Consider the following 57,671-nt stretch of genomic DNA (forward strand, 5'->3'; position numbering starts at 1 on the left):
CTAAGATGCGGCTCGTGAGTGAGTAACGGCTCAGCAATGCACTCAGAAATGGTCAGCCTCGGGTTGAGGCAAGCAGAGGGATCTTGGAAGACCATTTGGAACTCTCGACGCCGCAGTGCCAGTTCCTGTTTGCTCAAGCCGAGCATATTTTCGCCCTTCCAGTACTGTTCGCCTCCCGTGGGTTCAATCAATCTGAGCAGCGCTCGGGCGAGTGTCGATTTTCCGCAACCAGACTCTCCCACAATGCCTAGGGTTTCACCTCGATAGACGTCGAGATCAATGCCATCAACGGCTTTCACTACCTTACGCTTGCTGGGCAAGATATGCTTATTCAATTGAAAGTGGACTTGTAAGTCACGTGCCGAGAGTAATATTTCTTTGTTTTCCATGGTTATCTCCTACGCACTACGAACAATAGGCGTGACGACATTGCTAGGATTGACATGACAAGCCAAGCCTTGAGACGCGGTGATGGATTTAAAGGCTGGCATCACTGAGCTGCATTGCGTTTGATACTGGCTACAGCGTTCTTTAAAAGGACAGCCTTTGTTGTGGAGCAGTGCGCTAGGCGGGTTGCCTGGAATGGTCGGTAAGCGATCCATATCTTCAGTGATGGATGGAATCGCTTTGAGTAAGCCTTGGGTATATGGATGAGCGGGCGCGTCAAAGATAGACTCGGTATCGGATTCTTCCATCTTTCTGCCGCCATACATCACGAGTACGCGATCGCACATTTCTGCAACCACACCCATGTCGTGAGTGATGAGCAAAATCGCGGTGTTGAACTCCGCTTGCAGCTCGCGTAGTAAACCCAAGATTTGCGCTTGTACCGTTACGTCGAGCGCCGTGGTGGGCTCATCGGCGATCAGCAGCTCCGGTTTACACAGTAAAGCCATGGCGATCATGACCCGTTGCCTCATGCCACCGGACATCTCGTGCGGGTATTGGCCCATGCGCGTCGCGGCAGAGGGAATGCGAACGGCATCTAACATGGCAATGGCTTCTGTTTGTGCATCGTGGCGACTCATGCCTTTGTGGATCATCAACACTTCCGCAAGCTGTTTGCCAATTTTCATAAACGGATTGAGCGAGGTCATCGGATCTTGGAAAATCATGCCGATTCGCTCTGCTCGAATATGATTGAGTTGTTTTTTACTCATGCTGAGTAAATTGTCACCGTGGAAATTGGCTTGGCCAGTGACGATGCCGTTGTCCGCGGTTAACCCCATAAGTGCAAACACCGATTGGCTTTTGCCAGAACCCGACTCGCCAACGATACCTAGGGTTTCCCCTTTATTGACCGAATAAGACAGATCGCTGACGGCTTGAACCATGCCATCGGGGGTTTTGAATCGAACGTTCATGTTCTCAATAGATAAAATACTCATCATGGCTCCTTAGCGATCTTTTGGATCAAGTGCATCACGCAGACCGTCACCAATAAAGTTAAAGCAGAACAAGGTGGCGACCAGAAACAGCGAAGGGAACAGCAGTTGCCACAGAGCGACATCAATGGTTTTTGACCCTTCGGAGATAAGGATTCCCCAACTGGTATCCGGTGGCTGAACCCCTAAGCCAAGAAAACTTAAGAAGGATTCGAACATGATAAATCCGGGCACCATCAACGAGGAGTAGACCATCACGATGCCCAACACGTTAGGCAGCACATGACGACGAACAATGGTAAATCGAGACACGCCGATCGAGTGGGCCGCTTCAATAAACTCGCGTTTTTTTATACTGAAGGTCACACCGCGAACCACTCTGGCGATACCAAGCCACGAGACCATGCCAATCACAACAAAGATCAAATAGATGTTGTTGCCAAACAAGGTCACAAACAGAATGACTAAGAACATAAAAGGGACGGAGTCGAGAACTTCAATAATGCGCATCATGGCACTGTCGACCAAGCCGCCCATATAGCCTGAAAGTGCGCCCCATGCAGTACCAATCAACACGGCGACGAGGGCACCCATAAAGCCAACCATGATCGAAAGTCGCCCGCCTTGCATGGTGCGGGCAAAGAGATCTTGACCAAGATCATCGGTCCCAAAGTAGTGACCAGAACTGATGGAGGGTTTGCCCAGCGCGTACGGGTCGACCACCACATTCCAATCAATTTCATCATGGCCAAATGCGGCCAAATGCGGGCCAAAGGTAATGCACAATACGATAAAAAACAGCACGTAGACGGAGGTCATGGCCGCTCGGTTTTGACGAAATCGAGTCCAAGCGTCTTGCCATAAACTGCGCCCTTCGACGGCTTCGATATTAGAGCTCATTTGATCCGCCAGCTCCTTGGCATCTATGCGTTTGGTTAACATTCGTCACCTCCTATATACGAATGCGCGGGTCAATAACGGTGTAGAGAATATCCACCACGAGATTAAAAAAGATGGTCAAGGCGGCGACAATCAGGGTAATGCCCATCACTAACCCATAGTCCCGGTTGAGTGCGCCAGAGACAAAGTGCTGGCCCATACCACCTGTACTGAAGAAAATATCGATGATGACTGAGCCAGTGATCACGGCAACAAAACTCGGGCCAAGCATCGCAATAATGGGGATCAGTGACGGACGTAGCGCGTGGTGAAACAAAATATAAGGGGTCGATAACCCTTTTGCTTTTGCCGTGCGAATATAGGGCTGGTTGAGTGTCTCAATCATGGCGCCACGCATAACCCTAGCAATGCTGGCCACAGAGCCAATCGCCAAGCTCAAGACAGGAAGAATAAGAAACGACACTTCGCCGCCCTCCCAACCACCTGCTGGTAACAGCCCTAAGTGAATCGAGAATATTGTCACTAGCACTGGCGCCAGTACAAAGGCTGGAATCACCACGCCAGTCATAGAAAGTGACATAAGTAGGTAGTCCAACTTTCCGTTGCGATTGAGCGCGGCAATCGTACCGAGCACCATGCCCAGCGGGACAGAAATACAAAACGAAATCACACCGAGTACCGCCGATACGGGCCATGATTGAGCCACCAATTGGGTTACGGTGAAATCTTGATAAACGAAGCTTGGCCCTAAGTCGCCGCGAACAAAGTTACCGATGTATATGAAAAACTGAACAATAAACGGCTCATTGAGGTGGAACTTGGCTTCAATATTTGCGCGTACCACGTCGGGCATCGGTCTTTCCATATCGAATGGGCCACCGGGCGCGATGTGCATCAACCAAAAAGAGACCAAAGCGATAAAGAGCAGTGTGGGGATGGCAATCAACAAGTGGCGAAGAATATACAGCAACATGACGTATCCTTTCCTTGAAAAAAGCCCGAAACCTACAGGGACAAAGATGAAGATGTAGGTTCGGGCAAACAGTCCCGATTAGTGGGCCTTCACGTAAACATTCTTGCGGTAGTAAGAGGATTCTGGGTTAGTACGCTCGTAGCCACCGACATACTCTTTGATTAAGTACTGATCGTTTCCACTGCGGTACATCGGGATGATCGCCATGTCTTCAATCAAGAGCTTTTCAGCGGCAATGTACTCTGCGGATGGATCGCTCAGGCTTTTAGATTCGGCCATTAAGCGGTCATACTCTGGGTTGTTGTAGTTGGAGTCGTTGTACTCACCTGTCGAGACGAAGATGTCGAGCCAAGTCGATGCCTCATTGTAGTCGGCTGTCCATCCACCACGGCTAATGTGGCCTGGGTCTTTCAGAGCGTAGAAGACTTTAGGCTCAAGCTGAATGATCTCGACTTGCACGCCCAGTACGCTTTTCCACATACCTGCCATCGCGGTCGCCATCTTCACATCTTTAGAGAAAGTCGGGATGGTGAAGGTTAGCTTGAGTGGGTTAGTGTCATTAAAGCCCGCGTCTTTAATCAGTGCTTTCGCTTTGGCATTACGTTCGGCTTGAGTCCAATTGGCAAACTCGGGGGTATGCGACTTAAAGCCATCGGTTTGTGGTGGAACCAGCGTGAACATAGGAATGCCACCGTTTTTGACAATCGCTTTGGTGATGATGTTGCGATCGATGGCGTACGAAAGCGCCTGACGAACACGAAGATCCTGAGTTGGTCCTTTCTCTGTATTCAGATAGTAGAAGGTCGACCCGAGTGATGCGCTGGTATCAGCCACTTGCTCAGGAAACTTTTTCAGTAGTTTGGATTTTTGAGCAGCAGGAATGGCCAGCGCTTGGTCGATTTCTCCGGCCAGATAGCGATTTAAAGCCACATTGGCATCACCAATTGGCAACCACGTGATCTTATCGAGGACAACGTTGTCGGCATCCCAATATTGGTCGTTTTTCACCATGACCATTTTCTCATTTACTTTCCACTGTGAAACGGTAAACGCGCCATTGGTGACAATATTCTCTGGTTGTGTCCATGCGCTGCCGTGCTTCTCAATCGCTTGTCGAGGCACTGGAGCAAGTACTGGATGGCTAAGAAGTTTGATGAAGAAAGGCACGGGCTTTTCTAGCGTTACTTCGAAGGTGTAATCATCTACGGCTTTAACGCCCAATGTATCGGCGGCGGCTTCACCTTTCATGATTTTGTTGGAATTTTTAATCCCTGGAATGGCGGCAAACCAAGCGTAGGGAGAGGCGGTTTCTGGATCAATTAGGCGCTGCCAACTGTAGACGAAGTCATGGGCAGTGAGTGGATCTCCGTTTGACCATCGAGATTCACGCAGCTTAAAGGTGTATACGGTATTGTTTTCATTGGCGTACCAACTCTCAGCGATGCCCGGAATGGTTTTGCCTTGCTTATCTTGAACAGTCAGCCCTTCAAACAGGTCACGACCAAGATTAAATGCAGGCTCCGCCGCCTGTTTCGCCGGATCGATGGAGGTCACTTCTGCGCCATTGTTTAGAGTGATCTCCTGTTTGTCCGCGAGCTGCGTTCCAGCAGGATAAGGTTTGGCTAGGGCACTTCCTGTTATTAGAGCGGTTGCGATCGCACTCAGTGCGAGTAGTTTTTTAGCTTTCATAGCTTCCTCGTTATGTCCTTATCGGAGTGGCCCCTTAGGTGGTAGTTGAGTGGGTGGCAGCGTGCTCAAACGGCATGAACGACTGGCACAAATAACTAAGGGGATAACAGGAATGTATATTGTATAAAACCATGCAACAAACATTAGTTAACATCTTTGTAACAAGGTGGCAGAAACAGAGACTGCTGGTCTTAGAAAGTGAATCTGAATAAAAAATGAGCAAAAAAATCTTTTTGCTCATTTAGGTGTGATCAGATTATTGGCGGCGAAATCGAGCGGAGACTTCTTTGAGTAATTCTCCAGTAATTTCTGGCAGCGTGTCGGCAAAAAATATCTGTTGACCGGGAATACTGCGCAGCATCACGTTAGTCAACTCGCCCGTCTCATTTGCGCAGTTGGCTGCGTGCATTTCACTGATCTTTTGATCGATCTCCTGCTCAAGTTTTAGCCTCTGTTCGGCGGTGAGGCGAACCCGAGCCTGACACACTTGAGAGACGGTATCGTCTGCCATAGAAATCTGTTCGAATCGTCGTTTAAACAATGTATCGAGCTCTGTGCCTTCTTCCATAATAAAGCGGCGACCCGAACGGTAGAAGATTTTATCTCCGTGGTTCTCCATGTAGCCGAGGATTTCAGCAATGCTGAGGTAAAAGCGTAAGCTGGTATCCGACAGTTGGTACTCTTGCGCGATCTCTTTTGGAGACCGATTGCAGGAGGTCACTAAGTAGATGAAATCCAACAGGTAAGGATATTCGACAAATAGCGCGTTTTGTTCATCGGACAAAAATTGCTCGTTGTCTCTTTGGATTTGAATGGCGAGTGTCGACAACTCCACCAAGTTGGTGTTGAGGTGCGTGGTGTACATCAGTATTTTGTCGAGACCCAATGCAGGGTTGTGTAAGTGCCGCTTGATTGTTGACAGCGGCACGCCAGTTTTATCGGAAAGAGCGCTGTAGCAAAGCCCTTCATCACGAATCTTTTGCCGAATGGCTGCAAGCAAAAACTCTGGACCAATGTGCATAGTGGGTACTCACTTCTTTATGTTGGAGTTGTCTGGTCGCGCTTAGCTTTGACGCTCTAGTAGCAGGTCACGAATGGCTGCGCCCGCTTCGAGGATGTGTTTTTTCAGCATGTATTTTGCCCCTTCAATATCACGATTTTGACACATCTCAAGGAGCGCTTTGTGCTCTTTATCAGCCTTAGCAGTGCCCTCGGTAAACAGCAGTTGCATACGAATATAGCGGTCGCATTTGGTGTTCAAGTTGTAAATAACATCCATGGTTTCAGGCATGTTGGCAGGAGCATAGAGGGCTTTATGCAGTTCGTAGTTGTAATTGCTCCACTCTTCAACTTCATCGCCACGATTGACCAAATCATCGAACTTAGCGCGAATCTCATTGGCACGCGCCAGATCCTCATCGGACATGTTTTGAATCGCGCGCTCGAGGATGTGGCATTCGACAACGGCTCTTAGCTCAAACAGCTCGTCGATCTTGTCTGGCGAAAGCTCAGTCACGGTTGCCCCTTTATGGGCTTCGAAGCTGACGAGTCCTTGTGCTTCCAGCTGCATTAAGGCTTCACGAACGGGAATTCGGCTGACATTGAACTCTTTGGCCAAGGCATCTTGGCGCAGAGGCTGGCCAGTTTTTAACTCACCTTTGAGAATTTTGCTGCGAATGGCTTCTTCAACTAACTGCGTTCGAGTTTTAAAAACGGGTTTTTGCGACATCCCAGTCTCCGGTATATCTAAATCACAATAAATTGTATTCAATATACCATTGGTGATTGGGATTGCGACTTTCCGCTTTTAACTCGCCCCGTTTTTGGGGGGTAGGTCAATTGTTCATCTTACCTATGTGAGTTAGTGACTTTCAGCGATGGCAATAATGCGCTTAATCAGTCTCTCCTCGGTGAGCGACTTATTGCGGTAGAAACGAAATATCTCCGAGTTGATGGCTTGTTGGGCGACAGGGTTGACGGCCATGGAGTCGATCATGCTTGGCACCGCTTTGTTTTGTGCCACTCCCTTTTTAAAGGCTTTATAGGCTTTGATTTGGCAAGGGTTAAAGTCGGTGAGTGCAATGTCGGTTCGTACCGGAATGGACCCCTTGCGTAGGTTAAATTGCGCCTGAAATTCTGGGTCTGCCAACACATTGGCCACATGGTTGGCTTGGTCTTTAGGAAACGATTTGCTCACCATAAAGATCAAGCTGTCCATGTTATAAAGGAAAACGTCGTCACTTTCGGGGGCGGGGTAGCAGCCTATCTGGTTCGGCACCTCTACGCCTTTCGCAACCAGGTCACCAAGAATCCAATCACCTCCGAGTTGGAACAAGGCTTGGTTGCTTGCGAGTGCTTTCGTCGCGGTGTCCCATCTTGTGTTGGGCAAGGTGTTATCAATCAGTAAACTTAGGCGACGGAACTGGGCTAATGCTGCGCGTAAAGTGTCACTATTGATGCTGTCTGGATCGAGGTCGACCATTGCTCGCGTATAGAAATCCACCCCGCCCGTGGCAATCACCAGATTTTCAAATAACTGGGCAATTTGCCAAGGCTGCTCGCCGACAGCGAGTGGGTTGATGCCTTGGGCTTTGGCTTGTTCCATCACCGTAAACATCGCTTGCCAAGTGGTCGGCACCGGTTGGTTGAGCTCAGACAATAGCTGGTGGTTCACCCACAACCAGTTGAGTCGATGCAGAGTTAACGGCAGGGCAACATAACCATTGGCAGATTGGTTGATCTGCTGTGAAAGGGGGTAGAGGGTGGCATCCCATTGATGGGCTTTAGCCACGGCGTTCATATCATGGAGTATGCCAATTGCATCCCATGCTCGAATGCTTGGGCCCTCAATTTGTGCAAAACTGGGTGGATTTCCTGCCAGCGCTCGTGCTTGTAATACCGTCATCGCACTGTCACCGCCACCGCCCAAGACGGGCTTCGGTGCCAGTTGAATATCGTGTTTTTCTAGATGTTGGGTTAACACGTCCATCGCGTGTTGTTCCCCTTTGGATGTCCACCAATGAAGGAATTCAACCTCTGCTGCGCGAGGGGCGGTGAGCCCAACGGCGGTCAGTGACAGGGTCGAAAGATAAATCGCCAATTTGTTCATAGTGAGTCTCTTGGGAAAGATAGCGTGGCGCGCAACCCGCCAAATGAAGAGTGGCTAAGAGCAAGAGAGCCACCGTGCGCTTTCGCAATGCTTTGGGAAATAGTCAGTCCTAACCCAGAGCCTTCTTGTGTTTTATTGGCTCGGTAATAGGGTTGGCACAGTTTATCGAGGATCGCCTCATCGACGCCTTCACCATGATCATCAATGACAATGTTCACGGCATCGGCACTATCGAAAAGCTGAATATTGACTTTATCGCCATATTTCAACGCATTATCGACGAGGTTTTGAATGCAGCGCTTAATCGCAAGGGGTTTTCCGGCCACCGCAGACTCGATAGAACCTTGAATTTGAATGCGCTCGGTTTCCGGCGTCACTGTGGTGGCGATGTGCTCAATTAACTGATTGAAGTCTATGGGTTCAATCTCTTCGTGGATGTCCGTCTCTTTGATGCATTGCAAAGCCCCTTTGACCATCAAGTCGAGGTCATTCGCGAGTCGGGTAAAGCGTTCTCTGTCTGTGTCATCGTCAAGCATTTCTGCGCGCAGTTTGAGGCAAGCAATGGGCGTTTTTAAGTCATGGGAGATCGCGCCAAACAGCATTTCGCGATCCTTAATGTGGCTATCGATGCGCCGATTCATTTTGTTGAAGGCTCGGATGGCGGCTTTGAGCTCGTTGCTGCCGCGCTCTTCGACCTGAGGAATATCGAGTCTGCTCGACATTAAGGTAGCGGCTTTGGCGAGTTCACGAATAGGTTGAATCTCTTTGCGAACGACAAACCATGTACAAATCAGCAGCAGTAGCGCAGACAAGAGTAAGGTGATCCACTCACGAATATCAAAGTAATGGGTCTCAAGATTAACGTACGGGGCAGGCAACACCGCAGCAAGGTAGAACCATTCGTTTTCATCGACTTCGACCTGCATCACCAATATTGGAGGATTAAGCGCCCCAAACGAGAGTGAGTAATGCGCCCAAAGTAACGGCAGTTCATCAATCGGCAGTTCGTTATTAAACACTCTTAAATTGTCGCGTTGGGTAAACTCCACCGAGATGTTGGGGATATCTTGCAGCTCGGATGAAAGTACCTGTTTGACTTCGCTTAGAACCAAGGTTTTGCGTTCGCTGTCGGGCAAAGGCGGGGTTTCGATATGGTGATTATTGAGTGAGACAAAAAAACGCGTGCCGCCCATATTGCGTAGTTGATTGAGCACAAGGTGTCGGTATTCAGAGGGCAAGGTTTGGAAAAAGGAGATGGTCGATGAAGCACTGAGTGCCAAACTTTTCACCGTGTTGGTTAAGCCTTGTTTGTCTCGTTCGTTGGCGTGTTGATACCAAATCATACCCGACAGAAGTTGAGCAAGAATGATCACTAAAAGCAGGAAAATACTGGTGCGAAATACCAGTGAACGAGTCCAGGTTTTAATTCTCATAGTGGACGTCCGTTGTCAGCATGTAACCTTTGTTGCGCACGGTTAATATCAAGGAACGATCTTTGTCTTCCAAGTGGTGGCGAAGGCGGCTGATTTGGACGTCAATACCACGCTCAAAGGGGTCGGCATCTCTGCCCCAAATTTCACGGGCGATATCATCACGGGATAGGATTGATTTAGCGTTGTTGACGAACAAGCCGAGTAAGGAGAGATCGGCGCCACTCAGTTGTTTGACTTGATGGTCTTCAAGGCGGGTTAGTTGGCGAGTAACGGTATCGAGGGACCAGTCATCAAAGCGGACTTTTCTGGCTAACTGAGTTTGAGGATTAAGTTGGCTGCGGCGTAAGATGGTTTTGATTCTTGCCAGCAGTTCTCTTGGGCTAAACGATTTGGTGATGTAATCATCGGCGCCCATTTCGAGTCCAGCGACGCGGTCTGCTTCTTCGGTGACGGCGGTGAGCATAATGATCGGGATTTGGGAATCTCGGCGCAGCTTCTGGCACAAGGTAAATCCGTCGTCACCCGGCATCATAATATCGAGAATAATAAGATCTGGAGTATGTTTTTTGAGTTGTTGCCACATCTCGCGTCCATTGCCCGCACCCATGACTTCAAACCCAGCGCGACCCAGATAATCAGACAATGCTTCTCTAAGATCCAAGTTGTCGTCAACGACGAGTATCTGCTTGTTTTCCATCACCTTACGTCCCTGCTGCGAGTTTTCAATATGATGCTATTTTCGACCGAGATTCTCAATCGAACTGGGTCTAAATTCTGGGTTACAAAGGAACGATTTTGTAAGTCATCACTTACAAACCCGTGTTGTTTTGTAACCTTAAAGGCGCGACAACGGGTTAAGATCTTTCAGACTTCGCAACGCCGAACGTCTTGTATTACTCAAAGCTGGTCACTGTGCAGATGAGCATCTTTAGCTGGTTTGGGTGGCACTCTTTGAAGGCTCTCAATACGGCTCGATTGGGAAAGTTTGATGTGTGGTTATGAGAAGTGATTTAAATGGATATTCATGGTGTGCTCGCACTGTCTTAATCTTACCGACCCCCTAATTTGGTAAGAGTGCCAACCTCGTCCGAGGTTGGCTTTTTCATCCCTGTTGGGTGCAACGAACGGAAAGCGGCTTGGGATGATGAGACGTCACGTAATTGATTTGTTTGGAATACAGACAAGCTAAAAAATGCCACCATCGCCTGAAGAGTCTGAACCAAAATCGATCACGCCTGCATTGTCGAGTGAGGTATTGGTTGGGTGACTCGAATTCACCGCGTGGATCTTGGCGTACTCAAGGTAGGCTTCAAAATTGGGTAGGGCAACTTGCTTAAACAGCGCCATGCTGACTTCTCTTAGAAACTCCGCTTGTTCACCAAATTCGCTCTCGAGATCCAGCCAATCATAAAAGCTTTGCTGGGTGATCATGGCGTATGCACAGCGACAATACTTGCTGTCTTGCTCTTTACCTAATTGGGAGAGTACCCAGTCGATTTCTCCTGGATCATAAAAGGCTTTATTACCAAACTTGACCGCCAGTCGAGGTGCAACCTCTAGAGCGATGGATTTGATCAAACGCTTTTGGGGTGATGGAAACATCGTTGCTCCTAATTTGTGCTGCGTGAATAAAACAATCTATTCACCTAATCAATGCGATAGTGCAGTGTTACAAATTGAGAAGCAAGATGTCTTAAGTTATTGATAATTATATTTTCAAAGCCAGCCGAGCTGTGCTGGCTTTGTACAAAGTTTACTTGCCGTCCACACTGCAACGAACATTGAGGGGGTTGTCTTGCTGTAAGCTGCATGGCAGAAGCGCGTCTGGTACGGATTGATAGGCAACAGGGCGGAGCCAACGCTTGATCGCTTCTGCGCCAACCGAGGTACTGGCGGGCATGGTAGAGGCAGGGTAAGGGCCTCCGTGTACCATCGCGTAGCTGACCTCCACACCCGTTGGCCAACCGTTAAAGACAATGCGCCCCGCGACTTCTTCTAGCTCAGGTAACAGGCGCTTGGCGAGCGGATAATCGTCGGCGTCTGCGTGGATCGTTGCGGTCAAACTTCCTGCAAGGCTTTGACTCAAACTGATCATCTCTTCGCTCTCTTTGCACACGACGACGATCGATTGAGGGCCAAAGATCTCTTCTTGCCACTGCGGATTCGTGCGCCAAATCTCGCTGGTGGTTTCAAACAAGATTGAGGGTACGCCAGATTCTGGAGAAGACTGAGTCTGCGTTAACCCAGATTGCTGAGCGCGCCGTTGACTTTGGGTCAAATAGTTAGACTTAATGCCGGATGTGAGCATGGTTTGCCCTGTTTGAGCCTTAATGCCCTCGCGCATTGCCTGTAGGAATCGTTCACTGGCGTCGCTTTGGGTAATAAAGACAACTGCGGGTTTGGTACAAAACTGGCCGCAGCCCATATTCATCGACATGAGGCACTCTTCCGCCAATGACTCTGCTTGGTTGTCCATACGTTGAGGCAAAATAAAAACAGGGTTAGACGCGCCGAGTTCACCGAAGAAAGGAATGGGTTCTGGGCGTTGCTGGGCAAGGTCAAACAGCGCACGCCCACCATGGATAGAGCCAGTAAAGCCAACCGCTTTGATACTCGGATGAGTAACCACAGCTTGCCCCAATTCATGACTGGTCCCCTGAAGCAGCGTGAAGATCGCCTGCGGGAGCTGCTCTTGCTCAAGCGCTTTGGCAATACATTGGGCAACAATCTCGCTGGTTCCCGGGTGAGCCGGATGGCCTTTGACAATCACAGGGCAGCCCGCTGCGAGAGCAGAGGCGGTATCTCCCCCAGCTGTCGAAAAAGCGAGAGGAAAGTTTGACGCGCCAAACACGGCTACAGGCCCCAATGCGATATTGTGGCGACGAATGTCAGGCTTGGGCAATGGTTGACGATCAGGATTGGCACTGTCAAAAATCGCTTCTTGCCATAAGCCACCCACAGCGACGTCGGCAAATAAACGCAACTGCGCGGTCGTGCGGCTTAGCTCACCATTAAGTCGGGCGTTGGGCAGGGCAGATTCTAATTCGGCTCTGGCGACAATGGCGTCACGGGCGCCTTCCAAAGCGTCGGCGATGGCGTGCAAGAGTGAACTTCTCTGTTCTGGGGTGGTTTGGCGAAAAGCTTTTGCCACTTCACTTGCGGCCATAGCAGCAAGATCCACCTCTTTTGCGCCATGCTCTGGAAATTCGCCAGACAGTGGTCGCTCGGTGGCAGGGTTTAGGGCATGAAAGGTATGCATATCAGATCCTTAGAGCTATTTTAATTCAAAACCAAATGCGTACGGGTCTTCATCATCGACCCAAATTGTGTTGTGTCCGGTGACTTGCGCCCAGCCCTCGATGCTCGGCAGAATCGCGGCTCGACCGTCCACTTCTGTGATTCCTTCGATCCGACCCGTGAATAGGCTGCCAATAATGCTTTCGTGGACGAAGTCTTCACCTTGCTTGAGTTTTCCTTTCGCGTGCCACTGAGCCATGCGCGCGCTGGTTCCGGTCCCACAAGGCGAGCGATCGAGCGCTTTTTCACCATAAAAGACGGCATTTCTGGCCGTTGATTCTGGTTTGGTTGGCGCGCCCGTCCAAAGTACATGGGAGACGCCACACACCGTCGGATCATTGGGATGGACGCATTCCACCGCTTTGGAGACAGCATCACGAACTTTCGGGCTGAGCATTAAAATTTCATCTGACGAGTAGTGTTCTAATCCGCGATAGTTCTCTTGAGGATCGACAATGACGTAGTAGTTGCCGCCATAGGATACATCGACGGTGATTTCCCCAAGCCCTTCCACCTCAACGGTGACATCTTGATGGGCAAGGTAAGCAGGCACATTAAAGATCTTAACTGAGGTGATCTTCTCGCCTCGACGCTGGTAATGCACTTCAATTTGCCCAGCCGGAACATCCAAAATCAAGCGACCTTCTTCTCGTGGGCGAATTAGTTTGTGTTCCAACGCTGATGTGACGGTGCCTATGGTTCCATGGCCACACATCGGCAAGCACCCACTGGTTTCAATAAACAGGATCGAAGCATCGGCATTGTCGCTGCAGGGAGGGAGAACCACAGATCCTGACATCATGGCGTGGCCACGGGGCTCAAACATCAACGCCTGACGGATCCAATCGTAGTGCTCAAGAAAGAACTGGCGCTTTTCACTCATGGTTTCACCGCGCAATGGCGGTACGCCTCCAGCAACTAATCGAACTGGGTTTCCACAGGTATGAGCATCGATACAGAAGAAGGTCCCTTGTCTCATTTTTCGCTCCTTGAATAGGAAATTGGTTGAACTGTTGGAGTTGGATGTTATCGTGATGTTAAGTATATTTTATACAATTTTGTTTTGGAAACGTGATAAGGAGCAGAAATAAATGGTCAGTGAACAATCAACTTCTGGTCAAAATGTGGCCGTGATTGGCGGCGGTATTATTGGGTTATGCTGTGCTCTAAAGCTTCAATTACATGGCGATAAGGTGACGATATTTGATAAATCTGGTGCGGGGGAAGGGTGCTCGAAAGGCAACGCAGGGCACTTTGCTACCGAGCAGATTTTTCCATTGGCGACTCCCGCTTTGTTTCCTCAATTACCGAAGATGTTGTTGTCACCGTCGAGCCCAGTGTCGATTCGTTTCCAAGACTTACCGCAAACCTTAGGTTGGATGGTGCGCTTCTTACTAAAAGCGAGAAAAGCACCAACACAACATGCCACGCAGGCACTTACTAAGCTCAACGAACACGCAATGTCGAGCTGGTTTTCCTTGCTTGAATCGGTCGGTCTTCGCCATCTGATTATGATGCAAGGGTCGCTACTGACGTTCGAAAGTGATGCCCTGTTCAAAGCCTATGGCGCAACATTGAAAGGGTTTGATGAACAGGGGGTGGCGTACCAACTGTGGGGGACGAAAGCGATTCGAAAACAGGTACCCAACTTATCCCATCGGGTAAAGCATGGTGTGTTTTTCCCAGACACGGGTCATACCCTAAACCCTTATAAAATCTGCCTTGAGCTAAAAATGGCGTTCGAAAATCTCGGTGGTCGGTTTGTGCATCATCAGGTTGATGATGTGCATGCGGGGGATACGCTGTCAGTGGTCGGTGATAATCAGATGCAGCCATTTGATCGGGTTATCGTTGCCACCGGTGCGGAGTCTGCGAAGCTGGTAAAACGCATGACAGGTAAAAAAATCCCTCTCCAAGCGGAGCGAGGTTATCACCTTATGTTACCAACATTAACTGACGGTTTGCCGTTTCCGGTTAGCTCTGCCGATCGGAAATTTATTATGACGCCAATGGAAGGTGGGCTTAGGTTAGCTGGCACCGTCGAGTACGCAGCATTGCAATCGCCGCCCAATATGAAACGCTCAATGATGTTAAAAAAACTGGCCCAAGGGTTGCTTTCGGGCGTGTCTGAGAGCACCGAAATGGGTGAGCAATGGATGGGAAATCGCCCCTCGTTACCAGATTCTCTCCCGGTGATTGATAGCCTCTATGACGGCAAAATTCTTTTCGCGTTTGGCCATCAACATTTAGGTCTCACGCAAGCGGCGGTGACAGCAGATCTCATCGCTCAATTAAGACATCAGAAAAAAACCGCGCTGGATCTCACCCCATTTCGTTTATCGCGTTTTGGCTAAAAATTTTTAAAATTAAATATTGTATAAAATATACCAGTGCATTATGTTAATAAAAAGTTAATCAAAGTTGATGCCTAGCAGCAGTATTCAGGCGTCTGAAAATTTCAGGGAATGCCCTGTTGAGACAACAAAAAGGAGCACCAAACATGTCAAGAAAGACATTTACACCATTGGCACTTTTGATTTCTGGAATGCTGCTAGGGACATCAAGCGTTGCGAACGCTGAAGAGAAGTTAACGGTAGTCTCTTGGGGTGGGGCATTTACTCACAGCCAAGTCGAGGCTTACCACAAGCCATTCATTGCCAAAACAGGCGTTGAGCTGATCTCAGAAGACTTCAGCGGTGGTCTTGCCGAGATTAAAGCACAAGTAGAAGCCAACAAGGTTCGCTGGGATCTGGTCTCGTTAGATAAACCCGATATCGTCCGAGGCTGCGCGGAAGGGTTACTTGAACCGGTAGACCCAAGCATTCTGCCCGCAGGGGATGATGGCACGCCAGCCGACAAAGACTTTATTCCTGGCGCTATCCATGAATGTGCGGTGAATACCATTGTGGTTTCAACGGTTCTCACCATCAACGAAGAGGCATTTGCAGGCAAAGCCGCACCGAACAAATTAGTCGACCTGTTCAACATCACTCAATATCCAGGTCGCCGAGCTTTACAAAAGATGCCGCAGGGGAATTTAGAGTGGGCGTTAATTGCTGATGGGGTTGCGCCAGCAGAAGTGTATGACGTGTTAGAAACACCAGAAGGTCGCGCTCGTGCCTTTGCCAAACTCGATACCATCAAACCTCATGTGGTTTGGTGGACAACTGGCGCACAGCCACCACAAATGCTCGCAGACAAAGAAGTGGTGATGGCATCCGCGTTTAACGGTCGCATTCATAGTGCGACTCAAGAAGAAGGCCAGCCGTTCAAAATCATTTGGGATCATCAACTGGGCTACATGAATGGTTGGGCGATTCCGAAAGGCAGTCCAAATACCAAGTTAGCCTTAGAGTTCATTAAATTCTCTTCCGGCACACAGCCTCTTGCGGATCAGGCGAAATATGTCGCTTATGGGCCAACCCGTAAATCGTCGTCGGCACAAATCAGTCAAGAGATCTTGGCGAGTCTGCCAACCGCACCAAACAATTTTAAGACCGCTTTTCTTATCGATGACGAGTGGTGGTCAGATTACGCCGACGAGTTGAACGAAGAGTTCAATACTTGGCTTTTGAATTAATTTGAGGTCAACGAGGCGGTCTTTTCCGCCTCTCAACAAGGAAACAATAATGCTTAATCTCGATGCAAAGCAAATCGTCCAGTCGCTTTCGATGCAAGGTTTGATTGAATCGATGCGCCAAACGTATCAGCAGCACGCGACGATTCCTCAGCGCCGTGTTATGCCCTTGAAAGAGGGAGAGTATGATGCCTTTGCGTTGCTGCCGGCATGGAATGACTCTTTGATCACGGTAAAAGCGTTCACCTACTTTCCCAATAACTGCTTGCAAGGGCGAGACAGTTTAGCGTCGAAGATCCTCGCTTTTGATCGCTCGCATGGGGAGCCGCTAGCGCTACTCGATGGCAAGGTACTCACATACTGGCGCACCGCAGCGGCTTCGGCGCTTGCGGCTGACTATCTGGCAAGGAAGGATGCAGAGACGTTGCTCATTTGCGGGACTGGCAACCTTGCGCCTTACATGGCGTGGGCATACGCAGCCATTCGGCCGATAAAAAGGGTGCTGGTGTGGGGCAGAGACTGCCAAAAAGCGCAGGCCGCCGTTGATAAGATTTTGTCTGGCAGTGAATATCAGTCGTTAGCTGAATCCAGCCGTTACCATGTTGAAGCGGTGTCAGGAGTCGATGAACACCTCGCTGAGGTCGATGCGATCACCTGTGTCACAGGAGCGGCGCAGCCACTGTTTGATGGCACAAAGGTGCTGCCGGGTACGCATATCGATCTGATTGGTAACCATGACAAAGATAAACGTGAGTGCGATAGCGCAAGCATTCAACGTTCCAGTGTGTTTGTTGATAGCCGAGTTAATGTGTTAGCCGAAGCGGGAGAGTTGCTAATTCCGATTGCTAATGATGAGTTTGCAGCAGAGGCGATAAACGCTGAGCTAACAGACCTGTGCGCTGGCAAGCACATCGGCAGAACCGATGATTCTGAAATCACCTTGTACAAATCGGTCGGTAGCGCACTTGCGGATCTTGCGGCGGTAAGGTTCATTCTCGATCAACAAGATACACAATCGTTTATGGGGTAGACCCAACGTCGGATAGTCGTATTCGTGCGACTGTTAAAATTGCATACAATATACAAATGGAAGGTAAAAATGAAAGTAGATTGGAAAGGTGTGTACCCAGCGGTCAGCACTCAATTTCGCGCGGATCAAACCATCGACTTAGATGCGACTCAAACCGTCATTGATAATCAAATTAACGATGGCGTGAATGGCATCATCTGTCTAGGCACGGTGGGCGAAAACTGCGCGCTGTACCCAGAAGAGAAGCGTCAGGTCTTAAAGGCGGCGCACGAGGTTGTTGCAGGCCGTGTGCCCTTGATTGCGGGCACCGCTGAATCAATCACAACAGCTTCTGTGCAATATATGCAGGATGCGCAAAAAATCGGTATTGATGGTTGCATGGTGATGCCTGCGATGGTTTATCGCACATCAGACAGTGAGACGGTGGACTACTACCGAACGCTCGCAGAAGCGACCCCAGAAATGCCGATCATGATTTACAACAACCCAGTCTCTTACGGGGTCGATGTCAGCCTAGATATGATGGAGCAATTGGTGAGTTGCGAGAGCATTGTCGCGGTAAAAGAGTCAACGACCGACACGCGCCGCATTACTGAGTTGTACAATCGTTTTGATGATCGTTTCACCGTATTTAGTGGCGTCGACGACATTGCGCTAGAGTCATTAATGCTTGGTGCCACTGGCTGGATTTCCGGTCTGACCAACGCTTTCCCTGCGGAATCGGTGGCAATCTACAAGCTGGCGAGTCAAGGTCGCTACGCGGAAGCGTTAGAGATTTATCGCTGGTTCCTACCTTTGCTGCGTTTGGATACGATTCCGACGCTGGTCCAGTGTATTAAGCTGGCAGAACAAGTGTGTGGCCGCGGCAGTGAGCAAGTGCGTGCCCCTCGCCAAAACCTCAAAGGGGAAGAGCGTGCCCGGGTGATCGCCATGGTGGAGCATGCGATGGCAACTCGCCCAGATCTTTCTAAGTACAACCTATAAACCGTTAATTCAGAGAGAAAGGCAGGGGGAGACTCTGCCTTCAATCCCTTTACGTAAACGGCTTATTAGGGCGTTAAGCTGTTTACCTAGCTGGATTGGGTGATTGATTTGTCGAAAAGGAACAACCATGACAATGCATAAAGAGTACGTCAGCTTTCAGCACGTTCAGAAAACCTACGATGGTGAAAACTTGGTGGTAAAGGATTTTAACTTAGACATCAAACCCGGCGAGTTTGTCACCATGCTTGGGCCGTCTGGCTCTGGAAAAACCACCTGTTTGATGATGTTGGCAGGTTTCGAAACCGCTACGGGCGGCGAAATCTACATTGATGGCACGCCGGTCAATAATCTTGCACCGCATAAACGAGACATTGGTATGGTGTTTCAAAACTATGCGTTGTTCCCACACATGACGATTGCAGAAAACCTCGCCTTTCCGCTCAAGGTCAGAAAATTGCCTTCGGAAGAGGTCTCGCGCAAAGTCGATGCCGCTTTGAAAATGGTAGAGCTTGAGCATGTGGCGAACCGCTACCCAAAGCAGCTTTCAGGTGGTCAGCAGCAGCGTGTTGCGTTGGCGCGAGCATTGGTGTTTGAGCCAAAACTGGTGTTAATGGATGAGCCTTTAGGGGCACTCGACAAGCAGCTTCGAGAGCAAATGCAACTTGAGATCAAGCACTTGCATGAGAAGTTAGGCATTACCATTTTGTACGTGACCCATGATCAGGATGAAGCCTTGACCATGTCTGATCGCATTGCGGTGTTTAATCACGGCGCGGTTCAGCAGTTGGCGTCGCCGACGGATCTGTACGAATCACCCAGCAATGCCTTTGTGGCGCAGTTTATTGGCGAAAACAACCAACTCTTCGGTACGGTTGAGGCGCTTGATTGTAACCATTGCTTAGTTCAGGTTGGACCGCAGCAACTGTCGGCGAAAGCGGTAAGTGTGAGTGATGTTGGCGAGCCGACATTGTTGTCGATACGTCCTGAGAAAATCAGTATTACGCCGGAACTGGATGGGTGTGATAACCAAGTAACGGGCACTTTGAAAGAGCTGATTTATCACGGCGATCACCATCGTCTGGTCGTCAGTGTTTCGGGTGTGGGCGATCTGGTGGTTAAGGTCACCAACGGTCATCGCCATTCGCAAGCGTTTAAGCTCGGAGGGGTCTTTGCGATCGGCTGGAACCGCCAAGATTGTCATGCGCTTGATTGTCCGAAAGAGTCCTTTGAGCAGGAGGAAGTGGCATGAGCTGTGAACTGAGTGGACTTGCTTCGGTCATTTCCTTGCAAAGAAAGCTGGCTAAACCTAAGCCAGATCTTAAATCTCAATTGAAGCGTGCTGAACGACAGAAACAGATTCGATCCCTTTTGCTTATTCTTCCTTTGGTCTGTTTTATTTGCGTCACCTTTGCTTTTCCAATCGTTGAGATGCTGTATCGCAGTGTCGACAATCAAGCGGTACCGAGTGGTTTTCCTCAAACGGCAAAAGTGATCAAACAGTGGGACTATCAAGGTTTGCCAAGCGTGGCGATCCAGCAGCAATTTATGCAAGAGCTGAAGGCGCGCTATCAAGATAAAACACTGCCTAAACTGGCTAATCGATTGAATATCGAAGTGTCGGGAATGCGCAGTTTAATGATGAAAACGGGGCGAAAACTGGCGAAGTTAGAGCGCCTTCCTGTCAGCGCGGAGGAGATACAACAACTCGATAAACGTTGGGCTAAGCCGCACTATTGGTCGGCATTGAAGACCTTAAGCTCTCCTTACACCTTGAGTTATTACCTTGCCGCGCTCGATATGCGTTATGACGACCAAGGTAACATCAGCGCTCAGCCAGAGACGCGCCAAGTCTACGTCGACCTATTTAGCAAGACGTTTGGAATGTCACTCACTATTACTTTGATCTGCTTAGTGATGGCGTATCCGGTGGCTTATCTGCTTGCCAATTTGCCAGACAAGCAGGCGAACTTGTTGCTGATTGTGGTGCTGCTCCCTTTTTGGACCTCGCTATTGGTGAGAACGACATCTTGGATTGTGCTACTGCAAAACCAAGGAGTGATCAATGATGTGTTGATTTGGTCTGGGGTGACTTCCGAACGGCTGGCGATGGTACACAATACCTTTGGCACCATTGTCGCCATGGTTCATATCCTGCTGCCGTTTATGATATTGCCTCTCTACAGTGTCATGAAGGGCATCAGCCCCAGTTACTTTCGCGCCGCTAGGTCATTAGGTGCGACGCCAGCGACCGCTTTCATTAAGGTTTACATGCCGCTCACTCTACCAGGCATTGGCGCGGGGGCGCTGCTGACGTTCATTCTTTCCATCGGTTTTTACATTACGCCTGCGCTGGTTGGAGGACGAAGTGGGCAAATGATTTCAAACATGATCGCGTATCACATGCAGACGTCACTGAACTGGGGGATGGCAGCTGCGCTAGGTGGATTACTTCTGGCTGTGGTGCTGGTGCTGTTTTACCTCTTTAATCGTGTCGTTGGTATTAACAATATTAAGGTAGGAGGTTAATTATGGCACTGCCGAGCTACTGTAGTGGCCGCGAGCGCGTTGCGTATTATGGCTACTTAGGGTTTTGTACTTTGGTGTTTTTGTTTCTGATTGCGCCAATCTTAATCATTATTCCGCTCTCATTTAACGCCACCCCCTATTTTACCTTTACCGAAGGAATGTTGAGTTTGGATCCTGAGGCGTATTCGATTCGTTGGTACGTGGATATGTTTTCTAACCAGCAGTGGATCAACGCCCTGAAAAACAGCACCCTGATTGCGATTTGCGCCACTATTGTAGCCACAGCGTTGGGTACGTTGGCGGCGATGGGGCTCGCGGCGAACAATGTCCCATTTCGCAATACCATTATGGCGTTTTTGATTTCACCGATGATTGTTCCTGTGATCATTTCTGCCGCTGCAATGTACTTTTTCTACACGCGGTTAGACCTTTCCCAAACCTTTGTAGGCATTGTGCTGGCTCATGCTGCGTTAGGGACGCCCTTTGTGGTGATTACTGTAACGGCGACCTTGAGTGGCTTCGATCATAGTTTAGTTAGAGCAGCGTACAGCCTAGGAGCCAATCCCATTTACGCGTTTCGCCACGTGACTTTTCCTCTTATCCGTCCGGGAATGATCTCAGGTGGCTTGTTTGCGTTCGGGACATCGTTTGATGAAGTGGTGGTGGCGCTGTTTATTACCGGCGTCGAGCAGAGAACGGTCCCAAGACAGATGTGGTCCGGGATCCGAGAACAGATCAGTCCGACCATTTTGGCCGTCGCGAGCTTGTTGATTTTGATGTCGGTACTGTTGCTCGTCACCCTAGAAATGTTGCGTAGACGCAATGCGCGCATAAGGGGGATTAGCGAGTCGTAACTTCTGTGATTGTTGGGCAAAAGCGGTAAGGTCACCATCCAGGTATTGTAGGCTTCAACTCCCGTCCTTACCTTTTCCATCGCGCTTCGACTCTTCTTCGAAGCGCTTTTTTGTTTTTGGCTACCAGGGCAATCGCTCTCCGTCATAGGCGATAAAGCTGCCACTGTCGCTCGCCTTGAGTGAGTGCAAAATAGTTATCAACTGAGTCGCCACATAATTTGGCGTGAAGAGTTTTCCCTCAGGCACGTTGGTTTGGAACGGCTTAGACAATTGGGTATCGGTGGTGCCAGGGTGAAGCGCAACCACCACGCTTTTGGGCATTAAGCGCCCCCATTCAATGGCGATGGATTTGAGAGTCATGTTGAGGGCTGCTTTGGAACTTCGGTAACTGTACCAACCGCCGAGTTGATTGTCGGTAATGCTGCCGACCTTGGCCGAGACGGTGGCAAGGCAGGGGTGAGCGCTTTTTCTCAACAAAGGCTGGAAATGTTTGGCAATTAGCAGAGTAGGCAAACAGTTGACCGCCATACTTTTGAGGAAGAAATCTGGGTTTATTGAGGCAAGGTTCTTTTCTGGTTTTTGGTACTGTGTATGCAGCATTCCCACGCAGTTGATGATCCAATCCAATTGCTCAAACTGCTGGGCGAGTTGCTTAATGCTGGCTTCGTCCTCGACATCAAGTGGATACCAGCGAACTGGGCTCTGCTGATGCTCTGGCTGGTTACGGTGATAGGTAGCAGCGACGTCAACTTGCGGGTAGTGGCTAGCAAGGTGGTTGACGATGGCCTGACCGATACCGCCGCTTCCTCCGATTACGAGTACTTTCATTACAGCTCCTCCAAACGTTGAAGATTACGTTCTGCGGTCTCTAAAATGGCATGTTGTGCTTCATCGCTCATCTTGTCCCAATTGCGGTATATCATGCCGATGCGAGGAAGAGTGCCAATTCGATCTCGATGTCTGACCATAAAATGCCAGTAGAGGCTGTTAAGTGGGCACGACGTTGGGCCACTTTTTTGGTTTACTTTGTAGCGGCACGATTTGCAGTAGTCACTCATTCGATTGATGTAAGCACCACTGGCTGCGTAGGGTTTGGTTCCTACGATCCCGCCATCGGCGTACAGTGCCATGCCTCGCGTGTTGGGCATCTCAACCCACTCGATGGCATCTATGTAAATACCCAAATACCACTCATCGACTTCATCAGGGTTGATCCCCGCCAGCAGTGTGAAGTTGCCAGTCACCATAAGGCGCTGGATGTGATGAGCGTAGGCATGCTCCAGAGATTGGCCAACCACTTGGTTAAGGCAGTTCATCCCACTCTTGCCTGTCCAGAAGTAATTTGGCAGTGGGCGTTTTGCATCAAAATGATTTCGCGTTTTGTATTGGGGCATGTTTGCCCAGTAGACCGCGCGAATGTATTCCCGCCAACCGATAATTTGACGCACAAACCCCTCAATCTGCGACAATGAAATGTCGCCGTTGGCCTTTTCGAAATAGGTGATGGCACTAGTGACAACTTCAAGAGGGGAAATCAACTTACTGTTAAGGGCGAAAGAGAGTCGACTGTGATACAAGCTCCAACTTGCTGGGTGACGGTCTGTCATGGCATCTTGGAAAAAACCAAATCGCGGCAAGCAGTGCTGGCAGAAATGCGCCAATAAATTAAGAGCTTGGCTACGATTGATAGGCCAAATCAGTGGGTTGGAGACATCACCTATGTTTTTCACCTTGTGGCGTTCAAGTCTTGCCAGAATATCGCTGACATCTGTGGCAAACATCAGTGGGTTCGGGATCGCCTCTAGGTCGTCCTCTTTAAACGCGTTGCGATTGTTGGCATCTAAATTCCATTTTCCCCCAACCGGTTTGTCGCCTTCCATGAGTAGATTGAAGCGTCGGCGCATTTTGCGGTAAAAGTGCTCCATCAAGATGTGTTTACCGGCCGGAAAAGCCTCGGCAATTTCCTCAAACGGGAACAGGAAGTGCTCGCTATCCACCATAGTGCTCGTCACCCCTTCAATAGCGAGCGCCTCTAGCTGCTTGAGCAAACGGTATTCATCGGGGCGTTGATACTCAAGGTGAGTGGCTTGATGTTGCTCGACAAGGCTTGCAAGCAAGTGAGGCAAGTCTTGATGTTGTTCACTCTGATCTAAGTCGAGATAGAGCACCTGATGGCCGAGTTGCTTAAGCTCGTCGGCAAAACTGGTCATGGCCGCAAAGAAGGCGCAGTGCTTTTGAATGTGGTGAGTGGTGTAACTCGCTTCCTGATGGAGTTCAGCGATAACATACAACACGCTGTCGTCTTGGTGCTGAAACCAAGAGTGCTTGATATTGAGTTGGTCACCTAAGATGAGGCGGATGGTGGTCATGTTCATTCATTTGCTTAACAGAGTTTAATACCCTTACGCAGCGGTGCTCTATTGGGATCAGGCAATGACGTGCTTTGACGGAAAGTTTGTCCTATTTTATCGCCTGTTGGAACTGGTTGCGAAACTGGGTTGGTGTCATCTCTTTCACCGTTTTGAACTGGCGATTAAAGTTTGAAAGGTTTTGAAAGCCTGTGTTTTCGGCCACCAACGCAATAGGTAACGATGTACTTGCTAGCAGCTCACAGGCTTTGCCGATGCGAAACTGTTTGATGTGATCCGAAAAGCTCACCCCATAGTGCTTTTCAAACAGACGATACGCAGAGCTTTCACTCATGTGCAGGCTTTTACTTAAATCGGAGATGCGTATCGCTTTGGCGTAGTTTTCCTCAATATAGTGTGTGGCTAATTGCACTTTTTGCCGCGCTTCGCGGTTGCCAGATAACTGGCTAATTCGATAAGGAGAGGCGGAAAGTTTCTCTGACTGCCCATCACCGGCAAGTAACAGCAACACTTCTATCACCCGAACCGCCTGAAAGGCTCGATTTAGGTTTTCGATTCCAGTCAACAGGTCAGACACCTGCTGCGAAACGGTAGGGCTGAATTTGAGGCCATAGGCAGAGTCTTCGAGTAAGCGTTTGATGTTTCGAGCTTCTGGAATTGTGGCTTGCAGTTTTTCTATCCAGTGATGTTTGAGCCAGACAATGACGGAGTGATGCGGTTTTTCATCGGAGCCATTGAGCTGACCTGTGATCATATGAGGTAGCCCCGGACCATAAAGCAATAGGGTGTTGTGGCCAATGGAGCCGACCGAATCTCCGGCAAAATAGTTCCCGTTAAAGACGTTATCTGGGTCTTGATAAAGCACCAGTTCGTATTCGGTGTGATAGTGCCATGAGCAGGCAAATTCTTCTTTTTTGATTCGGCAATGATACTCGCGCACGATCCAATCGTTGCTCGGTGTGTCCATCACATTTTCAATATACGGCTTCATCGCTCAGCTCCTAATCTGACCAACCAAGATTAGGGTAACTGTTGCTTTTCTGTCAAAGGAGTTTGGTAAGTTGAAGGATTAGTATTAGAGGTAGCTCGAATACTATCAATGGGCCTGCATATCTTTGATTAAACTGTAGCCTCACTAACTCACACACTTAACTCAAAGGAGCCCCACATATGTTGAAAGATAAAACAGCATTGTTGTTTATCATCACCGCGTTCGTTACTGGTTTATGCGGGGCCTTTTTTTATCCGCTATCGAGTTTGTTCATTGTCGAAGAATTGGGTGCATCGCCGATGATGCTGAGCCTTTATATGGTGATGGCGGTTGTCAGTGCGGTGGTAGTGTCGCAGCTGATCGCAAGACAATCAGATAAGAACTGGAAGCGCAAAACGATTTTGCTGGTGGCGCTGACTTGCTATCTCATCACTGTATCGAGCTTTATCGTGGTGCGGGATTATTGGCTCGCCATCACCATCGCGACTGTGTTTGGTAGCGTCAGTGGCGCCGCATTTGGGCAGCTGTTTGCTTTGGGGCGCGAGTACGGCGATCGCTATGTCGAAGACAGCACCACCTTCCTGTCAACCATGCGTGCTGGTATTGCCATTGCGTGGGTGTTCGGTCCTCCATTAGCATTTATGCTTAAAGCGAGCTTTGGCTACAATGCGTCGTTTGGTGTTTCGGCGACGATTGTCAGTGTCTCCATTTTGGTGATTGCTAAGTACTTGCCCAATGGCGTTGTTAAACAAGATTCAGAAGAAGAACCACAAGCGGTCACTAAAGCTCCTCAAACGGCCAATCATTTGATTGCTGTCTATTGCTTGGTGGTGGTGTTTGCCTTCGCAGCGAACAACCTTTACATCACCAGTATGCCGCTTTACTTATCGCAAGAATTAATGGTGGATCCAAGTTGGCTAGGGATTCTATTTGGCGCGGGAGCACTGTGTGAAATTCCAATTATGCTTGGCGCAGGTAGGCTAGCAGAGCGGGTAGGGACCATCAAACTGTTGATGATGGGCATTGCAAGTGGCATCGCGTTCTATTTCGTGATGCTGATGAGTACCAGCTTCGCCGCCATGCTTGCTGCGCAACTGCTGAATGGCTTCTTTATCGGTGTGTGCGCCACGCTTGGAATGGTGGTGCTTCAAGATATGATGAAAGATCGCTTGGGCACGGCATCAACCTTGTTCTCAAATATGCTTAACGTCAGCATGCTGGTGGCGAGCCTTTCCGTCGGTGTGGTTGGAGAGCTGTTTAACTACTACAGCACCTTGTATGTCTCGTTCGCAGGTTCCATTGCAGCACTGATTTTATTGGCACTGTTTGCGGCGATAGAAACGAAGCATCGTCAGTCACAAAGCAACGTCGTCGCTGCTTAAACCGAGTTCCTTACGACAGTAAGCTTTGGCCAAAGTGTTAACCAGTTTTTACTCGTGACTCTTTGGTCAAAGCTGCTGATGTCTCGCTTGGGGTTATGCGTGATATGCAGAGCGAACAAAGATTCGTAACCAAACGCGCTGATGCATTCGACCATTCCATCCGCGTTAATTTTGGCAGCGACAGCGGTCTCTTTCTCTGGCCAGTAACTCATGGCATCAACCACATCCAAATAGGGCTTATCTCCATTTCGCTCGTGCATGCGGGCTTGATTTCGCACTTGCCAAGTAAGCTCTGGCATCTGTTCGCTGAGTTGCGCTTCAATCGCCAGATCTTGCGCCGCATCTAGGTTTTCAGAGTCGAAATAGATCACATCGATATCATTCAACGGCGTTGAGTTTGTGTGGTGATGAAGCGTGTCCCAGACAAGATTTCGCACGAATCCAGCGGCGATGTAACCTTGAGGTAAGTTGAAGCTAGAGACTAAGCGTAGAATCGCCATGCGTTGCGAGTCTTGTTCAATAAGGCGTTGTAATTGGATGTTCAAGGTCGTCACTGCCGCAGTTGGTTAGCGAGAAAATGCCAAGCACGCAGGAGAGTCCGCGCACTTGGCTCTGGTTTACGCCAGTTTGAGATCGAACTGTTGGCGGTATAGCACCATGTCTTCAATCGTTAGCACTGGCATATTGTGCAGCTTACCAAAGGCGACGATTTCTGGCGTTTTCGCCATGCTACCATCTGGGTTGGTCACTTCACAAAGCACACCAGCAGGCTGTAACCCTGCCATCTGCATTAGATCGATGGTACCTTCTGTATGTCCACGACGTGTCAGTACGCCACCTTTGCGTGCACGAAGCGGAAATACGTGGCCCGGGCGAGCCAGATCAGACGGCTTCGCAGTTGGATTTGCCGCCGTTTTAATCGTTGTCACGCGATCTTGCGCGGAGACACCTGTGGTTACGCCTACTTTCGCTTCAATTGATACGGTAAATGCGGTTTGGTTGGCGCTGTTGTTGTTCTCAACCATTGGCGTGAGCTCTAGACGATCCGCTTGCTCTTCTGGCAAACATAGGCAAACGATGCCGCTGCATTCGCGAATCATTAACGCCATTTGAGCGGTGGTCAGAGATTCCACCGAATAAATAATATCGCCTTCGTTTTCGCGATCTTCATCATCGAGTAACAACACACCACGACCTTCTTTTAAGGCGATAAGTGCATTTTCAACGCGGGTAATTGGGTCACCGAATTCGGCGAGTAAAGAGGACTGATTCATGGTTAACTCCTAAAATATCACCAGAATCAGGGCATATATGAGCACTAGAGTCCTAAAACTCCAGCCAAAACGAAAGGCATCACCAAAGATGACTTCGGTGATGTATTTTCATTCTCTCTCATCCGGACTGTAACCGTCGGCTCTGGCTTCTCACCAGATCTGCTGACCTCGACGAATCGAGCGCTCGCGGGCTTGTTGTTTCATCATTAATAGTGAAGAACAACTTACCGCCGGTGGGGAATTTCGCCCCGCCCTGAGAATAAATTAAACGTTTGCTTATTGTAAGCGTTGAGCATTGTATCGATTCTGTTAGAAAGTTCAATCGTCACTGGAAATGGGATGGTCGCTCTGAACTATTCAGGTTTAGCACTGCGCCTCGCGAATCGTGATAGCGTGCAAGTTGAGCTTTTTAACTTGCACCAAAAAAATTTCAGCACACCCTAAGGCATCACTTGCCGCTGAATGAGATTGATATCTCGGCAAGCGATAGTGCTGTCTAAGGTCGTCGAGCTGGTAGCTGGCATGTTGCTCTGTTTTTCCGGAATAACTGTAGCGTTTCTCTAGTTTCAGTGTATCGAGGTAGTAACATGGGAGTTGTTCGAGCTGGAAGTAGTCGTGAAAATAGGCGTCTAAAAACTGCTTCTCGATATGGCTGCAATGTGCAAGGATCACCTTACCTTTAATCCGATCTAGAACCCGCGCCATAGCTTCGTGGATATTGACTCCCAAGGCCAATTGAGCAGGTGTGAGTTCATTGATTTGTGCCGAAACCGCTTTGACATGTTCACCGTGTGTAACGAGCAGCTCTTCACTACTAGATAGATCAATTCCGTGGACATCGAGATCAATCATGCCGATAGACAGTATTTTGTCTTCGCGGGATAGACCTGTCGTCTCGATATCGATAGCGACGTAGCGAGCGTCTGAAAGCGTGGTGTCGATATTACACAACGGCGTCGAGATAAAGTCGGAAAGTTCGTCTGGCCAATGCTCTTCTGGCACCGTGGATTGCCGAACTTGCTCTAAATCTCGAGTCTTTTTTCTGTTAAACCATCGTGTCCACATTTTTACCTACCTTGCACAAATTTAAGTTTGGCTGAATCTTGCAGCTCGCTGATGATTTTAAATGCCTCTTTTAGGTGCTTTCGCTCAAAACTACTGAACTCTTGCGGATCGATGTGATTGTCGGGCGTTTTGCCTGCATTAATGGCATTAAGTTGATGACGAAATCTCACTTGAGAAATAAAACGAAAGGCACCGATGATATTGTCACAACCATCTTGAGATAAGGTTCCGGCGCTAACGGCAAAACGAAAACGTTCCTCTGTACCCGTAAGTGAGCCACCTCCTGCTAGGCTGAAGATCCTCGCCAGATCGATGATGAGATTAAGCGCATATTTCTTGATGTTTAAGGTGTTGGAATTGGTGCCACTTTTCTCTAGAACCAAGTTGTTGAAGATGCCTAACGGCGGTTGAGTATCGATAGCATCATTAACGAGTGCTGGTATGAAATTGGAACTTGAATGTATGCACTGGTGCATAAAGTGCTGGATTTGCTCTACAAAGTCACTGTTTCCATGTATTGCTCTGACTTCCAGAAAAACACTGATACTCAATAATTTATTGTACTCTGGGCTCGATACCCACTTTTGATAATAGTGTTTCCAGCGGCTAACGGGCTGACACCATTTTGGTGATGCGGCCATATACTTTCCGTCACACAGAGGGTAGCCGCATGCCGCTAAGCCATTGCATACTCGCATCGCGAGATGTGTGAAATACATCATGTCGTCATCCGTCGCTTCATCTGAAAGAACAATGGCGCTGTCTTGATCTGACAGCATATGGACTTCGTTTCTGGCATGCGATCCTGCAACTAACCAAGCGTAGTCACATGGAGGGGGACCAAGTAAATCCTCGGTTAACTGGATGATTCGTCGAGTAAACGCATCCATAATCATCGACATTACTTGGCCTTGGATCTCGGCACTGATGCCACTTTCAACCAACGCATGGAAAATGGTCTCTTTCTCTCCCTTTAACGCGGCAAGCGCTGTCACGGAGTTGGCGTATTTAATTTTCTCGATGAGAAACAGGGATTGCGTCTTGTGATTGTGTACGAGGTGTGTGGTTGTCAACAAACCTGCGACTGCCCCATGTTTAATCACAGGTAAGCAACGGACGTTGTATTGCAGCATCAGTGAAATGGCTTGAATCACTTTGTCATCATGTTTGACAAGAATCGGCTTACGATTCATCACCTGCTTGATTGCGGTGTCGGAGGAGATGTCGTCGGCAATGACATTTCGGGTCATATCTCTGTCTGTGACCATGCCAACGATGTCACTATTATGCATCACGACGGCACATGAGCTGCGTTGTGGACCACACATTTGTTGTGCGACGTGGCGAATGGAGTCTTCATGATCGACGATGGCCACGTTTTCGCTGGCAATCTCTTCCACTTGGCGGAAAAACAGTCCTTTTTCTTCTTTCTGGCTCACGTAGTCGACGGCAGAGCTTAAGCGGATATTCGCTTGGCTGGCAAAGTAGTTAGCAAATTCAGGGTGTTCTATGCAGGTACTTTGTACCACTTGATGAGGAATAAGATAAAGTAAGCTGTCTTCTATGGCGGTCGCTTGATAGCCATCTTCCGCCTTTTCAAGAGGTTTTAGAAACGTGAAACCAAACTGGTCTTCTTCACCTAAGCGTGCTCGAAGCGCTCCCGATTGAGTTCGCTGCTCAATCGCGCCGGTACGAATAATGTAGAGAAACCGATGCTCACAGTGCGAACTGAACTCAATACTCTCCCCTTGTGTGAGGTACTTAACGACGACAGCGTTGGCAAGAGGTTCGACGAGGTGAGTAGGAAGCTTATCAAATGGGTCGATATGCGATAAAAAGTCAGTGATGTTAGGTGTGACCGAGGTAGCCATAAAGCCTCCACAATAAAACGCCGTTTCAAAATGCCAATTGGGTTGAAAAAAAAGCAGCGCATGCGCCGCTTTCGATATCGTCGATTACACTTCTGGGTAGTGTTGGTAACCCAGTTGTTCAGAAACGTTCTTGCCTGCTTTATGCAGTAAGCTCACGTAGTACGACAAGCGTTTTTCATCAAAGCGAATCGTTGGGAATGAAATCGATAGTCCGGCAATCACAACACCAAAACGATCGTAAATCGGAGCGGCAATACAGCGTAGGCCCGGCTCTTGTTCTTCATTGTCTTCAGCATAGTGTTGCTGTTTGACCACACTCAGTTCTGCCAACAGTTGCTCTGTGTTTTCAAGGGTTTTATCCGTGTGTTTGATGAACTCGACCTCTTTAAGAGTATCGCGGATGAACGCTTCTTCACGTTCCGCAAGTAACACTTTACCAATAGCGGTACTGTACAGTGGGTTGCGACGACCAATACGTGATTGCATTCTTAGGTTGTAGCCAGAATCAATTTTATGGATATAGATGATCGCATTCTCGTCAAGCGCGCCTAAGTGCAGTGCTTCATTCGTCTGTTCGGAGATGATTCGCATCTCTTTGTCGGCTAGTGCGATTAAGTCAACATATTCAAGAGATTTAGCCCCTAACTCGAACAGTTTGAGTGTTAGGGAGTATTTGTCCGCTTCACCTTCCTGAGAGACATAGCCCAGAGTTTTCATCGTTTGTAAGAAGCGATAAGTCGTTGCTTTCGACATCATCAAACGTTGTGAAAGTTCAGATACGCCAATTTCCTTTTGCTCACCGAGTGCTTGCAAAATACTGAATACTTTTAATACGGAAGAGACCGCTTCGGGTTGAGTATTTTTTTCCATTGTTCTGCCTTGGTTCTAACCTTTTGGTCGTCATTATACGCCTCGTAATTTGTTCTACCAGTATTTTTAAAAAGCCTTTTCAAAAATTTGAAACCGCTCAATTGTGATTTTTAGAAAAACAAGATCGTCATCAATATTTTTGAAACGCTTTTTCAAAAATAATTGATTGTGTTTTTCAAATGCTGATATGTTTGCTTCACACACAGTGACTCACAAACGGTTAGTCGCTACATTTTACAGCTGAGGATACAAGCATGATTCTTGATTCATTTAATTTAAAAGGCAAAGTTGCCATCGTGACAGGTTGTGATACAGGGCTAGGTCAAGGCATGGCGTTGGGCCTTGCGAATGCCGGGTGTGACATTGTTGGTGTGAACATTACTGAGCCAACAGAAACGATTCAAAAGATCGAAGAGACTGGGCGTAAGTTTGTTGATATCCGTGCGAACTTAATGAAGCTAGACGACATTCCGTCAATTGTTGATCGTGCTGTTACTGAACTTGGCCGCATCGATATTTTGGTCAACAATGCTGGAATCATCCGTCGCAACGACGCGATTGAGTTTTCAGAGCAAGATTGGGATGACGTAATGAACATCAACGTTAAGTCTGTGTTCTTTATGTCTCAAGCTGTCGCGAAGCAGTTTATTGCACAAGGTGAAGGCGGCAAAATCATCAATATCGCTTCTATGCTCTCTTTCCAAGGTGGTATTCGCGTACCTTCATACACTGCGTCTAAAAGTGGTGTTATGGGCGTGACTCGGCTCATGGCGAACGAGTGGGCGAAAGAGAACATCAACGTGAATGCTATTGCACCAGGCTATATGGCGACTAACAATACTGCGGCCCTTCGCGCTGACGAGTCTCGCAATAAAGAGATTGTTGATCGTATTCCTGCAGCACGTTGGGGTACTCCAGAAGACTTAGCTGGTCCGTGTGTATTCTTAGCCTCAAGTGCTTCAGATTACATCAACGGCTATACCATTGCTGTTGATGGTGGCTGGTTATCACGCTAATTCATCGACGAGCATGAAGTGACAACGGATATGGATTCAATAACGCTGGCTCAAGCATTAGGGTTTGTGAGTTTTGCCCTTGGCATCTCCACTTTCTATCAAAAAAATGATCGAAAGCTGAAAATCATGATGTTGTTATTTAATCTAAATCACCTTGTACATTTCTTGCTATTAGGTTCGATTGTCTCAGCGTTGAGTGCGTTGCTCTCTGCGTTGAGAACGGCGACAGCTATTTACATTTCTTCGAAGGCTGTCGCTGCTTTTTATATAACACTGGGTTTGGTTCTCGGTGTCTGTTTTTCTGAAACGTATTGGGATTTGTGGTCGATAGCAGGAATGGTGGTAGGCACCTATTCTGTATTTATGTTGAAGGGTATTCCCATGCGAATCGGCTTTTTAATCGGCGCAACGTGTTGGCTTATTAACAATATCCACGTGGGATCGTTAGGCGGCATGCTGCTAGAGGCTACCGTCATTACGATGAATATAATGACGATCCTTCGTCTTGTTAGAGAACAGAACCAAACCGCAGCAACACATTGATAGGAAACAAGGTAACGCCATGTTTGTACACAACCAAGATATCCAATTAGAAAACCTAGGAGAGGGTATTTCACGTAAAGTTTTAGCGCATAGCGACAATATGATGGCTGTGGAAGTACACTTTGAAAAAGGTGCGATTGGCTCAATGCATAGCCATCCTCATGAGCAACTCACTTACGTTCTTTCAGGTGAGTTTGAGTTCACTATTGGTGACAAAACGGCCATCGTTAAAGCGGGCGATACCATGTACAAAGAGCCGAATGTTGAGCATGGCTGTGTCTGCCTAGAGGCAGGCGTTCTGATTGATAATTTCACGCCAATGCGCAAAGACTTTGTTTAAAATTTAACTTTGAATCGCAGATTTCTGCGGGAGAACACTATGAAAATTGCTCTAATGATGGAAAACAGCCAAGCACCAAAAAATGCGATGGTTGCCGCTGAACTGAACCAAGTTGCGGGTGGACTAGGTCATGACGTATTTAATGTCGGTATGAGGGATGAAAATGATCACCACCTAACGTACATCCATCTTGGTATTATGGCGAGCATTTTACTGAACTCAAAATCCGTTGATTTTGTTGTAACGGGTTGTGGTACTGGCCAAGGCGCGATGATGTCAAGCAACCTCCACCCAGGGGTTGTATGTGGTTATTGCTTAGAGCCGTCAGACGCTTTCTTGTTCAACCAGATCAACAACGGCAACGCGATCTCTTTAGCGTTTGCTAAAGGTTTTGGCTGGGCTGGAGAGCTTAATGTTCGCTACATCTTTGAGAAAGCGTTCACCGGTGAGCGAGGTCAAGGTTATCCAGTAGAGCGCGCTGCACCACAGCAAGCGAACGCTGCTATCCTAAATGATGTCAAAGCGGCGGTAGCGAAAGACGTGATTGAATCTCTACGAGCTATTGACCAAGAGTTGGTGAAAACAGCAGTGGGTGGTGCTCAGTTCCAAGAGTGTTTCTTCTCTAACTGCCAAGTGCCAGAAATGGCAGAGTACGTGAAGTCTTTGATCGACTAGAAACGCACTCACTACTCATTAATCGGGAATAAGTAAAGCTAGCACTCTGTGCTGGCTTTTTTTTGTTTGCCTCATTCTTGGCGCAAAATGGATTGTTAGATCTTGTTCACATTAAAATGAACCGTTGTTTTAAAAAAATATTTTAAGTGGTTTGTTTGTGGGATAATAACCCTATTAAGTGAATTGGAGACTGACTATGAACCCAATAAAACGTGTTGCAGTAATTGGCGAATGCATGGTTGAGCTGAAAAAAATCGATGGCTCAGTTCAACAAAGTTTTGGTGGTGATACGCTAAATACCGCAGTGTATCTTTCTCGACTCACCCATGCCCATGGAGTGAACACTTCTTATGTGACTGGGTTAGGAAAAGATCCTTTCAGTAAAGAAATGATAGAGGCTTGGCAAGAAGAGCACATCAATACTGAGTTGGTGTACCGCTCTGAAACGAAACTTCCGGGTATTTACGCGATTGAGACTGATGAGAGTGGAGAGCGAAGCTTTTACTACTGGCGAAATGATTCTGCAGCAAAATACTGGCTGCGAGAACGCGCACTGCTTTCTTTTGCCAAAGATCTTTGTGCTCATCAAATGGTATATCTAAGTGGTATCAGCTTAGCCATCTTAGCGCCAGATTGCCGTCAGTCTTTGATCAACTTGCTGGCTTTATGTCGCAGAGATGGGGTAAAGATTGTGTTCGACAACAACTTTAGGCCAGCACTATGGGAAAGCAAAGAGCAGGCTCGTGCCCTATACAAAGAAATTCTGTCGATCACGGACATCGCGTTTTTGACTTTCGAAGATGAGCAAGCGCTCTATGGCGATGAGCAAGAACTTGAAGCGATAGAGCGAACACAAGCACTCGGTGTGGAAGAAATTGTCATTAAACGAGGTGGGGAGGCGTGTTATATCGTCACCTCTGAAGGGTGGAATACCGTGGCACCACAAGAGGTAGAACAGATTATTGATACCACCGCTGCCGGGGATTCCTTTAGCGCAGGCTACTTAGCTAAACGTATTTTAGGAGGAACAAGCACCGAAGCGGCCGAAGCCGGCCATGCGGTCGCGGGTACGGTCATTCAACATCGTGGTGCTATCATTGCCAATAAGCTAATGCCAACAATTTAATAAACGGAAATACAAATGAAAACACTTAATCAACAGTTATCAGAAATTAAAGTTGTTCCTGTCATCGCGATTAAAGATGCGTCGAAGGCTGTGAAACTCGCTCAGGTCTTGATCGAAAATGGCTTGCCTTGTGCGGAAGTGACCTTTCGAACCGAACAGGCGGCATTGGCAATGAAAGCCATGCGTGAAGCGTACCCAGATATGCTGATTGGCGCTGGAACCGTTCTAAATACACAACACGTTGACCAAGCGATCGAGGCTGGCGTTGATTTCGTTGTGAGCCCAGGTTTCAACCCTGAAACGGTCAAGTATTGCCAACAGCGCAATGTTGCTATTGTACCGGGAGTCAACAATCCGAGTTTAGTCGAACAAGCCATGGCGATGGGGCTCGATACATTGAAGTTTTTCCCAGCAGAGCCTTCTGGTGGTGTCGCAATGCTCAAGGCACTAACGGCAGTTTACCCAGTTAAGTTTATGCCGACGGGTGGCGTTAGCCCGAGCAATGTAAACGACTACCTAGCCATTAACAGCGTACTGGCTTGTGGTGGTACTTGGATGGTGCCCAATGATTTGATTGACAACGAAAAATGGGATGAGCTGGCAACGCTTGTCTCTGAAGTCGCTGGTGTTATCAACCCACAATAATACAATTTGTGCTTCGCCACTTTGATTTGCGCCTCGTTGATACGAGGCGCTTTTTATTGCCTTAAGCGTGGCTGGTCTTTGGACGATGAATGGAACCATTAAGCCCAAAACCTGACAGAATGATGAGTGTTGCAATAGCAAGGTAAACCCATCTGTCTGAAATTGTTGGAAAAAGCCCAATCATGCCAATACAGAGCCCTAATACAATACATAACTTGCCCAAGTATTGTCCGTGCCTTGCGTCCACTTGAGCTTGCTCTTTCTCAGCTAACGGCGTATTGAGCCGTGTCAGCAATAGCTGGCTTCGTTGTGACGGTTGATAAAACCGCGCTGTCAAACAGAAGAAACCACCAGTAAACACAATATGAGCTGCCAACGTACTGACGATATGTAAATCCACTTGCTCTCGAGGGGTCAGTGCTGCCCAGCCTAGCAATGTTGCCAGTTGATTAACATCGAAGAGAAAGAACATACCTGCCGAGACGATAAGACCAAATAGAATGGTTGCCCATCCCGACCAGTCTGGGGTTCTCAGAAAAATAAGCGCGAGAAGTGACGGGATGGTCAGCGGCATTTGAATGAAAGCGCTAAACAGCATCATCAGCTCAAACAGGCTATAGCGTTCGACCAAACTAAACAGAATTGCCGTTATCGCAGCGATCATCCCACTTGCAATCGTCGCACTCTTACTCATTCGAAGTTGGTCTATTTCACTGGCTTGTGGATTGATTATGGTTTGATAGACGTTGCGCACCACAATCCCTGCGTTTCGATTGAGTGCAGCCGTCATTGGTGCAACCGTTGCTGCTAACATCGCCACCAGCACAAGGCCAAGTAGCCCTTTTGGCATGTATTCAGTGATGAAATACAGGTAAGCGCCATTGTTGGCGGAGTGACCAAGACTTGGAAAAGCGTCATGTAGGTTAATGTTGAGCGCAGCGACGACCCACGACGGCGCAAACCAGAGCACAGGAGCTATCACAAACAAAACGGCGGCAAGAAGGGCCGATTTGGTGGCTTGCGATTCGTTGACAGTGGCAAGAAAGCGGTAGCTGCTGATACTGTTGTTGGTACTGAATGATTGCTGGAGGAGCATCGCACATGCCCAAGCAACGAAGATTTGCCAATACGTAATGTCTTGACCTACCCAATTGGCCCATGATGCTTGCTCAGGTATACCTCCATTTATGTGTAGTTCCTTTAACGCGTATATGCCAACAATCACAGTAATCGCAACAAGCAATATCAGTTGAACGACATTAGTGGCGGATACCGCCCAAGTTCCGCCAGACAGAGCAATGAATGTGACTACTATTGAGATCACGACGATGGTCAGTTGAACGTTAATCATGAAGGTCGCTGCTAAGAATGAGGCCAGCCCGTTTAACCATATGGAGCATGCAATTAACGTGATTGGGAAACTTAGCCAAGTAAAAGCTTGTTCTGAGGTGTTACCAAACCTCAGGCGTATCACTTCCATTGCTGTCTCGACTCTCAGCCGACGGTAACGTTTGGCGAAATAAGCGGCGGCAACAAAGAACCCAAGTGCGTTTCCCCAAAAAACAAACAGGATGCTTATCCCATCTTCATAGGCTTTTGCTGCGGCGCCAGTGAATGTCCACGCCGAAAACTGTGTCATAAAGGCGGTCGCACCGGCCATCCACCAAACCATGGAGCCGCCCCCTTGAATAAAGCTACTCGACGAGGTTGCAAACTTTCTAAACAGATATGCGGCAAAGCCAATAAAGGCGAAATAACCGACGATAATTACCCAATCTAGCTGCGTCACATTTTTTTCCTTTCAATTTTAAAACGCTGTTTTAAAGATCACAATTTGAACAGGTGTCTCTTCAGATTTGTGTTTCTCTCTATATATTAAAACTAAGTTTACTATAAAACAAAACGGTGTTTTAAAATGAAAATAAAACTGTTAACCCTATCCATCCTATTCGCGGTGACTTCAACTGCGGCATCTGCTGCCTCTATCAACTTACGACATGAATTCATGCCAGATCGTGATGGTGACAAGCATCGTGACAGAATTACGGTGTCTCACCGTTTTGAAAATGGCATTGGTTTTTCCGTTGAGGCTAAGTGGCGCCACGATGACGATCAGTTTATGTCGGGAATGAAGAGTGGTGGCCATGAAGTCGGTGTTAGCTACAACTATCAATTGACAGAAAACTGGACGCTTCAACCTTCTTATGCAGCGGATGCATCAAGCTCATCAACTACGCATAAATACAACCTACGCGCGATAACAAAGTTGACCGATAACTGGGGCGCTAATGTGCGTTATCGATATGGCGATCAGCGACGTGTTAATGGTGACAATTCAAGCTATCACCAGTGGAACGTGGTCACGGACTATCGCTTAAGCTGGGGTAAGGTCGGCGTTGATCTTGAATACAAAGATTTGGAGTCGGGAGCGGGTGGTTGGAAAGACAAAGATCGCGACCATTTAGTGAACTTCTTTGCCGAATATAGCCAGCTGTCGAGTGGGTGGGTTCCGTTCGTTGAAGTCGGAGCATTGACCTTTGATAAAGACAATGACGGTTATAAAGACGACTACGCAATGCGTTATCGTTTTGGCGTGAAATACAGCTTTTAAGGAGTCGGCAAAATGAAAAAACATACGCTTGCACTTTGCCTCGCAGCGGCTCTGATCCCACAGGCTTATGCTGAGACACTATCTTCTGACAACTTGGTATGGAAGGCCGTCACTTTTGGACAATCAACTGATTTAAACTTTGGTTCAACCATTTTGCCTGAAAAAGTTGGGCTGAATCAGGTGACGGTCAATGGGAAAGAAGTGAAGGAAGGGCCACTAGAACAGCGTTTCACGATTGAAAGTCGAGGTGGAAAACTGGCCAATTCACATGAAGGGTTAACCTTCTATTACACGGAGATTCCAACGAGCTACAACTTCACGCTGTCTGCGGATATTGAACTGATTCAGCTTGGCCCAGAAACCGGCGCGACACCGAATCGTCAGGAAGGCGCGGGCATTATGGTCCGCGATATTGTTGGCGCTGAGCGATTGGTACCGCAACCCGAAGGGCATGAAGAGTTTCCTTCTGCATCGAACATGGTGATGAACCTATTGCGTTCTCACTCACGCACCAATGATGGCATGGTGAACATCAACGCATCGTTTCGAGAAGGTGTTTATCAACCTTGGGGAACGGCGGGTAACCGTTTGAGCCGCGTGGATTACAGGGAAGGTGTGAGTTACGGAGAGACCGAACGCTACTCTATGAGCTTGACACGCACTAATGAAGGATTTGAAGTTGCTTACCGTAATGGCGAGGAACATCTCAAACATCATGTCGCTGGCGCCAATGCGAATATTGTTGAGATGCAAGATGCTGAGAGTCAATACGTCGGTTTCTTTGCTTCCAGAAACGCGAAAGTTAATGTGGAAAACGTTGAGTTGGCATTGTCACCAGCGAAGACGGTCAACGCGCCTAAGTTCCAAGCCAAGCAAGATGAGGTGGTGTTCCAAGTCGCGTCGCCAAGCGTGTCGGTTGTTGATGATTACACCTTGCAAGCTCGATCCAATTACAGTGGCGTATATCAAGTTCACCATCAGGGATTCTTACTTGATGAAGCAAAAGTGAATGCCGGTGATCTGTACCGTCATGCGATACTGTTGAAAGACGCATCACAAGTCTTTGATATTACGTTTACACCGATTGAAGGTCCGAGCGTTAAACCGGTTAAAGAGTCGATTGTGGTTGAGCGTGTCGAGATTTCGAATCCAAACGCCATGTATGTGTCACCTACAGGGACTTCAGCTGGTACAGGCAGTTCCACTCAGCCGTTAGACTTAGAAAGCGCGATACAGATGTTGCCACCTGGTGGTGTAATAAAGCTGCTTTCTGGTGATTATGATGCGACGACCATTCCAATTTCTGCCAGTGGTAGTGCGGATGCAGTGAAAACGTTGACCAAAGCTGGCGACAATGTTCGTTTTGTCGGCAATCTGATTCATGAAGCCAACTATTGGAAATACGAAGACATCGAAGTTTCAGGGGCGCTTTTTGTTGTTCATGGTAGTCACAACACGTTCGAAAGAATGACCACGCATGGCGCGCCAGACACAGGGTTCCAAATTACGTCACCAGAGCGTATTGGTCGAGCACTTTGGGCAAGCTACAACACAGTTATCGACAGCGAAAGTTACAACAACATGGATCCTTCGCAAATTAACGCGGACGGCTTTGCCGCTAAGATGCGTGTTGGAGACGGAAACACCTTCATCCGCTGTGTTGCTCACCACAATATTGATGATGGATGGGATTTGTTCAACAAAGTTGAAGATGGTCCAAATGGTGCCGTGACCATTATCGACTCCATTGCTTTCAGTAATGGACGTACGCTCGATGTGGCCAATAAAGGTGGGACGATCGGTAACGGCTTTAAACTAGGCGGTGAGGGACTTCCAGTGCCGCATGTAATCAAAAACAGCTTGTCATTTAACAATAACATGGATGGCTTCACGGACAACTTTAACCCCGGAACGGTGACGGTGAGCAACAACATTGCCATCGACAATAAGCGGTTTAATTTCTTGTTCCGTCAAAGCCCTTACTCACAAGAGGTCAAACAGGGAGTCTTTAGCAACAACAAATCGCTTCGCTTCCACGTTGACAGTCGTTACGACGATGTCGTCAATAGCAGTGAAGCCTCAAACAATCGCTTTATCTCTGATGGAGTGACTGTGGATGTGCAAGGCAAACCCGTCGATATGACGCAATTCAAACGCTTGAAACAGGCATCGATTATCGATCTTGAACAACCAGTGCCGGGTATGCTTGAAGCGAAAGCCGTTAAAGCGTTGATAGACAGCTCGTTGAACTGATTGATCAATCACCGTGATACTAAGAAGGCTCCCAGTGGGGGCCTTCTGTTTTTTTGCTAGTTGTCAGCTTGCCGTTGCCACTCACAGAGTGCTCAGAACAGAAAACGCCTATTGGTTGAGGCAGGTAAAGAACTGACAACAACACTACGTCTATAATTGACAAGATCAACTTAGGTGACTTTTATCACAATACTAGGCCTAAAATGAAAAATGAACCGTTGTTTCGATTTTTGTCACAGTAACGTTTGTTTTTTGAAATTATAATTTTCTTAAATTAAAACAGCGTTTCGAGGTTTCTGATATGGAATACGATTATCTTGTAATAGCGGGCTACTTTGCGCTTATGGTCGCAATCAGTTTGCTATTTAAAAAAATGGCGAGTAACAGTACCAGTGACTACTTCCGAGGGGGCGGTAAAATGCTCTGGTGGATGGTCGGTGCAACGGCGTTTATGACGCAATTCTCTGCCTGGACATTCACTGGTGCTGCGGGCAAAGCATTTAACGATGGCTTCGCCGTACTGGCGGTATTTGTTGGTAACATGGTTGCCTACGTGTTTGCGATTTTTTACTTCGCTCGCCGCTTTCGCCAGATGCGAGTTGATACGCCAACTGAGGGTGTTAAGCGCCGCTTTGGCTCAGTCAATGAACAGTTCTTTACGTGGGTTATTATTCCACTGAGCGTTATCAACGCGGGCGTTTGGCTAAATGGTCTTGGTGTCTTTGCATCGGCTGTGTTCGATGCCGACATTATTACGACCATCTATGTGACAGGTGCGGCAGTACTTGTGATTTCGCTGCTTAGCGGAGCATGGGGTGTGGTCGCATCAGACTTCATTCAAACCTTGGTGGTTGCCGTCATCTCTATCGCATGTGCAGGCGTTGCATTGTACTTTGTGGGTGGCCCTAGCGAAATCATCAATGAGTTCCCTGGTGGTTTCATCATGGGACCGGATATGAACTATCCGCTATTGCTTGTATGTACCTTTATCTTCTTTGTTGTTAAGCAGCTTCAAAGTATTAACAACATGCAGGAGTCTTACCGATTCCTCAATGCAAAAGACTCAAATAACGCAACTAAAGCCGCAGCGATGGCTCTAGTGATGATGGTCTTTGGTGCGATTATTTGGTTCATTCCACCTTGGGCGTCAGCGATTATGTACCCTGATGCCGCGGCAGCTTACCCAGAACTGGGCGCTAAAGCGAGCGATGCGGTGTACCTTGTGTTTGCCCGTGAAACAATGCCAATCGGTACTGTTGGCCTACTCATGGCTGGCCTATTTGCTGCAACAATGTCATCAATGGACTCTGCGCTAAACCGTAACTCTGGTATTTTTGTTCGCAGCTTCTACTCTAATATTGTGCGTAAAGGTCAAGCGAGTGACAAAGAACTCCTTCGCGCAGGTCAGATTGCGTGTCTAGTGAACGGTATTCTTGTTATCTTGATGGCTCAATTCTTCAACTCACTGAAGCACCTAAGCCTATTTGATTTGATGATGCAGGTTGCAACCTTGCTTCAATCTCCAATCTTGGTTCCACTGTTCTTAGGTATCATTATTCGTAAAACACCTAAGTGGGCACCATGGGCAACGGTTGTGTTCGGTATGGGCGTATCTTGGTCTGTCGTTAACATCTTCACTCCACAATTCGTCGCAGGCTGGTTTGGCATCGAAGAGTTGACAGGACGTGAGGTGGGTGAACTTCGCACTATGATTACTATCGTGGCACACCTAATCTTTACCGCGGGCTTCTTCTGCTTAACAACCTTGTTCTACAAGCCGGAGAACGACCCATATTTGGAGAAAACAGCAGAGTTCTTCAAAGATGTTGATACAGAGTGTGTTTCTGAAGAAGGCCAAGACATCGTTGACCGTATGCAGCGAGCTAAACTTGGAACTCTAGTAACGTATATGGCGGCAGGACTGACCTTAATGGTGCTTATCCCGAACCCGCTATGGGGACGACTACTCTTCTTAGCGTGCGCCGCGGTTATCTTTGCTGTCGGATACGGGCTCAAGAAAAGTGCACAACTTGATGACTCTTCCCAAACGGTCGTCGCTTCTTCCAACTAATTGACATTAACCTGAGAGGCTGGCGTGATAGGCCGCCTCTCTTCAGGAGATTTTTTATGGCCAAAGGTAATCAAATTACTCTAGAGTTTGAGTCGTTTTTAGATAGTGATACTCAGGTAAAGGTCACGCGTTTAACTCCTAAAGGAATAACGTGCCATCGTAATTACTTTTATCAAAAATGCTTTACCAAGGATGGAAGAAAGCTCCTATTTGCTGGTGATTTTGACGGAAATCGAAACTACTACCTACTGGATTTGGATACTCAGAAAGCGACACAGTTGACCGAAGGTTCAGGTGATAATACGTTCGGTGGATTTATCTCTGAAGATGATAAGTCATTTTTCTATGTTAAAAATGAACTTCATTTAATGAAGGTCGATCTTGAAACGCTCAAGGAAAACGTCATCTACACCGTGGATGAAGAATGGAAAGGCTACGGCACTTGGGTCGCAAACTCTGAGTGCACAAAATTAGTGGGGATCGAAATTCTCAAATCGTGTTGGAAACCGCTCACCGATTGGCAAAAATTCCATGATTTTTACCATACTCAGCCGACTTGTCGCTTAATAAAGGTTGATATTGAAACCGGTGAGCTAGAAGTGGTGCATCAAGAAGACGCTTGGTTAGGGCATCCCATTTATCGACCATTTGACGATTCAACCATCGGGTTCTGTCATGAAGGTCCGCACGATCTTGTTGACGCACGTATGTGGCTGGTCAATGAGGATGGCTCTCATGTTCGTAAGATCAAGGAACATGAAACAGGCGAGTCTTGCACACACGAGTTTTGGATTCCGGATGGCAGCGCTATGGCTTATGTTTCCTACTTTAAAGGTCAAACCGAACGAGTCATTTACAAAGCAAATCCAGATACGTTAGAGAACGAAGAAGTGATGGTGATGCCGCCATGTTCACACTTAATGAGTAACTTTGACGGTTCTTTGATGGTGGGTGATGGTTGTGATGCACCCGTCGATGTCGCAGACAGTGATAGTTACGATATTGAAAACGACCCATTCTTGTACGTCCTAAACACCAAGAACAAAACATTCGCGAAACTGGCGAAACATAACTCTTCTTGGGAAGTGCTAGACGGGGATCGCCAAATTACTCATCCTCATCCATCATTTACACCAAATGATGACGGTGTACTGTTCACTAGTGATTTCGAGGGCGTACCGTCTATTTACATCGCTGAGGTTCCAGACGAGTACAAACAGTAGTCTTAGAAATCTACTTTTTCACACCTTTCTCTAAGCCAGTCGTTCGACTGGCTTATTTTCTTTCTGAAGTTTCGTAAGTCGCGTAAGGGATTGTAACGATTAACCGCATCGATGAGAGGCAAACGTTATTATCAGTTTCGTGTTGTTGCTGAAAACGCCTAAGACAAGCTACTTGCCTTTGGATGTTTGTTGGTTTTTCACTCACTTGGTTCGATATCTAAACAATGTAATCGATAACAAATCTGATCTGACCACTTTCTGTAGATAAGTGTAGATAATACAACGCTTTATATTATTGCTATGACTAATGCGTCATTTTTGATGCGCCAATGTTGGTTATTTTTTGACATTTCGACATACAAAAAATAACATCTAATTAACATTGTGCGTATTCACATCCGATTTCCGCATAGTGTCGCACAACAAAAACTACAACAATGCCATTCGAAAAAGAACGTACCCTAGGAGGGTCAAGGATGAATAAAAAGCACTGCTCTCTGCTGACAATCTCCATATTGTTTGCGTGTAACGCTCATTCCGCAGGTTTCCAAGTCGCAGAACACTCGGCATCGGGCCTCGGTCGCGCGTTTTCTGGTGAAGGCGCGGTCGCCGACAATGCGAGTGTATTAGCACGTAACCCCGCTGCCATGACACTTTTTGAAAACACCACCTTTTCTGGTGCGCTGTCGATCGTTGATCCTGAGGTGAATGTTTACGACGTCGATAACAAAGAGCAGTCTGATGATGTTGCTCCTCTTCAAGTTGTTCCAGCGAGTTACTACATTAGCCCAATCAACGATAGCTGGGCTTGGGGTATAGGTCTATTCACAAACTACGGTGTCGCCACGGATTATCCAGATGATATCTCTGCTGGTGATATGGCTGGCCATACTTCTCTTTTGTCCGTTAACTTAAATCCAAATATTGCTTACCGCATTAACGAATCGTTTAGTGTCGGTGCTGGTGTCAATTTGGTTTATGCAGAGGCGGAGCTTACAAGGCATAAGGGTGAAACCGCTGATTTTGTTGGTGGTCAGTACTCTGACCGTCTTATTGGTATGACTGGTGAGACTTTTGGTTATGGTTGGAATGTTGGCGCACTTTATGAGTTGAATGAAAACCATCGATTTGCCTTTGGCTACCGCTCTGCCGTTAAACTCGATTTCGATGATGGTGAGTTCAGCAGCTATGACTCAGGTATTGCGACGGAATCAAAAGTGACAGGTCGTTTAAAAATTGACCTGCCTGCAATTATGGAACTTTCTGCTTTCCATCAGCTGAACGAGCAATGGGCGGTTCACTATGGTTGGCAGCGTACGGACTGGAGTACGTTCGAGGAGCTAAAAGCAACTAGCCCAGACTGTGACGATGGAGTCCCTGGACAGTGTTTCTACAAGCCTGAAAAATATGAAGATAATGACCGACTATCTTTGGGTGCGACTTACCAGCTAAACGCTGATTGGACGTTGAGAGCTGGTTTCGCGTTTGATGAGCAAGCAGGTAAGGCGACCCTAAGTATCCCAGACAGTGACCGACGTTGGTACAGCGCAGGTGTGACTTATATGTGGAGTGATAACTTGTCTCTAGATGCTGGTTTTGCATTAGTTGTAAGTTCGAAAGGCTCTTTCACTGAAGAGAATGCTCTAGATCAAGAGAGAACCTTTGAAGCTGAAGGCACCGCTTATATTTCTGCAATGCAGCTTAACTACACGTTTAAATAAGATCTCTGGAGACAAAAGATGAAACATACCCTGAAATTATCTCTACTTTGCTCCGCTATCTTAATGGCGGGTTGTGGTGACAACACCCAAAGTTCTGGCACCGAGAATCAAAAGTTAGAAGCCTACTTAGAAACCTCCTTAGCACGTTCAACTACACAAAAGATGGCTTTGAAAGGGGCGAATGCATCAGTACCCCTTAATAACAATTTGTTGTTTGATTCTGTTGATGGAACACTAAAAATTCCGACTGGAGGCGACGACAGTATTTCCAACCCTCGTGCCGCACTGAATTATGCTGACGGTTTTTCTACCACTATGCCTATCTACATTTCGTTTGAAGGAGCTGGTTTTGGAGAAACGGCTGGTGTTGTTCCTACAGGTGTCACCCTACTGAAACTGTCTAAGAAACTTACCGATACAAGTACAACACCTTTAATCCCTACTCCTGTTGCGACGACGGACTATGTTGTATACAAGCAAGGAAGCACACTAGCGATTGCTCCGACTGTACCGTTTGATGAGAAGTCTGAATATTTGCTTATCATCACCGATGACGTGACAGATGTGAATGGTGATCCCGTTGGTACCTCTCAAAGCTATGCGGGTTTAAAGACCAATACAGTGACTTATACATCAGGGGATCTAGCGAGCGCGCAGTCTCTTATCAAAGGTCAGGAAGCATTGGCAAATGCAGTGGGTGTTGATACGACAAAAATTGTTTACTCTTCTTGGTTTACAACAACATCTGTTGGGGACGTTGTTGAGGCTACAGCGGGTGTGTTGGCTTCCGTTGCTCCAACGAATGCGCTTAATGCTTTGTGGAAAGGGTCTGCGAACCCAAATGCCGTAGATTTAAGTGATGCCTACTCATTGTCATTCGATACAGCAAATACAACGGGTTTTCTTGCTGCACTGCAAAATGACGCCAATGTTAAGAAGTATCTAAGCAAAGAGGGTGAAACGGATGCCGCAGCGTTTATCGGTGCGGTGCAGGCGGTTTACGCGGCTGGAAGCGTAAATTTCGATGAAGTAAATGTGACTAAAGGTACTTTGAAACTACCGCATTTCCTTGAAACCAATCCCTCTACTTTTGCGACGACACCGTTTGAATCAGCAACGCCGAGTTTAGCAATTTTGAACCATGCTCTGATTGATGATAAGACCAAAGATAGCGTAATTGCTCAGTTGGTATCTAAGAGCATTGACCCACAAAATCTATCGGTTACCGCATTAATGGGCGTTGACCTTACTGATCCTGTAGAGGGCGGCGCACTGGATAAAGAGCGCATTGTTACCCAATATTCTCCGATCCCTAAGGTTAAATCGTTGGAATCAGTCGATGTGTTGTTGTTTACTCCAACTACGGGTACGCCGGATGGTGTTGTTGTCTATCAACATGGTATTACGACGGTCAAAGAGAACGCTTATGCGTTTGCCGCTAACTTGACGGCGCAAAACTTGGCTGTCATCGCAATTGATCATCCTATTCATGGCTCGCGTGCGTTAGCTGGTGGAGCGATCTCGACTACGGATAATGCACTTTACTATCTTAACTTGTCAGCGCTGCCAGTTGCGCGAGACAACATTCGCCAGAGTGTACTTGATGTGATTGGTTTGCGTATGGCCCTTTCTTTGCCAGGCAATGATTTCTCTGGAACACCACTAGACGGTGTGACTTTGTCCAACGACTCAATCAAGTTCTTAGGGCATTCGTTGGGTGGCATTACAGGCTTAACATCCGTTGCCACTGCACAGAAAGTCGGTGCATTTGGCTTTAAGTCTGCAGCATACCCAAATGCGGGTGGACATATTGCTGAACTGCTTTTTGCATCAAAAGAGTTCGGTCCAGAAATTAAACACAATCTAGCGAAAGAGTTGGATGCAAACTACAAAACTCAAGTTGCGGATGTTTGTAAAGCTAACAGCTTAAGTGACAAGGATTGCTACAACGGATTCGTACTCCAACAACCAGAGCTTGCGAAAGAGCTAGAGTCCAAACTGGTTCCATTTAAGGTTGCCGCACAGACTCTCGTTGATACGGTCGATCCTCATTCGATGATAAATGCTAGTGGTTATTTTGATACAAGCGACTCTTACCCAACTTTGTTGCTCCAAGTAGATAAAGATGGAACTGTACCAAATAATGGGCTTGCTGATGATGGATTAACACCACTGTCGTATACCGCGAGTTTTGTTGGGACTCAAGGGTTGGGTAGTAGTCTCGGCCTTACAGAGTTGACTGAAGCGACGCGTACAACTACAGGTTCGCGATTGTTTGCCAAATTCAGTGATGCAGGAACACATAGTACATTTATCGTCCCTAAATCTGATTTAACAGATGTTGCCCAAATACAGGCGATGAGAAGTCTGGTCAGTGATTTCTTAGCTAACGATGGGAGTACTAGCGGCGTTGCTAGTGGTGTTCTAGAATAACCAACTTCCCAAATAATAAAGCCGACCACAAGGTCGGCTTTGTTCGTTTTGGCGCTCTGTAATCGCTCTGGTGTGATTTAGTCTCGAATGCCCCAACCAGCAAAGTTTGGGTCACTTTCGAGTTCGGCCAAAATGCCAGTTTCTTTCAAATCAGGCTTATCATAAGTTAGGTAGGCAGAGAAACTACCATCGTTATACTTTCTACCGTAATAAGAGTACTGCATTACAGTAATCTTATTGGCTTCGACGGTTTCCCCAAAGCTCTGACTATCATCCAGAAATTGTTCACCATCATTGAAATAGCGTCCGGCTTGAGAATAACAACGCATGTTCTTGGCAACGTAATATCCCGGTTTGATATCTGAGAAAACATAGTAATTTTCATTTTGCTTGGGCATAAACTCCAATTCAATTGGGGTTTCGCTATATTCGCCACCACTGATCATTTCATAAAGAGAGACGACCACTTTTCTACATGGGTGATGCCCGCCGTTGTTCTGTACATCGGAGCCTATCAGCAGAGCTCCGTTACCATTGGCAGGAGTTAAGGAGATTGAAGCGCAGCCGCCCAAAATTGGCAGCATTACTGCTAGAGTAAGTAGTTTAGTTTGCATTGTGACTTAATTGTTATCAGCTATAAAATCTAATGTTATCATTTGTTTGGGTGATATCTTTGCAATTAACGTCATGAATCTGTATATGTGAGAGCTCATTCATAAAATTAGTTGTATATGGAGATAACCGTGGAGCAATACCAAGCGTTTTTGTTTGATATGGATGGCACTTTAGTTAATTCGGAGCCATTAAAAGGGTTGGCGTTAGCAAAAGCGTGCGCGGACTATGGCGCAGAGGTCGATTTCAATATTTACAAGCAAGTGATGGGTGAAAGTTGGCCTGTGGTCACAGGACATTTCTTTCAACATGCGGGTATTTCGCCTGATTTAGCTGAATTTAATACGCATTTTCGAGCTCATTATGAGGCATTGCTTTCCAGTGAACTGGAGCTTAATCATGGAGCTTTGACTTATCTTCAATATCTCAAAGAGCAAGGAAAAACATGCGCGGTTGTTAGCTCTGCGGCCACTTGGATGGTCGACAACATCTTACGCGCGCTAGATCTTGATGAACTCTTTGATGTAGTGATTACTCAAGAGCATGTTTCCAAGCACAAGCCTGACCCTGAAGCTTATCTATTGGCACTTTCCCAATTGGATTTACCTACAGAGGCGGCGGTGATTTTCGAAGATTCTCACGCAGGAATCAGCGCGGGTGTTTCGGCAGGCTGTGATGTGGTTGCAATTCATCATAGCTTTAATGGCAACAATGATTTAAGCCAGTCAATTAAACAAATCAGTAGCTATCAGGAGCTGTTAGTTTAATAGATTTGATGTGCCTAGGGAGAGCTGCATGTTTGAAAATAAAGGACTCACTAGCCAAGGCTATATTGATAATCCATACAGCGTTGAACACATCCAGCCGGATTTTTCTTCGGTAGTGGAGCAAATGCTGCGACGTTTGAAAGAGACCTTTCCAGACCAGTTGCATAGCGTTTATCTCTATGGCAGTGTGCCAAGGGGGAAGGCTGTGTTTGGCCAGTCAGATTTGGATGTCTCTGTAGTTTTCTATCAACCGCTTTCTTCAAATGACCATAAGCAGCTGCAACGTATTGCCGATGAGCTAACCTCGCAATATTCCGCTATTAGCAAGCTGGACTTTGACCCTGGGCACCTACAAGAAGTGCTGGCGGAAGAGGAAGAGTACCGTTGGCAGTTTTGGCTCAAACATTGCTGTTGCTGCTTATGGGGACAAGACCTATCGACTGGATTTCGTCTTCATAAACCGAGCTTACGGATCGCTTGGCAGCTCAATGAGGATCTTCCGCAGGTGCTCGAATCTGAACTCGAGTCTATTCAAACTCAAGATGAAAAAGCCAACGCGAAAGTGTTGGGCAAAAAACTGCTGCGCAGTGCCTATTTACTTGTCGCAGAGCAAGACAATAGCTGGTTGAGTGATTTGGACTCCATCACCAAGGTTTTGCGCCAATACTACCCTGATGATGTCACATCCATAGAACTTTGTTTGCGTTTAGCGCAAGGGGAGTGTGGAAATGTGCATCGTATCAATGAGTTAATCTCGGGCTTTGGCTATAAAGTAGTAAAACAAATAGAAAAAGCGAAAGCGTGAGACAATCACATGGAGGTGAGCGTTGAAGAGTATTGTATTAATTGATTTTGATGGGGTGATTAGGCAGTGGCCCGGTAACGAAGTTTCTCAGGCAGAAGCGGTACTAGGGATTTCTCAGGGCGCATTGTATTCGTGTGCGTTTTCTACCGAACTGTTGAATTTAGCGGTATGCGGTGAGATTTCTCATCAGCAATGGTGTGACAGAGTCACTGAGCAACTGGCGCGCCACTGGGGTGAGGAGGCTGCGGCACAGTTGGTGAAAATATGGAATCAAGCGGAGTGGTTTATTGATACGCCGTTAATAGAAGGGATTCGTCAACATACCCCTGAGAGTAAACTCGTATTGGTGACTAATGGTACGTCTCAGTTAGAAGCAGATCTCGCCTCTGTCTCACTGCAAGATAGCTTCGATCTTGTTGTTAGTTCCTCACATATTGGTGTCGCTAAGCCCGATCGACTGTTTTTTGAGATTGCTCTGCAACTGGCCGGAGGCAATCCCGTCAATGCGGTGTTTATTGATGACAGTGAGGCTAACGTGGCTGCCGCCAAAGCGATGGGGATCGACAGTCACGTCTACAATAACAGCGACGATGCGTTAGCCTTTGTACGCGAGCACTTTTAATTGTTATTAACCATATGAAAAAGCCGACGATAACGTCGGCTTTTGCTTTTAGTGCGTAGCTTGAGGCTCTACTGTCTCTACCTTGACCGCTGCCACTTTGAACTCCGGTATTTTCGCATGGGGATCGGTTGCGGTGGTGGTTAATCGGTTCACAGGCGATTCAACAAAATGGAATGGAATAAACACCACACCTTGCTGAATTCGCTTGGTCACAAAGGCATCAATCTCAATTGAACCGCGTCGAGTGGAGACTCGCAAGCGTTGACCATTGCTAATGCCTAGCGCTTCTGCATCTTGGACGCTGATCATAGCTCTTGGACCGGCTAAGTTATCCAAACCTTTGGTTTTGCGCGTCATGGTTCCGGTATGGAATTGCTCAAGCACACGCCCAGTCGTCAGGACTAAAGGAAAATCCTCGTCCGGAAGTTCGGCCGCATAGCGGAATGGCACCCCAACCATTTGTCCTTTGCCACGAGTAAATTGGGTTTGGTGCATAATCCTCGTGCCGTTTGGGTTGTTTTTGTTGCTTGGCCACTGCACGCCATCTGGGGTGATCGCCTCCCAACGAAGCCCTGCATATTGTGGTGTCATGCGAGCGATTTCGCTGGTGATGTCTGACACTTCTTTGTAGTGCCAATCCCCACCCATGGCGTTAGCGATTTGTTGAATGATCCACCAATCTTCTTTGGCTTCTCCTGGTGCTTTCACTGCTGGATTGACGCGTTGTACTCGCCGCTCGGTATTGGTGAAGTGACCTGATTTTTCGGCAAACGAGCAAGATGGCAACACAACATCGGCATATTGAGCGGTTTCAGTTAAGAAGATGTCTTGCACCACCAAGAAGTCGAGCGTCTCCAATCCTTCAATAACGTGAGCTTGATTCGGGTCACTCAGTACAGGGTTTTCACCCATGATATAAAGGCCGCGCACATCTCGATTGCAGGCACCATCGATGATTTCGGTTAGCGTCAAACCTGGCTCAGAAGGAAGGTTTGGCGCGTCCCATTCAATAGTGAACTTCTGACGAATCATTGGGTTGTAGACTTTCTGATAGCCTGGGTAATTGTTGGGTAGTGCGCCCATATCACAAGCACCTTGCACGTTGGATTGACCACGCAGCGGGTTGATACCGCCACCCTCAATGCCGATGTTGCCGCAAAGAAGCTGTAAGTTAGCAATCGAGCGAACATTGTCGTGTCCGGTTGTATGCTGGGTGATGCCCATGGAGTAGTAAACCGCAGTGCGCTCGGCTGTGCCGATCATACGTGCCATAGCAAAGATGTCGTCGCCACTGACCCCCGTGACCAACTCCACTTTGTCTAACGCATAGGCAGGAGACATTACTTCTTGGAGTAGGGTGTCAAAGCCGTCCACGCGCTCCTCAATATACTCTTGGTCGTACCAACCATTTTTGATGATTTGCTGCATGATACCGTTAAGCAGCATCACGTCAGTCCCCGGTCGATGAGCAAGATAGAGCTCGGCGTGATCCGCCATATCAATGCGCTTAGGGTCCGCCACAATCAAGCGTGCGCCGTGGTGGCGAATCGCCTGCTTGATGTGAGAAGCGATGATAGGGTGAGCCGAGGTGGTATCTGAGCCGATAATAAAAATCACATCCGAGTGCTTGATGCTCGGGATGTCATTGGTCATGGCACCACTACCCAGAGACGCTTCAAGACCAGTAACGCTGGAGGCATGACATAAGCGTGCGCAGTGGTCGATATTGTTGGTGCCAAGCTCACGGCGAATAAACTTCTGGAAAGCGTAGTTGTCTTCGTTAGTGGTTTTAGCGGATGAGAACCCCGCGAGTGCGTTGCCGCCAAAGTCTTGTTTGATGACGGTGAACTTCTTAGCAATAAGCGCAATGGCGTCATCCCAACTTGCGGGTTGTAGCCAGCCATCTTTACGAATCAGAGGCGTGGTTAAACGAGCATCATCACTGATAAAATCAAAGCCGAAACGCCCTTTCACACAAAGCATGCCTTCATTGACCGGGGACTGCGCCCCAGTAACACGCATGATTTGGTTGTTTGCCTCATCAACATGCATGGTCAATTTACAGCCTACACCACAATAGGTACAAATGGTGTCGACCTTTTTCAATACTTCCTCACGTCCTTGAGCGCGGTCACGGCTGTCTACCATGGCACCCGTTGGGCACGCTTGAACGCAGGCACCACATTGAACGCAGTTGGAATCGCCCATCAGCAAGCGCCCATTTTTGCTTGAACCAAAGTGCGGTCTGTCATCAGGGCGCAGTGCAGGGCGGCCATGTTGGTCATGGACAAAGTTGAGAATGCCATGCACCGCTTGTTCACTACAGGCTTGAATGCATTGACCGCAACTAATACAGCGGTTGGCATCGAATTCAATGAACTCAGAACTGCGGTCAACGCTGAACTTATGGCGCGGATCTTTCGCTCTTACATTGAGCCAATCGTGATGACTTTTCACTTCAAGGCCAAGTTCAAAGTGCTGCTCTGCACCATATTCAGTTGAGTAGTCTCGCAGATCGCAACTGGTGTTGGCTTGGCAACCACATTCAAGGCAGCGCGCCGCTTCTTTGATGGCCTCTTCGTTGTCAAAGCCGAGCTCGACTTCATCAAAACTCTGTTCGCGCTGAGCTGGGGTGAGCTCTGGCATGATTGAGCGAGCCACTTTTTGGAAGTTCTCGAAGTGGATTGGATCCACTTGCGCCAGTTTTTGTTCTTTACGCGAGTTGAAGGCTGGCGCTGGCATATCGGCCATGTCGCCATTGAGGAACAGGTCGATCGCTTTGGCGGCGATTCGGCCGTCTCCAACCGCTTCAACAGCCGTCGCTGGGCCGCGGCGAAAATCACCAATACTGAAAATATTGCCTGTACCTGTGTGCATGGTTTGTGGATCAGACTCGGACGTGTTCCATCGAGTTAATGGAATCGATAAATCGTCACCTTCTAGAAAGCTTAAATCAGGCTTTTGTGAGACAGCGGCAATCACGGTATCAAATGCTTGAGTGAAGAACTCTCCGGTTGGCTCTGGTCTGCGGCGACCTGACGCATCGGGCTCGCCCAGCGCCATTCGTTCTAAGCGAACTTCTTTCACGTGGCCGTTTTCATCTGCAATGTTTTCAGCCGGGTTGGTTAGAAACAGAAACTTAACGCCTTCGTGCTCAGCCTCTTCAATTTCGTAGTCTTCGGCTGGCATCTCTTCGCGCGTCCGGCGATAGATAATTGTGGTGTCTGCCCCTGCGCGGCGAGCGGTTCTCGCGCAGTCAATCGCAGTATTACCGCCACCAATCACCGCCACTTTTTCACCTGTGGTGTAGGTTTGATCGGTGACAAAGTCTTTTAGGTAATCGACCCCAAGGTAGCAGCCAGCAAGTTCACTGCCTGGGTATTTCATCTCGACAGCTAACGAAGCGCCAACCGCAAGACAGACCGCATCATAGTCATCACTCAACTGGCTCAGCGATAGGTTTTCGCCAAGCTTTTGCTCGGTTTTTATCTGCATACCATTGCGGCACATCAGCTCGATTTCTTTATCGAGGATCGCTTTTGGTAGTCGATATTCAGGAATGCCATAACGTAGCCAGCCACCTGCTTTTGGCATCGACTCAAATACGGTTACGTCATAGCCTTCGTTGGAAAGATAATAGCCCGCCGTTAAGCCTCCTGGACCACTGCCGACAATGGCGATAGAGAGGTTTTTATCGGCTTTCTTTGCTGGCGTGTAGGCTTCTTGTGCTGCTAGGTCGGCATCTGCGGCGTGGCGTTTCAATTGACGAATGGCGATTGACTCATCCACCAAGGATCGGCGACATTCACTTTCACAAAAGGCAGGGCAAACGCGGCCAATCGATAGTGGCATCGGCAGAGTGCGTTTAATCACTTCAATCGCTTTTTTATGATCGTTTTGTGCGATGAAGTAAAGGTACGATTGGATGTCTACCCCAGCTGGGCAGGCAGTTTTGCACGGCGCTTCGCAGTCAGCATAGTGATCTTGCATGATGCGGTTGAGCGCTTGACGGCGATGCTCGCTTAACTGGTCTGATTGCGTTTTAACATTCAGACCGCGGTAGACTTCGAGTTCGCAGGCGCGCTGAGTGCCGCCGCTTTCTACCTCTACCACACACAGGTCGCAAGGCACTTTCTGATTAGATTTATTTAGCCCGCATAAAGAAGGGATCTCTACCCCACATACTTTGGCTGCTTCTAGAAGGGTTGAACCCTCTTCCACAATTCGATATTTGCCGTCGATTATGATTTCTATCATAAGACCCCCGCAGCGTAATTCACAAAGCCTTACATTCTATAAGGATAATGCCTAGCAAGGAAAGTTCGTGTGACAAAAAACTCAATTATTGCATTTTTATCATTTTGACCACTGGTGTTGTATTTGTTTTCAGCGCTCTGCTTCCGTGCTAGTTGACCAATATGCGCCCTCAAACAAGCCCATTAGTTGATTCTTATCAAGTCATCTCTCATACACCTCTTTGGAGGTATATGCCCTTATCACGTGTCGTGAAAATATCCTTATCATAATTGTGGTTGCTATGCTTAACGTGCTCGTTGAGCAAAGTGATCTGCTGGGGTAAGGAAGTAAGCCATGACGGATGCAAAATCAAAAACATCGCAAAGCCGACGTCGGTTTTTACGAGATGCGGCAAGAACGGCAGCGGGCGTTGGTGCAGCTGCGACGGTACTTGGGCTTCAGTCGATGCAAAGCCAAGCGAGAGATGGTTCTGGCGTGCCGATCAGGCCACCGGGTGCTCTGCCAAAAGGCGAGTTTGAAAAAGCGTGCATTCGCTGTGGATTATGCGTACAAGCCTGTCCCTACGATACCCTAAAGCTTGCCACACTCCTCTCATCGGTCGAGTCAGGCACGCCGTATTTTAATGCGCGGGAAATCCCGTGTGAGATGTGTGAAGACATTCCATGTGTCCCCGTTTGTCCGACTGGTGCGCTAGACCCCAACTTAACCAATATTGACGATGCTCGCATGGGCACCGCGGTGCTCATCGACCATGAAAGCTGTTTGAACTGGCAGGGGCTGCGCTGCGATGTGTGTTACCGAGTTTGCCCCTTGATTGATGAAGCAATCACGCTTGAACATATCCGTAATGAACGAACCGGTTATCACGCCAAACTGATTCCCACTGTTCACTCAGATAAATGCACCGGCTGTGGTAAATGTGAAGAAGCGTGTGTCACTGAAGTGGCGGCGATTAAAATTATCCCGACAGAATTGGCCAAAGGCAAAATGGGCGCTCACTACCAACTTGGTTGGGAAGAGATCAAAAAGCCACTAGAGAACAGTGCGCCTGAAGTGCCGACCGAAGCGCTGGAAACCTTGGGAGGGAAGTTGTAATGGCTAAGAACCTCGCTAAAGATGCCGGAAAAGATGCAATAAAAACCTTAGGCTGGTGGCAAGCGCACCGTTTTTTATTGCTTAGACGAGTCTGTCAGTTAACGATCGTCGCTTTGTTTATGGCAGGACCAACGCTAGGAGTACTAAAAGGCAATCTCTCTTCGAGTAACTTGTTTGATGTGATTCCAATGAGTGATCCTCTGATTGTGTTACAAACCCTAGCCGCAGGGCACTTACCAGAAATGACGGCGCTAGTGGGCGTAGTCATTGTGGTGGTTTTCTATGCGCTAATCAGCCCAAGAGCATTTTGCGGCTGGGTTTGCCCGATGAACATGGTCACCGATCTGGCGGCGTTTTTGCGTCGTAAACTCAATATCAAAACCAGCTACCGTTGGTCGCCCCAGCTGCGCTACTGGTTGATTCCCGTATTGCTGATCGGTAGTGCCGTCTCGGGCAGTGTTTTATGGGCTTGGATTGATCCTGTTGCCGCGCTACATCGCGGGCTGGTGTTTGGATTTGGGGCGAGCTGGGTGCTGGTTGGCTTGGTGTTTGTGCTCGATTTGCTGTTGGTTGAACACGGCTGGTGTGGCCATTTATGTCCACTGGGGGCGACTTACGGGGTGATAGGGCGCAAGAGCTTGCTACGAGTGGCTGCTGTTCGCCGTGAAGATTGCACTAAATGTATGGATTGCTATTACGTTTGCCCCGAACCAGAAGTGCTGCGCCAACCGCTGAAAGAAGGTGATAAACGCGTCTTAGACCAGAACTGCATCAGTTGCGGGCGGTGTATTGATGTGTGTGCTGAGCGCGTGTTTGAGTTTCAAAATCGAATTACAGTAAAGCAGATTGAATAACCACAATCCCTTTTTGGCCGGCCTTGATCAAATAGATTGAAGCCGTGTTGCAACTGGTCGCGTTTTATTTGCTATGTGGCGAAAAACTGCTCTATAATCGCCGCATCATTTCTTAAGGAGTTTACGCCAATATGAACAACTAACACCTGTTATCCACCTTTACATCATATTTTGGATTTCACAGGGTTAGTCGGCGTAGCTTCGTCTTAGCTTATTAATAGCATCAACACGTTATGTACCTTTATAGGTGCGCGTCCATGTTGGCTCGTAGAGCACAAATTGGATCGAACTCATTGCAGCCGCTACGCCTAATCCTGTTTTACAGGAGGCAAATATGCCAGTTATACAAGCGCACAAAATCAGTTATCAGTTCAACAATGGCGATGTGCTGTTCGAAAATATCTCATGCACTCTGTCAGCAAG

Annotated in this window: 50 protein-coding genes and 1 riboswitch (2 of these 51 only partly in view); of the genes, 26 read left to right on the forward strand and 24 right to left on the reverse strand. The window is 47.8% G+C overall.

The window, feature by feature from the left end; translation table 11 throughout:
• From RJ47_RS11690 to RJ47_RS11750, 13 genes are all read right to left on the reverse strand, one after another.
• A protein-coding gene (locus tag RJ47_RS11690; RefSeq protein WP_039483938.1) for an ABC transporter ATP-binding protein crosses the window boundary here: on the reverse strand, positions 1-389 show its start. Its footprint begins 610 nt before the window's first position; 389 of the gene's 999 nt are visible here — the first part of the coding sequence; its start codon is at positions 387-389; its stop codon lies off the left edge, out of view.
• A gap of 9 nt (positions 390-398) precedes the next feature.
• Positions 399-1,388: an ABC transporter ATP-binding protein gene (locus RJ47_RS11695; protein WP_039483941.1), complete on the reverse strand. Its 990-nt coding sequence runs from the start codon at positions 1,386-1,388 to the stop codon at positions 399-401.
• A 9-nt stretch (positions 1,389-1,397) separates the two neighbouring features.
• The gene (locus RJ47_RS11700; RefSeq protein WP_039483943.1) at positions 1,398-2,327 is read right to left on the reverse strand and encodes an ABC transporter permease subunit; all 930 of its coding nucleotides are present in this window, start codon (positions 2,325-2,327) and stop codon (positions 1,398-1,400) included.
• A gap of 10 nt (positions 2,328-2,337) precedes the next feature.
• Entirely contained in the window at positions 2,338-3,258 is a 921-nt protein-coding gene (gene oppB / locus RJ47_RS11705) for an oligopeptide ABC transporter permease OppB (protein ID WP_039483945.1), read from the reverse strand.
• 78 nt (positions 3,259-3,336) lie between these two features.
• On the reverse strand, positions 3,337-4,947 hold the full coding sequence (locus RJ47_RS11710; RefSeq protein WP_038212428.1) for a peptide ABC transporter substrate-binding protein: 1,611 nt from the start codon (positions 4,945-4,947) through the stop codon (positions 3,337-3,339).
• A gap of 256 nt (positions 4,948-5,203) precedes the next feature.
• Positions 5,204-5,968, reverse strand: coding sequence for a hypothetical protein (locus tag RJ47_RS11715; protein WP_005469695.1), 765 nt, complete (start codon positions 5,966-5,968; stop codon positions 5,204-5,206).
• Between the two features lie 42 nt (positions 5,969-6,010).
• Positions 6,011-6,676: a GntR family transcriptional regulator gene (locus tag RJ47_RS11720; RefSeq protein ID WP_039483947.1), complete on the reverse strand. Its 666-nt coding sequence runs from the start codon at positions 6,674-6,676 to the stop codon at positions 6,011-6,013.
• Between the two features lie 132 nt (positions 6,677-6,808).
• On the reverse strand, positions 6,809-8,056 hold the full coding sequence (locus RJ47_RS11725; RefSeq protein ID WP_039483949.1) for an ABC transporter substrate-binding protein: 1,248 nt from the start codon (positions 8,054-8,056) through the stop codon (positions 6,809-6,811).
• Positions 8,053-9,489, reverse strand: a complete 1,437-nt coding sequence (locus tag RJ47_RS11730; RefSeq protein WP_039483950.1) for an ATP-binding protein — start codon at positions 9,487-9,489, stop codon at positions 8,053-8,055. Before RJ47_RS11730 ends, RJ47_RS11725 begins: the two co-directional genes overlap by 4 nt.
• The gene (locus RJ47_RS11735) at positions 9,479-10,186 is read right to left on the reverse strand and encodes a response regulator transcription factor (protein ID WP_039483953.1); all 708 of its coding nucleotides are present in this window, start codon (positions 10,184-10,186) and stop codon (positions 9,479-9,481) included. The genes RJ47_RS11730 and RJ47_RS11735 overlap by 11 nt, the downstream gene beginning before the upstream one ends.
• Positions 10,187-10,674: 488 nt before the next feature.
• Positions 10,675-11,091, reverse strand: a complete 417-nt coding sequence (locus tag RJ47_RS11740; protein ID WP_039483955.1) for a hypothetical protein — start codon at positions 11,089-11,091, stop codon at positions 10,675-10,677.
• Positions 11,092-11,242: 151 nt separating this feature from the next.
• Positions 11,243-12,748 carry an aldehyde dehydrogenase (NADP(+)) gene (locus RJ47_RS11745; protein ID WP_039483956.1) on the reverse strand — a complete coding sequence of 502 codons (1,506 nt, stop codon included), beginning with the start codon at positions 12,746-12,748 and terminating at the stop codon, positions 11,243-11,245.
• 15 nt (positions 12,749-12,763) lie between these two features.
• Positions 12,764-13,765 carry a 4-hydroxyproline epimerase gene (locus tag RJ47_RS11750; RefSeq protein ID WP_039483957.1) on the reverse strand — a complete coding sequence of 334 codons (1,002 nt, stop codon included), beginning with the start codon at positions 13,763-13,765 and terminating at the stop codon, positions 12,764-12,766.
• Between the two features lie 112 nt (positions 13,766-13,877).
• Between RJ47_RS11750 and RJ47_RS11755 the strand changes: the two genes are divergently transcribed.
• The 7 genes from RJ47_RS11755 to RJ47_RS11785 all read left to right on the forward strand — a co-directional run bounded on the left by RJ47_RS11755 (position 13,878) and on the right by RJ47_RS11785 (position 21,757).
• Positions 13,878-15,140: an NAD(P)/FAD-dependent oxidoreductase gene (locus RJ47_RS11755; RefSeq protein ID WP_039483958.1), complete on the forward strand. Its 1,263-nt coding sequence runs from the start codon at positions 13,878-13,880 to the stop codon at positions 15,138-15,140.
• A gap of 146 nt (positions 15,141-15,286) precedes the next feature.
• Complete coding sequence (locus tag RJ47_RS11760; protein WP_038187537.1) at positions 15,287-16,366, forward strand: polyamine ABC transporter substrate-binding protein; 1,080 nt, start codon at positions 15,287-15,289, stop codon at positions 16,364-16,366.
• A 49-nt stretch (positions 16,367-16,415) separates the two neighbouring features.
• Positions 16,416-17,393, forward strand: coding sequence for an ornithine cyclodeaminase family protein (locus RJ47_RS11765; RefSeq protein ID WP_039483959.1), 978 nt, complete (start codon positions 16,416-16,418; stop codon positions 17,391-17,393).
• Positions 17,394-17,462: 69 nt separating this feature from the next.
• Positions 17,463-18,377, forward strand: a complete 915-nt coding sequence (locus RJ47_RS11770; protein ID WP_039483960.1) for a dihydrodipicolinate synthase family protein — start codon at positions 17,463-17,465, stop codon at positions 18,375-18,377.
• A gap of 127 nt (positions 18,378-18,504) precedes the next feature.
• On the forward strand, positions 18,505-19,626 hold the full coding sequence (locus tag RJ47_RS11775; RefSeq protein WP_039483961.1) for an ABC transporter ATP-binding protein: 1,122 nt from the start codon (positions 18,505-18,507) through the stop codon (positions 19,624-19,626).
• Positions 19,623-20,903: an ABC transporter permease gene (locus RJ47_RS11780; protein ID WP_039483962.1), complete on the forward strand. Its 1,281-nt coding sequence runs from the start codon at positions 19,623-19,625 to the stop codon at positions 20,901-20,903. Before RJ47_RS11775 ends, RJ47_RS11780 begins: the two co-directional genes overlap by 4 nt.
• Positions 20,904-20,905: 2 nt before the next feature.
• Complete coding sequence (locus tag RJ47_RS11785) at positions 20,906-21,757, forward strand: ABC transporter permease (protein WP_005469635.1); 852 nt, start codon at positions 20,906-20,908, stop codon at positions 21,755-21,757.
• Between the two features lie 120 nt (positions 21,758-21,877).
• Here RJ47_RS11785 and RJ47_RS11790 read toward each other — a convergent pair whose 3' ends face one another.
• The 3 genes from RJ47_RS11790 to RJ47_RS11800 all read right to left on the reverse strand — a co-directional run bounded on the left by RJ47_RS11790 (position 21,878) and on the right by RJ47_RS11800 (position 25,117).
• A complete protein-coding gene (locus tag RJ47_RS11790) occupies positions 21,878-22,585 on the reverse strand; it encodes an SDR family oxidoreductase (protein WP_039483963.1) in 708 nt (235 codons plus the stop codon).
• Positions 22,585-24,132 (reverse strand): cryptochrome/photolyase family protein, encoded by a 1,548-nt coding sequence (locus RJ47_RS11795; protein WP_039483964.1) that lies wholly within the window; start codon positions 24,130-24,132, stop codon positions 22,585-22,587. The genes RJ47_RS11790 and RJ47_RS11795 overlap by 1 nt, the downstream gene beginning before the upstream one ends.
• An 85-nt stretch (positions 24,133-24,217) precedes the next feature.
• Positions 24,218-25,117 (reverse strand): helix-turn-helix domain-containing protein, encoded by a 900-nt coding sequence (locus tag RJ47_RS11800; RefSeq protein ID WP_039483965.1) that lies wholly within the window; start codon positions 25,115-25,117, stop codon positions 24,218-24,220.
• A 179-nt stretch (positions 25,118-25,296) separates the two neighbouring features.
• On the opposite strand from RJ47_RS11800, the gene RJ47_RS11805 reads away from it, so the two are divergent.
• Positions 25,297-26,499: a sugar efflux transporter gene (locus RJ47_RS11805; protein ID WP_038135982.1), complete on the forward strand. Its 1,203-nt coding sequence runs from the start codon at positions 25,297-25,299 to the stop codon at positions 26,497-26,499.
• Here RJ47_RS11805 and RJ47_RS11810 read toward each other — a convergent pair.
• The 5 genes from RJ47_RS11810 to kdgR form a co-directional block, all read right to left on the reverse strand.
• Complete coding sequence (locus tag RJ47_RS11810) at positions 26,496-26,999, reverse strand: nucleotidyltransferase family protein (RefSeq protein ID WP_052237944.1); 504 nt, start codon at positions 26,997-26,999, stop codon at positions 26,496-26,498. The genes RJ47_RS11805 and RJ47_RS11810 overlap by 4 nt on opposite strands.
• 117 nt (positions 27,000-27,116) lie before the next feature.
• Positions 27,117-27,773 carry a 3,4-dihydroxy-2-butanone-4-phosphate synthase gene (ribB, locus tag RJ47_RS11815; RefSeq protein ID WP_039474971.1) on the reverse strand — a complete coding sequence of 219 codons (657 nt, stop codon included), beginning with the start codon at positions 27,771-27,773 and terminating at the stop codon, positions 27,117-27,119.
• A 106-nt stretch (positions 27,774-27,879) separates the two neighbouring features.
• A riboswitch (FMN riboswitch) is annotated at positions 27,880-28,038 on the reverse strand.
• Positions 28,039-28,136: 98 nt separating this feature from the next.
• Positions 28,137-28,838 carry a 3'-5' exonuclease gene (locus tag RJ47_RS11820; protein WP_039483969.1) on the reverse strand — a complete coding sequence of 234 codons (702 nt, stop codon included), beginning with the start codon at positions 28,836-28,838 and terminating at the stop codon, positions 28,137-28,139.
• A 2-nt stretch (positions 28,839-28,840) separates the two neighbouring features.
• The gene (locus RJ47_RS11825) at positions 28,841-30,709 is read right to left on the reverse strand and encodes a DUF294 nucleotidyltransferase-like domain-containing protein (protein WP_039483971.1); all 1,869 of its coding nucleotides are present in this window, start codon (positions 30,707-30,709) and stop codon (positions 28,841-28,843) included.
• Positions 30,710-30,793: 84 nt separating this feature from the next.
• Complete coding sequence (gene kdgR, locus RJ47_RS11830) at positions 30,794-31,579, reverse strand: DNA-binding transcriptional regulator KdgR (RefSeq protein ID WP_039483973.1); 786 nt, start codon at positions 31,577-31,579, stop codon at positions 30,794-30,796.
• Positions 31,580-31,833: 254 nt separating this feature from the next.
• Between kdgR and kduD the strand changes: the two genes are divergently transcribed.
• The 6 genes from kduD to RJ47_RS11860 all read left to right on the forward strand — a co-directional run bounded on the left by kduD (position 31,834) and on the right by RJ47_RS11860 (position 35,924).
• Positions 31,834-32,595 carry a 2-dehydro-3-deoxy-D-gluconate 5-dehydrogenase KduD gene (gene kduD / locus RJ47_RS11835; protein WP_039483975.1) on the forward strand — a complete coding sequence of 254 codons (762 nt, stop codon included), beginning with the start codon at positions 31,834-31,836 and terminating at the stop codon, positions 32,593-32,595.
• Between the two features lie 30 nt (positions 32,596-32,625).
• The gene (locus tag RJ47_RS11840) at positions 32,626-33,138 is read left to right on the forward strand and encodes a YgjV family protein (protein WP_039483977.1); all 513 of its coding nucleotides are present in this window, start codon (positions 32,626-32,628) and stop codon (positions 33,136-33,138) included.
• A 19-nt stretch (positions 33,139-33,157) separates the two neighbouring features.
• Positions 33,158-33,478, forward strand: a complete 321-nt coding sequence (locus RJ47_RS11845) for a cupin domain-containing protein (RefSeq protein ID WP_039483980.1) — start codon at positions 33,158-33,160, stop codon at positions 33,476-33,478.
• Between the two features lie 39 nt (positions 33,479-33,517).
• Entirely contained in the window at positions 33,518-34,153 is a 636-nt protein-coding gene (locus tag RJ47_RS11850; protein WP_039483982.1) for an RpiB/LacA/LacB family sugar-phosphate isomerase, read from the forward strand.
• Between the two features lie 196 nt (positions 34,154-34,349).
• The gene (locus RJ47_RS11855) at positions 34,350-35,279 is read left to right on the forward strand and encodes a sugar kinase (RefSeq protein ID WP_039483984.1); all 930 of its coding nucleotides are present in this window, start codon (positions 34,350-34,352) and stop codon (positions 35,277-35,279) included.
• A 15-nt stretch (positions 35,280-35,294) separates the two neighbouring features.
• The gene (locus RJ47_RS11860; RefSeq protein ID WP_039483986.1) at positions 35,295-35,924 is read left to right on the forward strand and encodes a bifunctional 4-hydroxy-2-oxoglutarate aldolase/2-dehydro-3-deoxy-phosphogluconate aldolase; all 630 of its coding nucleotides are present in this window, start codon (positions 35,295-35,297) and stop codon (positions 35,922-35,924) included.
• A gap of 61 nt (positions 35,925-35,985) precedes the next feature.
• Here RJ47_RS11860 and RJ47_RS11865 read toward each other — a convergent pair whose 3' ends face one another.
• On the reverse strand, positions 35,986-37,713 hold the full coding sequence (locus tag RJ47_RS11865) for a sodium:solute symporter family transporter (protein WP_039483988.1): 1,728 nt from the start codon (positions 37,711-37,713) through the stop codon (positions 35,986-35,988).
• A 126-nt stretch (positions 37,714-37,839) separates the two neighbouring features.
• Here RJ47_RS11865 and RJ47_RS11870 point away from each other — a divergent pair, with 126 nt between their 5' ends.
• The 6 genes from RJ47_RS11870 (at position 37,840) to RJ47_RS11895 (ending at position 48,236) form a co-directional block, all read left to right on the forward strand.
• The gene (locus RJ47_RS11870) at positions 37,840-38,535 is read left to right on the forward strand and encodes an oligogalacturonate-specific porin KdgM family protein (RefSeq protein ID WP_039483990.1); all 696 of its coding nucleotides are present in this window, start codon (positions 37,840-37,842) and stop codon (positions 38,533-38,535) included.
• 12 nt (positions 38,536-38,547) lie between these two features.
• The gene (locus RJ47_RS11875) at positions 38,548-40,788 is read left to right on the forward strand and encodes a right-handed parallel beta-helix repeat-containing protein (protein ID WP_039483992.1); all 2,241 of its coding nucleotides are present in this window, start codon (positions 38,548-38,550) and stop codon (positions 40,786-40,788) included.
• A 301-nt stretch (positions 40,789-41,089) separates the two neighbouring features.
• Positions 41,090-42,859 (forward strand): sodium:solute symporter family protein, encoded by a 1,770-nt coding sequence (locus tag RJ47_RS11880; RefSeq protein WP_039483994.1) that lies wholly within the window; start codon positions 41,090-41,092, stop codon positions 42,857-42,859.
• Between the two features lie 56 nt (positions 42,860-42,915).
• On the forward strand, positions 42,916-44,082 hold the full coding sequence (locus RJ47_RS11885) for an oligogalacturonate lyase family protein (RefSeq protein ID WP_039483996.1): 1,167 nt from the start codon (positions 42,916-42,918) through the stop codon (positions 44,080-44,082).
• Positions 44,083-44,558: 476 nt separating this feature from the next.
• Entirely contained in the window at positions 44,559-45,803 is a 1,245-nt protein-coding gene (locus tag RJ47_RS11890; protein WP_005469764.1) for an outer membrane protein transport protein, read from the forward strand.
• Between the two features lie 18 nt (positions 45,804-45,821).
• A complete protein-coding gene (locus RJ47_RS11895) occupies positions 45,822-48,236 on the forward strand; it encodes a VolA/Pla-1 family phospholipase (RefSeq protein WP_039483998.1) in 2,415 nt (804 codons plus the stop codon).
• Between the two features lie 77 nt (positions 48,237-48,313).
• Here RJ47_RS11895 and RJ47_RS11900 read toward each other — a convergent pair whose 3' ends face one another.
• Complete coding sequence (locus tag RJ47_RS11900) at positions 48,314-48,850, reverse strand: hypothetical protein (RefSeq protein WP_039484000.1); 537 nt, start codon at positions 48,848-48,850, stop codon at positions 48,314-48,316.
• Positions 48,851-48,967: 117 nt separating this feature from the next.
• Between RJ47_RS11900 and RJ47_RS11905 the strand changes: the two genes are divergently transcribed.
• Genes RJ47_RS11905 through RJ47_RS11915 form a run of 3 tightly spaced genes read left to right on the forward strand, consistent with a single transcriptional unit; the run spans position 48,968 to position 51,042 of the window.
• The gene (locus tag RJ47_RS11905; protein ID WP_052237943.1) at positions 48,968-49,615 is read left to right on the forward strand and encodes an HAD family hydrolase; all 648 of its coding nucleotides are present in this window, start codon (positions 48,968-48,970) and stop codon (positions 49,613-49,615) included.
• A gap of 28 nt (positions 49,616-49,643) precedes the next feature.
• Positions 49,644-50,420, forward strand: coding sequence for a nucleotidyltransferase domain-containing protein (locus tag RJ47_RS11910; RefSeq protein ID WP_039484004.1), 777 nt, complete (start codon positions 49,644-49,646; stop codon positions 50,418-50,420).
• Positions 50,421-50,442: 22 nt separating this feature from the next.
• Positions 50,443-51,042 carry an HAD family hydrolase gene (locus RJ47_RS11915; protein WP_039484007.1) on the forward strand — a complete coding sequence of 200 codons (600 nt, stop codon included), beginning with the start codon at positions 50,443-50,445 and terminating at the stop codon, positions 51,040-51,042.
• Between the two features lie 48 nt (positions 51,043-51,090).
• Here RJ47_RS11915 and fdhF read toward each other — a convergent pair whose 3' ends face one another.
• Positions 51,091-55,299, reverse strand: coding sequence for a formate dehydrogenase subunit alpha (gene fdhF / locus RJ47_RS11920; RefSeq protein ID WP_039484010.1), 4,209 nt, complete (start codon positions 55,297-55,299; stop codon positions 51,091-51,093).
• A 333-nt stretch (positions 55,300-55,632) separates the two neighbouring features.
• Here fdhF and napG point away from each other — a divergent pair, with 333 nt between their 5' ends.
• The 3 genes from napG to RJ47_RS11935 form a co-directional block, all read left to right on the forward strand.
• Positions 55,633-56,394, forward strand: a complete 762-nt coding sequence (gene napG, locus RJ47_RS11925; RefSeq protein ID WP_038136000.1) for a ferredoxin-type protein NapG — start codon at positions 55,633-55,635, stop codon at positions 56,392-56,394.
• Positions 56,394-57,248, forward strand: a complete 855-nt coding sequence (napH, locus tag RJ47_RS11930; protein WP_039484011.1) for a quinol dehydrogenase ferredoxin subunit NapH — start codon at positions 56,394-56,396, stop codon at positions 57,246-57,248. The genes napG and napH overlap by 1 nt, the downstream gene beginning before the upstream one ends.
• A 334-nt stretch (positions 57,249-57,582) precedes the next feature.
• On the forward strand, positions 57,583-57,671 hold the 5' portion of the coding sequence (locus tag RJ47_RS11935) for an ATP-binding cassette domain-containing protein (protein ID WP_039484013.1). 1,486 nt of this gene lie beyond the right edge of the window; 89 of the gene's 1,575 nt are visible here — the first part of the coding sequence; it begins with the start codon at positions 57,583-57,585; the stop codon falls past the right edge of the window.

The sequence above is a fragment of the Vibrio sinaloensis genome (genome assembly GCF_000808535.1).
Lineage (GTDB): Bacteria > Pseudomonadota > Gammaproteobacteria > Enterobacterales > Vibrionaceae > Vibrio > Vibrio sinaloensis_D.

Coding starts and splice junctions, on each gene's coding strand:
- RJ47_RS11770 (WP_039483960.1), top strand. CDS start 17,463: ATGAAAGTAGATTGGAAAGGTGTGTACCCAGCGGTCAGCACTCAATTT.
- RJ47_RS11895 (WP_039483998.1), top strand. CDS start 45,822: ATGAAACATACCCTGAAATTATCTCTACTTTGCTCCGCTATCTTAATG.
- RJ47_RS11885 (WP_039483996.1), top strand. CDS start 42,916: ATGGCCAAAGGTAATCAAATTACTCTAGAGTTTGAGTCGTTTTTAGAT.
- RJ47_RS11720 (WP_039483947.1), bottom strand. CDS start 6,676: ATGTCGCAAAAACCCGTTTTTAAAACTCGAACGCAGTTAGTTGAAGAA.
- RJ47_RS11810 (WP_052237944.1), bottom strand. CDS start 26,999: ATGGCGATTCTACGCTTAGTCTCTAGCTTCAACTTACCTCAAGGTTAC.
- RJ47_RS11820 (WP_039483969.1), bottom strand. CDS start 28,838: ATGTGGACACGATGGTTTAACAGAAAAAAGACTCGAGATTTAGAGCAA.
- RJ47_RS11800 (WP_039483965.1), bottom strand. CDS start 25,117: ATGAAGCCGTATATTGAAAATGTGATGGACACACCGAGCAACGATTGG.
- RJ47_RS11840 (WP_039483977.1), top strand. CDS start 32,626: ATGGATTCAATAACGCTGGCTCAAGCATTAGGGTTTGTGAGTTTTGCC.
- napG (WP_038136000.1), top strand. CDS start 55,633: ATGACGGATGCAAAATCAAAAACATCGCAAAGCCGACGTCGGTTTTTA.
- RJ47_RS11755 (WP_039483958.1), top strand. CDS start 13,878: ATGGTCAGTGAACAATCAACTTCTGGTCAAAATGTGGCCGTGATTGGC.
- RJ47_RS11745 (WP_039483956.1), bottom strand. CDS start 12,748: ATGCATACCTTTCATGCCCTAAACCCTGCCACCGAGCGACCACTGTCT.
- RJ47_RS11785 (WP_005469635.1), top strand. CDS start 20,906: ATGGCACTGCCGAGCTACTGTAGTGGCCGCGAGCGCGTTGCGTATTAT.
- RJ47_RS11870 (WP_039483990.1), top strand. CDS start 37,840: ATGAAAATAAAACTGTTAACCCTATCCATCCTATTCGCGGTGACTTCA.
- RJ47_RS11910 (WP_039484004.1), top strand. CDS start 49,644: ATGTTTGAAAATAAAGGACTCACTAGCCAAGGCTATATTGATAATCCA.
- RJ47_RS11795 (WP_039483964.1), bottom strand. CDS start 24,132: ATGAACATGACCACCATCCGCCTCATCTTAGGTGACCAACTCAATATC.
- RJ47_RS11845 (WP_039483980.1), top strand. CDS start 33,158: ATGTTTGTACACAACCAAGATATCCAATTAGAAAACCTAGGAGAGGGT.
- ribB (WP_039474971.1), bottom strand. CDS start 27,773: ATGAATCAGTCCTCTTTACTCGCCGAATTCGGTGACCCAATTACCCGC.
- kdgR (WP_039483973.1), bottom strand. CDS start 31,579: ATGGAAAAAAATACTCAACCCGAAGCGGTCTCTTCCGTATTAAAAGTA.
- oppB (WP_039483945.1), bottom strand. CDS start 3,258: ATGTTGCTGTATATTCTTCGCCACTTGTTGATTGCCATCCCCACACTG.
- RJ47_RS11695 (WP_039483941.1), bottom strand. CDS start 1,388: ATGAGTATTTTATCTATTGAGAACATGAACGTTCGATTCAAAACCCCC.
- RJ47_RS11760 (WP_038187537.1), top strand. CDS start 15,287: ATGTCAAGAAAGACATTTACACCATTGGCACTTTTGATTTCTGGAATG.
- RJ47_RS11740 (WP_039483955.1), bottom strand. CDS start 11,091: ATGTTTCCATCACCCCAAAAGCGTTTGATCAAATCCATCGCTCTAGAG.
- napH (WP_039484011.1), top strand. CDS start 56,394: ATGGCTAAGAACCTCGCTAAAGATGCCGGAAAAGATGCAATAAAAACC.
- RJ47_RS11730 (WP_039483950.1), bottom strand. CDS start 9,489: ATGAGAATTAAAACCTGGACTCGTTCACTGGTATTTCGCACCAGTATT.
- kduD (WP_039483975.1), top strand. CDS start 31,834: ATGATTCTTGATTCATTTAATTTAAAAGGCAAAGTTGCCATCGTGACA.
- RJ47_RS11850 (WP_039483982.1), top strand. CDS start 33,518: ATGAAAATTGCTCTAATGATGGAAAACAGCCAAGCACCAAAAAATGCG.
- RJ47_RS11890 (WP_005469764.1), top strand. CDS start 44,559: ATGAATAAAAAGCACTGCTCTCTGCTGACAATCTCCATATTGTTTGCG.
- RJ47_RS11765 (WP_039483959.1), top strand. CDS start 16,416: ATGCTTAATCTCGATGCAAAGCAAATCGTCCAGTCGCTTTCGATGCAA.
- RJ47_RS11780 (WP_039483962.1), top strand. CDS start 19,623: ATGAGCTGTGAACTGAGTGGACTTGCTTCGGTCATTTCCTTGCAAAGA.
- RJ47_RS11855 (WP_039483984.1), top strand. CDS start 34,350: ATGAACCCAATAAAACGTGTTGCAGTAATTGGCGAATGCATGGTTGAG.
- RJ47_RS11900 (WP_039484000.1), bottom strand. CDS start 48,850: ATGCAAACTAAACTACTTACTCTAGCAGTAATGCTGCCAATTTTGGGC.
- RJ47_RS11805 (WP_038135982.1), top strand. CDS start 25,297: ATGTTGAAAGATAAAACAGCATTGTTGTTTATCATCACCGCGTTCGTT.
- RJ47_RS11860 (WP_039483986.1), top strand. CDS start 35,295: ATGAAAACACTTAATCAACAGTTATCAGAAATTAAAGTTGTTCCTGTC.
- RJ47_RS11880 (WP_039483994.1), top strand. CDS start 41,090: ATGGAATACGATTATCTTGTAATAGCGGGCTACTTTGCGCTTATGGTC.
- fdhF (WP_039484010.1), bottom strand. CDS start 55,299: ATGATAGAAATCATAATCGACGGCAAATATCGAATTGTGGAAGAGGGT.
- RJ47_RS11825 (WP_039483971.1), bottom strand. CDS start 30,709: ATGGCTACCTCGGTCACACCTAACATCACTGACTTTTTATCGCATATC.
- RJ47_RS11715 (WP_005469695.1), bottom strand. CDS start 5,968: ATGCACATTGGTCCAGAGTTTTTGCTTGCAGCCATTCGGCAAAAGATT.
- RJ47_RS11875 (WP_039483992.1), top strand. CDS start 38,548: ATGAAAAAACATACGCTTGCACTTTGCCTCGCAGCGGCTCTGATCCCA.
- RJ47_RS11735 (WP_039483953.1), bottom strand. CDS start 10,186: ATGGAAAACAAGCAGATACTCGTCGTTGACGACAACTTGGATCTTAGA.
- RJ47_RS11725 (WP_039483949.1), bottom strand. CDS start 8,056: ATGAACAAATTGGCGATTTATCTTTCGACCCTGTCACTGACCGCCGTT.
- RJ47_RS11790 (WP_039483963.1), bottom strand. CDS start 22,585: ATGAAAGTACTCGTAATCGGAGGAAGCGGCGGTATCGGTCAGGCCATC.
- RJ47_RS11775 (WP_039483961.1), top strand. CDS start 18,505: ATGACAATGCATAAAGAGTACGTCAGCTTTCAGCACGTTCAGAAAACC.
- RJ47_RS11905 (WP_052237943.1), top strand. CDS start 48,968: ATGGAGATAACCGTGGAGCAATACCAAGCGTTTTTGTTTGATATGGAT.
- RJ47_RS11710 (WP_038212428.1), bottom strand. CDS start 4,947: ATGAAAGCTAAAAAACTACTCGCACTGAGTGCGATCGCAACCGCTCTA.
- RJ47_RS11700 (WP_039483943.1), bottom strand. CDS start 2,327: ATGTTAACCAAACGCATAGATGCCAAGGAGCTGGCGGATCAAATGAGC.
- RJ47_RS11750 (WP_039483957.1), bottom strand. CDS start 13,765: ATGAGACAAGGGACCTTCTTCTGTATCGATGCTCATACCTGTGGAAAC.